The 57,671-nt window shown below is 36.4% G+C and carries 54 protein-coding genes and 1 tRNA gene (1 of these 55 running past the window's edge); 40 read left to right on the top strand and 15 right to left on the bottom strand.

What is annotated here, in order from left to right; genetic code table 11:
- Positions 1 to 332, bottom strand: partial view of a VanZ family protein gene (locus tag ACGHIN_RS03935; protein WP_390450991.1) — the 5' portion only. 85 nt of this gene lie to the left of the window's left edge; the window shows 332 of its 417 coding nt (coding positions 1-332); it begins with the start codon at positions 330 to 332; its stop codon lies off the left edge, out of view.
- Positions 333 to 384: 52 nt separating this feature from the next.
- On the opposite strand from ACGHIN_RS03935, the gene lnt reads away from it, so the two are divergent.
- From lnt to ACGHIN_RS03895, 8 genes are all read left to right on the top strand, one after another.
- Positions 385 to 2,016 (top strand): apolipoprotein N-acyltransferase, encoded by a 1,632-nt coding sequence (gene lnt, locus ACGHIN_RS03930; RefSeq protein ID WP_390450989.1) that lies wholly within the window; start codon positions 385 to 387, stop codon positions 2,014 to 2,016.
- 130 nt (positions 2,017 to 2,146) lie between these two features.
- Positions 2,147 to 2,383, top strand: coding sequence for a 50S ribosomal protein L28 (gene rpmB / locus ACGHIN_RS03925; RefSeq protein WP_121460143.1), 237 nt, complete (start codon positions 2,147 to 2,149; stop codon positions 2,381 to 2,383).
- 10 nt (positions 2,384 to 2,393) lie between these two features.
- Positions 2,394 to 2,576 (top strand): 50S ribosomal protein L33, encoded by a 183-nt coding sequence (rpmG, locus tag ACGHIN_RS03920; protein WP_053327078.1) that lies wholly within the window; start codon positions 2,394 to 2,396, stop codon positions 2,574 to 2,576.
- Between the two features lie 20 nt (positions 2,577 to 2,596).
- Positions 2,597 to 2,749, top strand: coding sequence for a DUF4295 domain-containing protein (locus tag ACGHIN_RS03915; protein WP_002976755.1), 153 nt, complete (start codon positions 2,597 to 2,599; stop codon positions 2,747 to 2,749).
- A 95-nt stretch (positions 2,750 to 2,844) separates the two neighbouring features.
- Positions 2,845 to 3,795: an MBL fold metallo-hydrolase gene (locus ACGHIN_RS03910; protein ID WP_390450986.1), complete on the top strand. Its 951-nt coding sequence runs from the start codon at positions 2,845 to 2,847 to the stop codon at positions 3,793 to 3,795.
- Positions 3,796 to 3,870: 75 nt separating this feature from the next.
- The gene (locus ACGHIN_RS03905; protein ID WP_390450984.1) at positions 3,871 to 4,350 is read left to right on the top strand and encodes a RidA family protein; all 480 of its coding nucleotides are present in this window, start codon (positions 3,871 to 3,873) and stop codon (positions 4,348 to 4,350) included.
- Entirely contained in the window at positions 4,347 to 5,300 is a 954-nt protein-coding gene (ftsY, locus tag ACGHIN_RS03900; protein ID WP_390450982.1) for a signal recognition particle-docking protein FtsY, read from the top strand. The genes ACGHIN_RS03905 and ftsY overlap by 4 nt, the downstream gene beginning before the upstream one ends.
- 67 nt (positions 5,301 to 5,367) lie before the next feature.
- Positions 5,368 to 5,622, top strand: a complete 255-nt coding sequence (locus ACGHIN_RS03895) for a GlsB/YeaQ/YmgE family stress response membrane protein (protein WP_390450980.1) — start codon at positions 5,368 to 5,370, stop codon at positions 5,620 to 5,622.
- A 68-nt stretch (positions 5,623 to 5,690) separates the two neighbouring features.
- Here the strand turns inward: ACGHIN_RS03895 and sppA are convergent, their stop codons facing one another.
- Positions 5,691 to 7,418, bottom strand: a complete 1,728-nt coding sequence (sppA, locus tag ACGHIN_RS03890; protein WP_407936037.1) for a signal peptide peptidase SppA — start codon at positions 7,416 to 7,418, stop codon at positions 5,691 to 5,693.
- Here sppA and folK point away from each other — a divergent pair.
- The 5 genes from folK (at position 7,321) to fmt (ending at position 13,552) form a co-directional block, all read left to right on the top strand.
- Complete coding sequence (gene folK, locus ACGHIN_RS03885) at positions 7,321 to 7,887, top strand: 2-amino-4-hydroxy-6-hydroxymethyldihydropteridine diphosphokinase (protein WP_390450979.1); 567 nt, start codon at positions 7,321 to 7,323, stop codon at positions 7,885 to 7,887. The two genes, sppA and folK, sit on opposite strands and share 98 nt — an antisense overlap.
- A gap of 10 nt (positions 7,888 to 7,897) precedes the next feature.
- Entirely contained in the window at positions 7,898 to 9,010 is a 1,113-nt protein-coding gene (locus tag ACGHIN_RS03880; RefSeq protein ID WP_390450978.1) for an OmpA family protein, read from the top strand.
- A gap of 61 nt (positions 9,011 to 9,071) precedes the next feature.
- The gene (locus tag ACGHIN_RS03875) at positions 9,072 to 10,526 is read left to right on the top strand and encodes an OmpA family protein (protein WP_390450976.1); all 1,455 of its coding nucleotides are present in this window, start codon (positions 9,072 to 9,074) and stop codon (positions 10,524 to 10,526) included.
- A gap of 77 nt (positions 10,527 to 10,603) precedes the next feature.
- Positions 10,604 to 12,505, top strand: coding sequence for a RecQ family ATP-dependent DNA helicase (locus tag ACGHIN_RS03870; RefSeq protein ID WP_390450974.1), 1,902 nt, complete (start codon positions 10,604 to 10,606; stop codon positions 12,503 to 12,505).
- Positions 12,506 to 12,604: 99 nt separating this feature from the next.
- Positions 12,605 to 13,552, top strand: coding sequence for a methionyl-tRNA formyltransferase (gene fmt, locus ACGHIN_RS03865; protein WP_390450972.1), 948 nt, complete (start codon positions 12,605 to 12,607; stop codon positions 13,550 to 13,552).
- Positions 13,553 to 13,608: 56 nt separating this feature from the next.
- On the opposite strand, the gene ribB is transcribed toward fmt, so the two are convergent.
- Together ribB and ACGHIN_RS03855 are read right to left on the bottom strand one after the other, a co-directional pair.
- Entirely contained in the window at positions 13,609 to 14,730 is a 1,122-nt protein-coding gene (ribB, locus tag ACGHIN_RS03860; protein WP_390450970.1) for a 3,4-dihydroxy-2-butanone-4-phosphate synthase, read from the bottom strand.
- A gap of 69 nt (positions 14,731 to 14,799) precedes the next feature.
- Positions 14,800 to 15,804, bottom strand: a complete 1,005-nt coding sequence (locus ACGHIN_RS03855; protein WP_390450968.1) for an LLM class flavin-dependent oxidoreductase — start codon at positions 15,802 to 15,804, stop codon at positions 14,800 to 14,802.
- Between the two features lie 210 nt (positions 15,805 to 16,014).
- Here ACGHIN_RS03855 and ACGHIN_RS03850 point away from each other — a divergent pair, with 210 nt between their 5' ends.
- Positions 16,015 to 16,332, top strand: a complete 318-nt coding sequence (locus ACGHIN_RS03850) for a hypothetical protein (RefSeq protein WP_390450967.1) — start codon at positions 16,015 to 16,017, stop codon at positions 16,330 to 16,332.
- Between the two features lie 132 nt (positions 16,333 to 16,464).
- Here the strand turns inward: ACGHIN_RS03850 and ACGHIN_RS03845 are convergent, their stop codons facing one another.
- Complete coding sequence (locus tag ACGHIN_RS03845; protein WP_390450965.1) at positions 16,465 to 18,591, bottom strand: helix-turn-helix domain-containing protein; 2,127 nt, start codon at positions 18,589 to 18,591, stop codon at positions 16,465 to 16,467.
- An 81-nt stretch (positions 18,592 to 18,672) separates the two neighbouring features.
- Between ACGHIN_RS03845 and ACGHIN_RS03840 the strand changes: the two genes are divergently transcribed.
- Entirely contained in the window at positions 18,673 to 19,107 is a 435-nt protein-coding gene (locus tag ACGHIN_RS03840) for a hypothetical protein (protein ID WP_390450963.1), read from the top strand.
- 105 nt (positions 19,108 to 19,212) lie between these two features.
- Here ACGHIN_RS03840 and ACGHIN_RS03835 read toward each other — a convergent pair whose 3' ends face one another.
- Positions 19,213 to 19,728 (bottom strand): gamma carbonic anhydrase family protein, encoded by a 516-nt coding sequence (locus ACGHIN_RS03835; protein WP_390450961.1) that lies wholly within the window; start codon positions 19,726 to 19,728, stop codon positions 19,213 to 19,215.
- A gap of 165 nt (positions 19,729 to 19,893) precedes the next feature.
- Between ACGHIN_RS03835 and ACGHIN_RS03830 the strand changes: the two genes are divergently transcribed.
- A complete protein-coding gene (locus tag ACGHIN_RS03830) occupies positions 19,894 to 20,772 on the top strand; it encodes a NifU family protein (protein WP_390450959.1) in 879 nt (292 codons plus the stop codon).
- Positions 20,773 to 20,845: 73 nt separating this feature from the next.
- Positions 20,846 to 21,868: a ferrochelatase gene (gene hemH / locus ACGHIN_RS03825; protein WP_390450957.1), complete on the top strand. Its 1,023-nt coding sequence runs from the start codon at positions 20,846 to 20,848 to the stop codon at positions 21,866 to 21,868.
- 104 nt (positions 21,869 to 21,972) lie between these two features.
- On the opposite strand, the gene ACGHIN_RS03820 is transcribed toward hemH, so the two are convergent.
- Positions 21,973 to 23,184: a type IX secretion system plug protein gene (locus tag ACGHIN_RS03820; protein WP_390450955.1), complete on the bottom strand. Its 1,212-nt coding sequence runs from the start codon at positions 23,182 to 23,184 to the stop codon at positions 21,973 to 21,975.
- A 69-nt stretch (positions 23,185 to 23,253) separates the two neighbouring features.
- Between ACGHIN_RS03820 and ACGHIN_RS03815 the strand changes: the two genes are divergently transcribed.
- Positions 23,254 to 23,892 (top strand): MBL fold metallo-hydrolase, encoded by a 639-nt coding sequence (locus ACGHIN_RS03815; RefSeq protein WP_390450953.1) that lies wholly within the window; start codon positions 23,254 to 23,256, stop codon positions 23,890 to 23,892.
- 98 nt (positions 23,893 to 23,990) lie between these two features.
- On the opposite strand, the gene ACGHIN_RS03810 is transcribed toward ACGHIN_RS03815, so the two are convergent.
- From ACGHIN_RS03810 to ACGHIN_RS03800, 3 genes are read right to left on the bottom strand one after another with little or no spacing between them, the layout of a single operon-like run.
- The gene (locus ACGHIN_RS03810) at positions 23,991 to 26,429 is read right to left on the bottom strand and encodes a TonB-dependent receptor (RefSeq protein ID WP_390450951.1); all 2,439 of its coding nucleotides are present in this window, start codon (positions 26,427 to 26,429) and stop codon (positions 23,991 to 23,993) included.
- A gap of 22 nt (positions 26,430 to 26,451) precedes the next feature.
- Positions 26,452 to 27,930, bottom strand: coding sequence for a trehalase family glycosidase (locus ACGHIN_RS03805; RefSeq protein ID WP_390450949.1), 1,479 nt, complete (start codon positions 27,928 to 27,930; stop codon positions 26,452 to 26,454).
- Between the two features lie 3 nt (positions 27,931 to 27,933).
- On the bottom strand, positions 27,934 to 29,163 hold the full coding sequence (locus ACGHIN_RS03800; protein WP_390450947.1) for an MFS transporter: 1,230 nt from the start codon (positions 29,161 to 29,163) through the stop codon (positions 27,934 to 27,936).
- A gap of 123 nt (positions 29,164 to 29,286) precedes the next feature.
- On the opposite strand from ACGHIN_RS03800, the gene ACGHIN_RS03795 reads away from it, so the two are divergent.
- Positions 29,287 to 30,150 (top strand): AraC family transcriptional regulator, encoded by an 864-nt coding sequence (locus ACGHIN_RS03795; protein WP_390450945.1) that lies wholly within the window; start codon positions 29,287 to 29,289, stop codon positions 30,148 to 30,150.
- A 189-nt stretch (positions 30,151 to 30,339) separates the two neighbouring features.
- On the opposite strand, the gene ACGHIN_RS03790 is transcribed toward ACGHIN_RS03795, so the two are convergent.
- Positions 30,340 to 30,894 (bottom strand): thioredoxin family protein, encoded by a 555-nt coding sequence (locus ACGHIN_RS03790; protein ID WP_245144249.1) that lies wholly within the window; start codon positions 30,892 to 30,894, stop codon positions 30,340 to 30,342.
- Between the two features lie 152 nt (positions 30,895 to 31,046).
- On the opposite strand from ACGHIN_RS03790, the gene ACGHIN_RS03785 reads away from it, so the two are divergent.
- The 5 genes from ACGHIN_RS03785 to ACGHIN_RS03765 all read left to right on the top strand — a co-directional run bounded on the left by ACGHIN_RS03785 (position 31,047) and on the right by ACGHIN_RS03765 (position 38,977).
- Complete coding sequence (locus ACGHIN_RS03785; protein WP_123262387.1) at positions 31,047 to 31,643, top strand: TetR/AcrR family transcriptional regulator; 597 nt, start codon at positions 31,047 to 31,049, stop codon at positions 31,641 to 31,643.
- Positions 31,644 to 31,949: 306 nt separating this feature from the next.
- Positions 31,950 to 33,110 carry an efflux RND transporter periplasmic adaptor subunit gene (locus ACGHIN_RS03780; RefSeq protein WP_390450943.1) on the top strand — a complete coding sequence of 387 codons (1,161 nt, stop codon included), beginning with the start codon at positions 31,950 to 31,952 and terminating at the stop codon, positions 33,108 to 33,110.
- Positions 33,111 to 33,152: 42 nt separating this feature from the next.
- Positions 33,153 to 36,332, top strand: a complete 3,180-nt coding sequence (locus ACGHIN_RS03775) for an efflux RND transporter permease subunit (RefSeq protein ID WP_390450941.1) — start codon at positions 33,153 to 33,155, stop codon at positions 36,330 to 36,332.
- Between the two features lie 11 nt (positions 36,333 to 36,343).
- Entirely contained in the window at positions 36,344 to 37,756 is a 1,413-nt protein-coding gene (locus ACGHIN_RS03770) for an efflux transporter outer membrane subunit (RefSeq protein WP_390450939.1), read from the top strand.
- Positions 37,757 to 37,789: 33 nt separating this feature from the next.
- Positions 37,790 to 38,977, top strand: coding sequence for an MFS transporter (locus ACGHIN_RS03765; protein ID WP_390450937.1), 1,188 nt, complete (start codon positions 37,790 to 37,792; stop codon positions 38,975 to 38,977).
- A gap of 346 nt (positions 38,978 to 39,323) precedes the next feature.
- Here the strand turns inward: ACGHIN_RS03765 and miaA are convergent, their stop codons facing one another.
- A complete protein-coding gene (gene miaA / locus ACGHIN_RS03760; RefSeq protein WP_390450935.1) occupies positions 39,324 to 40,238 on the bottom strand; it encodes a tRNA (adenosine(37)-N6)-dimethylallyltransferase MiaA in 915 nt (304 codons plus the stop codon).
- Between the two features lie 109 nt (positions 40,239 to 40,347).
- Here miaA and ACGHIN_RS03755 point away from each other — a divergent pair, with 109 nt between their 5' ends.
- The 4 genes from ACGHIN_RS03755 (at position 40,348) to ACGHIN_RS03740 (ending at position 43,122) form a co-directional block, all read left to right on the top strand.
- Positions 40,348 to 41,193: a YicC family protein gene (locus tag ACGHIN_RS03755; RefSeq protein WP_390450933.1), complete on the top strand. Its 846-nt coding sequence runs from the start codon at positions 40,348 to 40,350 to the stop codon at positions 41,191 to 41,193.
- An 85-nt stretch (positions 41,194 to 41,278) separates the two neighbouring features.
- Positions 41,279 to 41,845, top strand: coding sequence for a guanylate kinase (gene gmk / locus ACGHIN_RS03750; protein WP_390450931.1), 567 nt, complete (start codon positions 41,279 to 41,281; stop codon positions 41,843 to 41,845).
- Positions 41,846 to 41,882: 37 nt separating this feature from the next.
- The gene (nadA, locus tag ACGHIN_RS03745) at positions 41,883 to 42,902 is read left to right on the top strand and encodes a quinolinate synthase NadA (protein ID WP_390450929.1); all 1,020 of its coding nucleotides are present in this window, start codon (positions 41,883 to 41,885) and stop codon (positions 42,900 to 42,902) included.
- Between the two features lie 58 nt (positions 42,903 to 42,960).
- Complete coding sequence (locus ACGHIN_RS03740; protein ID WP_390450928.1) at positions 42,961 to 43,122, top strand: bacteriocin-like protein; 162 nt, start codon at positions 42,961 to 42,963, stop codon at positions 43,120 to 43,122.
- A gap of 35 nt (positions 43,123 to 43,157) precedes the next feature.
- Here ACGHIN_RS03740 and ACGHIN_RS03735 read toward each other — a convergent pair whose 3' ends face one another.
- On the bottom strand, positions 43,158 to 43,352 hold the full coding sequence (locus ACGHIN_RS03735; protein WP_390450926.1) for a bacteriocin-like protein: 195 nt from the start codon (positions 43,350 to 43,352) through the stop codon (positions 43,158 to 43,160).
- Between the two features lie 57 nt (positions 43,353 to 43,409).
- Here ACGHIN_RS03735 and folB point away from each other — a divergent pair, with 57 nt between their 5' ends.
- The 4 genes from folB (at position 43,410) to ACGHIN_RS03715 (ending at position 45,816) form a co-directional block, all read left to right on the top strand.
- A complete protein-coding gene (gene folB / locus ACGHIN_RS03730) occupies positions 43,410 to 43,781 on the top strand; it encodes a dihydroneopterin aldolase (RefSeq protein WP_390451071.1) in 372 nt (123 codons plus the stop codon).
- Between the two features lie 62 nt (positions 43,782 to 43,843).
- On the top strand, positions 43,844 to 45,184 hold the full coding sequence (locus ACGHIN_RS03725) for a DUF4403 family protein (protein WP_390450925.1): 1,341 nt from the start codon (positions 43,844 to 43,846) through the stop codon (positions 45,182 to 45,184).
- A 10-nt stretch (positions 45,185 to 45,194) separates the two neighbouring features.
- Positions 45,195 to 45,695 carry an RDD family protein gene (locus ACGHIN_RS03720; protein ID WP_390450924.1) on the top strand — a complete coding sequence of 167 codons (501 nt, stop codon included), beginning with the start codon at positions 45,195 to 45,197 and terminating at the stop codon, positions 45,693 to 45,695.
- A 50-nt stretch (positions 45,696 to 45,745) separates the two neighbouring features.
- Positions 45,746 to 45,816 (top strand) — tRNA-Cys (locus ACGHIN_RS03715).
- A gap of 409 nt (positions 45,817 to 46,225) precedes the next feature.
- Here ACGHIN_RS03715 and ACGHIN_RS03710 read toward each other — a convergent pair.
- Together ACGHIN_RS03710 and ACGHIN_RS03705 are read right to left on the bottom strand one after the other, a co-directional pair.
- Complete coding sequence (locus ACGHIN_RS03710; RefSeq protein WP_390450922.1) at positions 46,226 to 46,738, bottom strand: hypothetical protein; 513 nt, start codon at positions 46,736 to 46,738, stop codon at positions 46,226 to 46,228.
- 1,380 nt (positions 46,739 to 48,118) lie between these two features.
- The gene (locus ACGHIN_RS03705; protein WP_390450921.1) at positions 48,119 to 48,574 is read right to left on the bottom strand and encodes a hypothetical protein; all 456 of its coding nucleotides are present in this window, start codon (positions 48,572 to 48,574) and stop codon (positions 48,119 to 48,121) included.
- Between the two features lie 214 nt (positions 48,575 to 48,788).
- On the opposite strand from ACGHIN_RS03705, the gene ACGHIN_RS03700 reads away from it, so the two are divergent.
- From ACGHIN_RS03700 to ACGHIN_RS03665, 8 genes are all read left to right on the top strand, one after another.
- Positions 48,789 to 49,334, top strand: coding sequence for a YMGG-like glycine zipper-containing protein (locus tag ACGHIN_RS03700; RefSeq protein WP_390450920.1), 546 nt, complete (start codon positions 48,789 to 48,791; stop codon positions 49,332 to 49,334).
- A 51-nt stretch (positions 49,335 to 49,385) separates the two neighbouring features.
- Positions 49,386 to 51,020: an LIC_10190 family membrane protein gene (locus ACGHIN_RS03695; protein ID WP_390450918.1), complete on the top strand. Its 1,635-nt coding sequence runs from the start codon at positions 49,386 to 49,388 to the stop codon at positions 51,018 to 51,020.
- A gap of 50 nt (positions 51,021 to 51,070) precedes the next feature.
- Positions 51,071 to 52,141, top strand: coding sequence for a chorismate synthase (aroC, locus tag ACGHIN_RS03690; RefSeq protein WP_390450916.1), 1,071 nt, complete (start codon positions 51,071 to 51,073; stop codon positions 52,139 to 52,141).
- A gap of 17 nt (positions 52,142 to 52,158) precedes the next feature.
- On the top strand, positions 52,159 to 52,722 hold the full coding sequence (locus ACGHIN_RS03685) for a thioredoxin family protein (protein WP_390450914.1): 564 nt from the start codon (positions 52,159 to 52,161) through the stop codon (positions 52,720 to 52,722).
- Positions 52,719 to 53,258 (top strand): TlpA family protein disulfide reductase, encoded by a 540-nt coding sequence (locus ACGHIN_RS03680; RefSeq protein WP_390450912.1) that lies wholly within the window; start codon positions 52,719 to 52,721, stop codon positions 53,256 to 53,258. Before ACGHIN_RS03685 ends, ACGHIN_RS03680 begins: the two co-directional genes overlap by 4 nt.
- 87 nt (positions 53,259 to 53,345) lie before the next feature.
- Positions 53,346 to 53,693, top strand: a complete 348-nt coding sequence (locus ACGHIN_RS03675) for a YkvA family protein (protein ID WP_390450910.1) — start codon at positions 53,346 to 53,348, stop codon at positions 53,691 to 53,693.
- Between the two features lie 119 nt (positions 53,694 to 53,812).
- Positions 53,813 to 55,192 (top strand): orotidine-5'-phosphate decarboxylase, encoded by a 1,380-nt coding sequence (pyrF, locus tag ACGHIN_RS03670; RefSeq protein ID WP_390450908.1) that lies wholly within the window; start codon positions 53,813 to 53,815, stop codon positions 55,190 to 55,192.
- A gap of 54 nt (positions 55,193 to 55,246) precedes the next feature.
- On the top strand, positions 55,247 to 57,671 hold a 2,425-nt coding region (locus ACGHIN_RS03665), incomplete at its 3' end, for a gluzincin family metallopeptidase (protein WP_390450906.1).

The raw sequence follows: 57,671 nt of genomic DNA, 5'->3' as shown, positions 1-57,671 counted from the left end.
TCAAAAATACCCATTCTGGTAAAGTATTGGAGGGCTTCCGCAATGATAATAGCCGACATAAAAGTAAAAAGCAGGTTTTTTAGATCTTTCAGCTGAGGAAATACCCAGCCCAGAAAACCAAACGGAATGAACATTACGATATTCCCCAGGACAATAATAATGATATCTTTCCAGGAAATAGTTCCTTCAATAAACCTGATGGTGGATAAGATGGGTTCTATTCTCACCACATTATCATCATACTGAAACCTTCCCATGCCTAAAAACATTAGATATAACAGAAATAATGTATAAGGAACAATAAGTATTTTGTAAAATTTCTTTAACATCATTTGCAAATGTATTCATTTCAAAAACATTAAATTTGTATGTTAATTTAATTTAATGAAATACGTTTTACTTACGCTCATTTCGGCGATGCTGCTGTCCGTTTCATGGCCTACTTACGGTGTTCCGTTTTTTATATTCTTTGCGCTTGTTCCCCTTTTGATGATGGAACACGGGATTTCTAAATTCTCCGGCTATAAAAGAAAAAGCTGGATTGTTTTCGGACTTTCTTACTTATGCTTTATCATCTGGAATATTGTGACTACAGGATGGCTGTATGGATCAAAAAACCCGGATGGAAGCCATTCCCTGATGGCAGTACTATTTCCGGTTCTTGTCAATTCCCTGTTATACTCTTTAGTTTTCCAATGCTATCACTGGTATAAAAATGCACAGGGAACTTACTGGGGGCTGGCTTTTTTTATCGCGATCTGGATGAGCTTTGAAAAATTCCATTTAAATTGGGAGCTTACATGGCCATGGCTAAACCTCGGAAATGTATTTTCAGAATACCCCCAACTTATTCAATGGTATGACACCTTAGGGGCGACCGGCGGAAGCTTCTGGATTCTCCTGATCAATGTTTTTTTATTTTATACGGTAAGGACATGGGAAGCAGGAAGAAAAAGAAAAGATTTGATTAAAAATATTTCCATTGCAGCCCTTCTTATTATTCTTCCGATGATTATTTCATTGATGAAATATAATAGCTTTGATGAAAAACCTGTCGGGCATGTCAATGTCTTACTATTACAGCCGGAGCTTGACCCTTACAATGAAAAATATTTAAAAGACAGCCTTACCATAGAAAATGATCTTTTAACCCTTGCGGAAAAAAATTCAACAGGAAAAATAGATTATTACATCGCTCCGGAAACGGCAATCCCGGGAAGAGGGTCCATATCTGAAACTGCTTTTGAGAAAAGTATGCTTTTAAATAATGTTAAGGATTTCTTATCCAAACATCCCGGATCTGTTTTTGCTACGGGAATTTCATCGCATCGTTATTTTTTCAATGGTGAAAATTTGCCTACAGGGGCTTATCAGATTAATTCCGGAGTATGGGTGGAAAGTTATAATTCTGCGGTACAGATTGTCCCCAATCAAAAAGTAAAAGTTTACCATAAAGGCAAACTTGTTCCCGGCGTTGAAATTTTCCCCTACATGAATGTTTTAAAGCCTGTGTTAGGCGATGCAATGCTTGATTTGGGCGGAACAGTTGCCTCATTGGGAACAGACAAAGAAAGAGTTGCCTTCAGTAACCCTTACAATAAAGGAAAGCTAGCGCCCATCATTTGCTATGAAAGTATTTACGGTGAGTTTGTAACCGATTATGTGAAAAAAGGAGCTAATTTTTTAGCTATTATGACCAATGATTCCTGGTGGGGCGTTACGGAAGGGCATAAACAGCTTCTTTCTTACGCCAAATTAAGAGCCATTGAAACCAGGAGAGAAATTGCGAGATCTGCCAATAGCGGGATTTCTGCTCATATTAATGCAAAGGGCGAGATTTTAGAAGATACTTTTTATGGGGACCAGACAACTTTATTTGCCAAAATTAACCTTTATGATCAGAAAACCTTTTATGTGAGAGCCGGAGATTTTCTTTCCAGATTTTCGATTTTCGCTCTTGGATTTCTGCTCTTTTATTTTCTGATTAAATGGCTCCAAAGAAAGACGTCAAAATAGCGCGTTAAAAATCTTAATTGTTAAAAAATAATCTAACTAATTGGAAAATAAATTTTAAAACATTTGCCTATCTAAAAAATTCTTCGTTATTTTGCACTCTCAAATATTATACAAATAAGAACATCGAGATATGTCAAGAATTTGCCAAATAACAGGAAAGCGTGCAATGGTTGGTAACAACGTTTCTCACGCTAATAACAAAACGAAGCGTCGTTTTGAAATTAACTTATTGGAGAAGAAGTTTTACCTTCCAGAGCAAGATAAGCACGTAACGTTAAAAGTTTCAGCTCATGGATTGAGAGTGATTAACAAGATTGGAATTGAAGAAGCTCTAGAAAGAGCAGCAAGAAACGGATTTATTAAATAATTAAGAAATCATGGCAAAAAAAGGAAACAGAGTTCAAGTAATTCTTGAATGTACAGAGCATAAAGAAAGCGGTATGCCGGGAATGTCAAGATACATTTCTACTAAAAATAAAAAGAACACTACAGAAAGATTAGAACTTAAAAAGTATAATCCGGTTCTTAAGAAATATACTGTTCACAAAGAAATCAAGTAATTTATAAAATATAACTTACCATGGCAAAGAAAGTAGTAGCAACCCTACAAAGCGGTCAGTCAAAAAAAATGACTAAAGTTGTGAAAATGGTGAAGTCATCTAAATCAGGTGCTTACGTTTTCGAAGAAAAAGTAATGAATGCAGACGAAGTAGACGGTTATTTAAAAAAATAATCTACACTTTATTTACAATATAAAAACTACTCAGATTTTGGGTAGTTTTTTTATTTCTATTCAAACTTATGTTTATTTTCGTAAGAAAATATGTGATGAAAAACCTTATTTTTTATGGATTCTTTCTTCTATTTGTAAACAGTTCCTGCAACAAGGCAATATTGAAACAATCCGTTGAAGACAAAACGGGAGTACAGCTGATCGTTCTGGGCAATGTTCAGGATGCCGGTTCCCCCCAAGTGGGATGCCAGAAGAAATGCTGCGAAAAACTATGGTATAAGCCTGATTTGAAAAGAAAAATAATTTCTATAGGTGTAATGGACCACCGTCAGCAAAAAAACTACATTTTTGATGCAAGTCCCGATATAACCTATCAATTACAATTCCTCCAACAAAAAAACAAAACATCCGGAACAGTAGACGGCATTTTCATAACACACGCCCATATCGGACACTATACAGGGCTCATGTACCTGGGGAAAGAAGCGATGTCTTCCCAAAATGTTCCCGTCTATGCCATGCCGAAACTGGCTTCTTTTCTGGAAAATAACGGACCATGGTCCCAATTGGTTGATTACAAAAATATAAGAGTCCGGAAAATGGAAAACGAAGTACCTGTTGTTCTGAGCTCTTCTATAAAAGTAACTCCGATCCTGGTGCCGCATCGGGATGAATTTTCAGAAACAGTCGGTTATATGATAGAGGGTCCTAAGAAAAAAGCACTATTCATTCCCGACATTGATAAATGGAAAAAGTGGAAATATAATATTATAGACTTTATAAAAAAAGTTGATTATGCTTTCCTTGATGCCACATTCTATAATGCAGAGGAGATTGGGAACCGGGATATCTCAACTATTCCCCACCCTTTAGTTGAAGAAAGCATGGAACTGTTTAAAGACCTGAGTCCGGAAGAGAAAAGAAGAATTTATTTTATTCACTTCAACCACACCAATAATCTACTGATTCCCGACAGTCCGGAAAGCAAAACAGTCCTTAAAAACGGATACAATATCGCAAGAACAGGAGACATTGTAGAGCTCTGATTTTAACGGGCAATAACTTCAGTTTAAGGAAGTTTTTTTGCTATCTTTGTTCACCGGATTATTAATCAGCTCACTATGAAAAAGACTTTTGTTCTGATTTTTACAGTGATTTTTCTATTTTCATTCAGTCAGAAGAAAACAATGAACAACATAGAATATAAAAATTCCTCAAAAGTTTTCACCATCAAAGGATTATCCCAATCCATAAGCATTGATTGCGGAACGTCTACTATGATTCTCCTGTCCGGACAGGTTCCGCTAGATGCAGAAGGAAACTTAGTCGGTAACAATATTGAGCAGCAGACACAACAGATTTTTAAAAACATTGAAAACATTCTCAAAGAGTATGGAGCTACCGGGAAAAATATTATAAAACTGGGAATTTTCACAACAGATATCTCCAAAACCCCGGATTTCAGAAAAGTGCGGGATTTATATATCAACCTTCAAAACCCTCCTGTAAGCAGCCTTATAGAAGTAAGCCGTCTTTTCAGAGATGATGTACTTATAGAAGTAGAAGCTACAGCAGTTATTAATAAACAAGAAAAACAATGAGTTGGTTTAAAAATATTTTCAAAAAAGAAGAGAAAGAAACATTAGACAAAGGATTGGAAAAGTCCAGCCAAGGTTTCTTTGAAAAAATGACAAAAGCCGTAGTCGGTAAAAGCAAAGTGGATGATGAAGTACTGGATGATCTGGAAGAAATACTTATTGCTTCCGATGTCGGTGCATCAACCACCATTAAAATCATAGAGAGAATTGAGGAGCGTGTTGCCAGAGACAAATACGTCAGTGTAAACGAACTGGACAAAATCCTTCGTGAAGAAATTACAGGATTATTGCTGGAAAACCCTCATGCCGGAACCGGAAATATAGATACGTCCAAAAAACCATACGTGATTATGGTTGTTGGAGTGAATGGTGTAGGAAAAACCACCACTATAGGTAAGCTGGCCCATCAATTCAAATCCGAAGGAAAAAAAGTGGTCCTGGGTGCCGCAGACACATTCAGAGCTGCTGCCGTGGACCAATTAACCATCTGGAGCGAAAGAGTGGGTGTTCCGATTGTTAAACAGAATATGGGTTCTGATCCCGCTTCCGTGGCGTTTGACACTGTTCAAAGCGCTGTGGCCCAGGATGCAGATGTAGTGATTATTGATACCGCAGGAAGACTTCACAATAAAGTTAATTTAATGAATGAACTTTCTAAAATTAAAAGAGTGATGCAAAAAGTGATTCCGGATGCTCCTCATGAGATCTTACTGGTTCTTGATGGTTCTACAGGTCAAAATGCATTTGAGCAGGCCAAACAATTTACTGCCGCTACGGAAGTCAATGCTTTAGCTGTTACAAAACTGGACGGCACTGCCAAAGGAGGTGTTGTGATAGGAATTTCCGATCAGTTCCAGATTCCTGTAAAATATATAGGCGTTGGCGAGAAGATGCAGGACCTGCAATTATTTAATGGTACAGAATTTGTTGACTCTTTTTTCAAGAAAAGATGATATTTATCATATTTTCCCTACATTAGTAAAACACATTAATCAATTAATAATTAAAAAATTTACGACTATGGGAATTTTAACTTGGATCATATTTGGTCTTATTGCAGGTGCAATCGCGAAACTTATTATGCCGGGAACACAAGGTGGCGGCTGGCTTATGACAATTATTCTAGGAATTGTGGGAGCTTTTGTTGGTGGGTTTATAGGCAGCGCACTCGGCTGGGGAACAGTAGATGAATTTGATTTCAGAAGCATGCTATTAGCAGTGGGAGGAGCTCTGATTGTGCTCTGGATCTACGGAATGGCGACGAGGAGAAGCTAAAGAAAGACAATAAAAAAACAAAGCCCGGATTTGAATATCAAATCCGGGCTTTTTGTACAATATATAATTTAGTTAATTTTTATCTGGTAAGGCATTTCCATTTTAACTTCAGACTTTAGCTTTTTATCAGTAATCTGCTGCAAAATTTCATAATTAGCTTTTCCAATTTTGTTTTTAATGACTCTTGCAGAAATATCTTCTTCATTCAGGTCACTAAAAATCTGTTCGATCGGAGACATTTTTTTAGGATAAGAGGCTACATGATAAGAGGTGAGCCCCGCTTTCTGAGCCGCAAATTTAACAGCATCATTCAGAGTACCCAGCTCGTCAACCAGACCAATTTGCTTAGCCCTGGTACCGCTCCATACTCTTCCCCCTCCCACACTGTCAATCTGCTCAAAGCTTTGCTTTCTGTTCTGCGTTACAAAATGAACAAATCTTTTATAGGTACCTTCAACACTTCTGGTAATTAAGCTAACCCCATAAGGCGTAACACCATTCAAAGATGAGTAATACTGTGAATTAGCATTAGTGGAAACAATATCCGAACGGATTCCGTTTTTATTGGCAATATCTTTAAAATAAGGTATTACACCGAAAACACCTATGGAACCGGTAAGCGTGTTAGGCTCAGAATAAATCTTATCTGCCGCCATCGCAATATAATATCCTCCGGAAGCTGCATAATCCCCAAAAGAAACAATCAGTGGCTTTTTCTTTTTCAACTGCTGAAGCTCAAACAGAATTTCGTCTGAAGCATTGGCACTTCCCCCCGGAGAATTGATTCTGAATACCACCGCTTTTACTTTATCATTCTTCTGAAGCTCTTTAATATATTTAATATACTTTTCAGAATAGATTTCATTATACTCATCCCCATTATTAATGGAACCTGATGCATATAATACAGCTACTTTATCTCCTGATTTATTCTCATCAGCATAAGAACTGATATATTTACTTAATGAAATTTTATTTAATTTATCATTTTCCTTTAAGCTTAGCTTAGACTTCATCAGTTGATCATATTCCGTCTTCTGAATCAATTGATCCGCAAGTCTGTATTTTAAACCTTGTTCAGGAATCATTCCGTACAGGCTATCTACCACAGTTCTGAATTGGGCTGTATCTATTTTTCTGGAAGAAGCAATTCTTGTAGATGTATTCTTCCAGATATCATTCAGCAGGGTACTAAGTTGTTCCTTATTTTCAGGAGAGATATCATTTCTAAGGAATGGTTCTACTGCAGACTTGAATTTCCCATGGCGGATAACTTCGATTCCAATTCCGTATTTTTCAGCAAAATCCTTAAAGAAAGTAACTTCCGTAGCTAAACCTTTCAGCTCAATCATTCCGGACGGGTTCAGATAATATTTATCCGCAACAGATCCTAAATAATAAGAAGCTTGTGAAACCATATTTCCGTAAGCATAGACAAACTTTCCGCTCTTTTTAAAATCCTCAATTGCATTTCTCAGATCATCAATTTGTGTAATTCCGGCATTCAAATTATCAGCTTCAATGCTTATTCCTTTAATATTATCATCTGTTTTAGCTTTATTGATCGCTTCAAGTGCTTCATAGATCAAAACACTTTTATTTTGACTTTTTATATTGAACAAATCGCTTTGCTCTTCCGTCGGACTATCAATAATTTCTGTTTTTAAATTGATGGTCAATATAGAATTCTTCTTAACAATGGCTTTCTCTCCTCCCATAGAACTCAAAACAAGAGTCATCATAAAAAAGAAGAAAAATACCGCAGACAGTATAAGAATTGCAACTATATTTGCCAAGACACTTTTAAAAAAACTTTTCATAAATCAATCATTTCACAATATGTCGCAACAAAAAGTCATTTTGTTACTCGGAAGTAATCTGGGAGATCCAAAAAAAAATCTGGATCTCGCTTTAGAAAAGCTGGAAAACGGAAATATTGAAATATTAAAAAAAAGTAAATTATTAATTTCACCACCTGTAGAATTTGTCAGTTCCAATATTTTTTGTAATATTGCAACAATAATATTGACAGATCTTTCACCAATTCAGTTACTTAATTTCATTAAAAGCATTGAAATTGAGATGGGAAGGACAAATGATTCAAGAGTCTCAGGAGGCTATACAGACCGAATTATAGACATTGATATCATTAAATACAATGAATTAAATTTTATATCAGAAAGATTAGATGTCCCTCATAAAAAACATCTTTTTGAGAGAGAATTTTCTAAAATATTATTAAAAAATTTATCTAGGAAAACATAAAACATATTGTATGAAATTAGGTTTATTATTATTGGCCGCGTTGCCTATTGCCACTTATGCTCAGGACAGTATTGCAGTAAATTCATCCAATGAATATCCGAATACTTTTTCCTCAGGTTCTGCCAATGTTCAACCTTTTAACAATTCAACCAGAAGATTTAATGACTGGTCTATATCCGTTGGTGGTGGAGCTGCATTCATGGCACACTCAGATCTTACATCTTTTTATGACAAGAAGGTAAACTGGGGATACAATGCATACGTGAGTTTAGATAAGCAAATCACCCATACCTTTGGATTAAGCTTGATGTACCAGAGGGGTGAAACAAAACAGCAAGCTCAGCTTGATGGAGCTGCAGGACAGTTGGGCGGTGTTGCAACTGCTACCACAAAGTATAACCAGGTTGCTTTGATGGGAGATATTAACTTCTCTAATCTATTAAGAAGAGTAGATAATCATTCTCCGTACAGATGGGCACTGCATGGCTATGCAGGTATCGGTTTCATGAACTACGATACGTCTTTGCATGACAACAATGAGTTCAGATGGAGCACTTCTCCAGCAAGAATTCCTTTGTTTATTGAGAAAAAATTAGACATTGGATCATTCTTTTATCAAGGAGGTGTCGGCTTGAAATATAAGGTCTCTAATCTTATTGACGTTGAAGCAAGAACAATGTATGTAATAAGTGGTGACGATGAATTTGACGGTGGTGGACATGCAGGTCCCGCTGATTATGATCCCAATTCAAAAGTCTCCAAGTATAATATGATCAGCGAAAGAAGATCTGATAACTTATGGACAGTCAACCTAGGATTGTCTTTCAATCTAGGAAAGCATGAATCTCATTTAGCATGGCATGATCCTCTACAAGAGGCATACTACAGAGCTTATGTGTTAGAAAATGCAGCAGTGGATTTTGTTGTATGTGAAAAAGGAGATAATGACAATGACGGAGTTTGTGACGATTGGGACAGAGAACTTAATACTCCTGCAGGTGCAAGAGTTGATGGAGCTGGTGTTGCTTTAGACATGGACCTTGACGGAGTTATTGACTTATACGATAAGTGCGTAACTGTTCCTGGGCCAGCTGATAACAACGGATGTCCAACGAATAAATAAAAGGGTATTACTCTTTAAATAAAAGAAAAAATCATTTAATTAACTAAATAAAAAATACACTATGAAATTAAGTTTAGCAATTGTTGCATTGGCGCTAGCTGTACCTGCAGCAAGTTATGCGCAAGACTCGACAGCAGTTTCGAATGGAGAATATCCTAACACGTTTTCTTCAGGTTCTGCTAATGTTTCTCCATTTACCAATGGCTCTAAAAGATTTAATGACTGGTCAATTTCAGCAGGTGTAGGTGTACCTCTTGTTCAGTCAGCAGACTTAACATCTATTAAAAATGGTAATGGTAAGAATCTTTTTGGGTATTCAGCATATGTAAGTATCGACAAAGCGATTACTCACGCTTTTGGATTAAAATTACAATATGACAGAGGAGAAACGAGACAAGGATGGTTCAATACTAAAGATCCGGCTCCTTCTAATGCTTCAGCTTACCAGCAAGTGGGTGCAAGAACACAGTATGACGCAATCTCATTATTAGGAGATATCAACTTCTCTAACCTTTTAAGAAGAGTTGACAATCATTCTCCTTTCAGATGGGCATTACACGGATACGCAGGTATTGGTACTTTGGCATACAGAGCTTATCAGAAAGATGAAAACGGACAAAGATTGGCAACTGAGGTTAAACCTTTTAAATTAGGTTCTATGTTTGGACAAGCCGGAGCAGGTTTGAAATATAAGGTGAACAGAAGAATTGACATTGAAGGTAGACTAATGTATGTTGTTACGGGTGACGATGAATTCGATGGTGGAGGTTATGCCTATAGCGATATCAACAGACGTGAAGAACAGGTATCTGATAACTTCTTCAATGCAACTTTAGGGGTTTCTTTAAAATTAGGAAAACACGAATCTCACTTAATGTGGCATGATCCATTACAAGAAATTTATTATAAACTAGATGTTTTGGCAAATAAAAATCAGGATATCGAAGTTTGTAAGAAAGGTGATGCTGATAATGACGGAGTTTGTGATGATTGGGACAGACAGCTTGATACTCCGGCAGGTGCCAGAGTTGATGGTGCTGGTGTTGCTCTTGATACTGATTTAGACGGAGTAATTGACCTTTACGATAAGTGTGTAACTGTTCCTGGACCAGTAGAAAACAACGGTTGTCCAAATACACCAGTAACTACGGGACCGGTAACTGACGAAACAAGAACATTAGAAGGAATTGAATTTGACTTGAATTCTGACAGAATCTTGCCTTCTAATACCCCTATCCTGAACAACGCTGTTAACTACATTAACTCTTCAAGCGGTTCTTATAATGTAATCGGAGCTACGGATACAAGAGCTTCTGATGCTTATAACCAAAGATTATCTGAAAGAAGAGCTAACAACGTTAAAGATTATCTAATCAAAAACGGTGTTGAAGCTGGAAAATTGAACGCTATCGGTAGAGGTGAAAAAGACCTTAAGTATCCTGAATGTGAGCCTGCAACTAAATGTCCTGAATGGAAAAACAGAGCAAACAGAAGAGTATACTTCGAAGCTAAATAATAAACTTATTATTTATTATATAAAAGTCATGCAAAGCATGACTTTTTTTGTTGTCATACTTTCCTTATTTTTACCCTATGATTTCCTCTCAAGAATTCCAACAGCTCAAATATGAAACCCTCAAACATTTTTGGGGATATGATAGTTTCCGAGATTCCCAGGAAGAAATTATCGATTCCGTGATCACAGAAAAAGACACTTTAGTATTATTGCCTACAGGAGCCGGGAAGTCTTTATGTTATCAGCTTCCTGCCCTATTAAAAGAAGGAGTTTGTCTTGTCATTTCTCCATTATTGGCGTTAATGAAAGATCAGGTGAACCAATTAAAACACCGTAACATCGAGGCAGAATATCTATCCTCAGAATTGGACGAATTTGATGCAGAAGTGATATTCAACAGATGTAAGGAAGGCTTAACAAAATTACTGTATATCTCTCCTGAAAGATTAAACAATACCCAATTCCTTCAAAATATTGAAGACATTCAGCTTTCTTTCATTGCGGTGGATGAAGCGCATTGTATTTCCGAGTGGGGACAGGATTTCAGGCCTAGTTATCAGAATATTAAAGAATTCAGAAAAAATAACCCGGGGATTCCATGCCTGGCTCTAACTGCTACAGCGACTCCCAAAGTTCTTGAAGAAATCAAAACCAAACTTGAGCTTAAAAATGCTGAAGTTTTCCAAAAAAGTTTTAAAAGAAATAACATTAAGATTTTCACAGACGAGGTTTCTGATAAATTTCAGAGAGTTCTGGATATTTTAAAATATAATTCAAGTTCCGGGATCGTTTACGTAAGAACAAGAAAAGAAGCGGAGCTTCTTACCGGTTTTTTGCAAAAAAATAAGTTAAAAAATATAGATTTCTTCCATGCAGGGCTTTCCACGAAAGAGAAAAATATCAAGCAAAACACCTGGAATAATAGTGATCAGCATGTTTTAATTTCTACCAATGCCTTTGGGATGGGAATCGATAAAGATAATGTACGTTTTGTCATTCACTTCTCACCTTCTTCTTCACTGGAAAACTATTACCAGGAAATCGGAAGAGCAGGAAGAGACGGAAAAGACAGTTTCGCATTTTTGCTTTGGAATAAACAGGAAATTGTAAACTTTGACCAGATTTTAAAAAACCAGACTCCAAACAAATCAGAATTTCAAAGGATCATTACTTACCTCTACTCTATTTTCCAAATTGCTGAATATGAAATGCCTGAAAAAGTTTTTGAGCTTAACATGAGCGGAATTCAAAATTTCACCAAATTATCAACGGCTAAAATAAAAAATGTACTGAATTTCCTTCACAATCAGGAGATCATATATTTTAATGATAACAAGAGCTTATCTTCTGTGCAATTATTGATGCAGGCTGATGAAATAGACCAGTTACCTCATAAAGATGCTTATTTTATCGAGCTTTTACTACGCACAGTTTCAGGAATTACCACTCATAAAGTCATGTTCAGTGAACTACAGGTAAGCAATAAAATAGGCGTTGGCGTTGCACTAATCAAAGAGCGTCTTAAAGAACTTCATCAGAAAAATTATCTTGAATATGTAGACGGAGCATTATCGAGTGTAAAATTCTTAAAGCCAAGAGATGAAAGAGCCATCAATGGTGCTTATTGGAACCTTTTCGAGCATATTCAAAAGAATAAGATCAGGAAATGGGAAGAAATGAAATTTTATGTAGAAAATAAGGAATATTGCAAAATGAAACTTATTCTTTCTTATTTCGGAGAAAAGAATTCAAAAAACTGTGACCAATGTTCTGTTTGTGAGCAAAATAAACAGTCTATTTTCGGGAAAAACATTTCCATGCAGATTGTTGATCTGTTAGCGAAAAAGCCTGCGACCATTGAAGAGCTTTCTATACAATTGAGCTACCATCCTAAGGAAAACATTTTAGAGAATCTTATCTTTCTTTTAGATTCCGGTAAAGTGAAAATGTTGAATTTCAGAACGTATATGTTAGCATAATTGATAATTGATAATTGATAATTGATTACGTAATTCTTTAATCTTTCAATGTTTTAATCTTTTAATCTTTAAATCCTCAATAACACTTATCTTTGCACCATGAAATCATTGAAAGTTGTTTTTTTAGGAACTCCCGAGTTTGCCAAAAACTCCCTGGAAGCTATTCATCAATCTCACCATGAAGTAGTCGGGGTTGTAACAGTTGCAGACAAAGCAAGCGGTCGCGGACAAAAAATCAATCAGTCACCCGTAAAAGTTTTTGCGGTAGAAAATAATCTTCCGGTTTTCCAGCCTGAAAAATTAAGAAATCCTGAATTTTTAGAAGAATTAAGAAAGTTGGATGCAGATGTATTTGTGGTTGTTGCTTTCAGAATGATGCCTAAAGTTCTTTTTGAGATGCCTAAACTGGGAACTTTCAATCTTCATGCTTCCTTATTGCCGGATTACAGAGGTGCAGCTCCTATCAATTATGCCATCATTAATGGTGAAGAAAAAACTGGAGCCACCACTTTTTTCATTAATGAGAAAATAGATGAAGGAAATATTTTGCTTCAGGAAGAACTGGAAGTTTTACCGGATGAAAATGCAGGAAGCCTTCACGACCGTTTAATGGAAATAGGAGCTCAATTAGTAGTAAAAACGTTAAATGGCTTAGCCGAAAATTCTATTGTAGAAAAACCTCAGCCAAACGTTGAGCATCCAAAAAACGCTTATAAAATATTTAAAGAAGATACAAGAATTAACTGGAATGCACCATCAAAAACAGTTCATCAGTTTATTTTGGGAATGTCACCTTATCCTGCTGCTTTTACCACTTTAAAAATCGGGGAGGAAGAAAAAGGATTGAAAATATTCGGAGGGAAGTTTGAACTTTCAGATCATGGAAAACCTGCCGGAACTTTAGATATCTCAAAAAACGATTTTAAAATCTATACTCAGGATGGAATATATGAGCCTCTGGAACTTCAGCTGGAAGGGAAGAAAAGAATGAATATTAAAGATTTTCTGAATGGTTTCAGAAATTTTGACGAAATAAAAATGGCTTGATTAATCAAGCCATTTTTATTTCGTCAAAGTCAATTCACAATTGACCATTCACAATTTTATAGCTGTACCATTTCCGTAACCTCTACATCATATCCCCCAACCTGAGGTTTGATATTCGGGTTTTGAGTGATTACCTTGAATTTATTGATTCCCAAATTTTTCAGAATCTGTGTTCCGATCCCGTAATCTCTGTAATTATAAGCTAAAGTAGGACGCTGTTCCTGTCCGTCCTGATAATTCAAAAACTGCTGTAATTTTCTCAATGTATTTTCAGAATTCGAAACGTTGTTGATGAAAATAATCGCTCCTTTTCCTTCTTCATGGATCATATTGGTTACCTTTTCCAATAATGGTTTTTCACCGTTATTCAATCTTGTCAATACATCAAAATAAGAATCTGAAGACTGAACTCTTACCAAAATAGGCTCATCAACTGTCCAGCTTCCTTTCGTTAAGGCAAAATGTACCTGATCATTGGAAGTTTCTCTGAAAGCAAAGAAATCAAATTCTCCATAATGAGTTTTTACTTTTCTTTCTTCAATTCGCTCCACAAGGTTTCCTTTTTTAAGCTGATAATGGATCAGATCTTCAATAGAAACAATTTTCATATCATGCTTCTGAGCGAAGGCATACAATTCCGGTAAACGGGACATGCTTCCGTCCTCATTCATGATCTCACAGATCACTCCTCCTTCTTTTAAACCTGCCAAATGAGTCAAGTCAATGGCAGCTTCTGTATGTCCGGCTCTTTTCAGAACACCTCCTTTTCTCGCACGAAGCGGGAAAATATGTCCAGGTCTCATAAAATCGGTTGGTTTTGATTTTTCATCCATCAAAGCCAAAATGGTTTTCGCTCTGTCACTTGCAGAAATACCGGTAGAAGTTCCGTTTCCTAAAAGGTCTACAGACACCGTAAAAGCAGTTTCTTTAGGATCGCTGCTTCGGCTTACCATAATATCTAATCCAAGCTCATCACATCTTTTTTCCGGAAGCGGCATACAGATCAACCCTCTTCCGTGAACGGCCATAAAATTGATCAGTTCCGGAGTCGTTAATTCAGCTGCACAAAGAAAATCTCCTTCATTTTCTCTGTCTTCATCATCTACTACTATGATTATTTTACCATTTTTAAGGTCTTCGATAGCCTCTGGAATAGTATTTAATTTAATATCAGACATTTTTACTTTTTAAATTTTTGCAAAGATACTCATAAAAATAGGCATGTGCCAATTTATATAAACGGTTTGTTACGCTTTGAATAGAGAGTCTGCTGCTTCTCTGAAAATTCTATAGGAATCCAGTCTTTTCTGATGATCATAAATATGGGAATTGATAATCAATTCATCCACATGGAACCTTTCCTGAAAGTTTTTTAGTTTTTCTTCAATTTCAGGCTGATTCCCGATAAAGCTGTATCTTAATTTTTGTAAGACGGCAGCTTTTTCCATAGGTGACCAGATTTCATCCATATCTTCCACCGGCGGTGCAAAAGGTTTCCTGTCATTTCTTACAATATTAATGAATGCCTGGAATAAGGTAGTAGAAAGCTGATGTGCTTCTTCAGAAGTTTCCGCAGCAATTCCGTTAACACAAGCCATAACATAAGGCTGATCCAATTGTTTGGAAGGCTCAAAATGTTCCCTGTAAATATTGAACGCCATTTCCATTTGTTCAGGAGCAAAGTGCCCTGCAAAAGCATAAGGAAGTCCCAATTCTGCAGCCAACCATGCACTGTCTGTGCTTGAACCTAAAATATACAGCGGAATATCCAGTCCCTCTCCCGGAATCGCACGAACTAAAGATTCAGAATTTTCTTTGGAAAAATATCGTTGTAATTCTAAAATCTGTCTTGGAAACTGTTCATTGATAATGGCTGGATTTCTTCCCAATGCCTGCGCCGTTAACCCATCCGTTCCCGGAGCTCTTCCCAATCCCAGATCTATTCTTCCGGGAAAAAGAGATTCTAAAGTTCCGAACTGTTCCGCTATCACTAAAGAGCTGTGGTTCGGAAGCATAATTCCTCCGGAACCGACTCGTATTTTCTTTGTTCCGTTCGCTATAAAACCGATCAGAACCGAGGTTGCAGAACTGGCAATACTTGCCATATTGTGATGCTCCGCAAGCCAGTATCTTTTATAATCTAAATTTTCCGTATGGTTGGCTAAAGATAAACTGTCCTGAAACGTATCGTGGATACTCTTTTCCTGTTTTACGGGGGCAAGGTCCAGGACAGAAAGTTCAAAATTTTTCATAATTTCAATTGTTAGGTCTGAAAAACCAAACAAATTTATACTATATAAATTACATTAGTTACTTTTTGTAATTGATAAGTCTGATCGATGAATTCAGGAAAAAACTATTGAAATAATTTTCCTTCCACTAATTTTATTATATAGATAAAACATGTCTCCGATTTCTTATATTTGATTGCAAACAATTTGTAAACAAATTTGACATTAGAAATGAATATATTCGGATCCTTCTTTAATAATTTCAAAGTAATTTCTACTAAGAAATTCATTGCTAAACAAATAATGATTAAAGATTTATATGAACACCTTGTTTTATTGAGTCAGAATAAAACTGAATTTGAATTTATTGGAATCAATTCCAAAGGGGATGATTGTATTTATTTTTCAAAAGAAGGTCAAAATTATAATATCGAATATGAGGCAGTCGAAAAAAACCAACTCCCTTACTTCGAAAAAATTAAAAGTTTTGCTTTTAGGAATAATTACACAGCTATTCTGAAAAAATTAATGATGGAATTCCATATTTAATCATCCATACTAATACAGGAACAGATCAAACTATAAAACTCGCAGAACAAATTCAGAGTGAGATCTTTGGAAATACTGAAAGTACTATATATGAGATTGTTCCGTAATAATTAAAAATAAAAAACGATTAAATTATTTTGATCTATCTTTCTGATAATTATAATGATTCAACAAAATCCTGATCTCATTAAACTCAAAATCATTGGGTAGAGCATTCTTCCATTCTGTTAATGTCTCATGTGGTTTTTTATTGAATTCGTCTTCAAAAACTTTGATCTTATCCGAAGTGATCACTCTGGAAATATCCAATAATCCCTGCTCCGCAAATTTGGCAAGATGCCCAATAACGGTTTCTTTTACTAATCCTCTTTCCAAAGCAATTTCAGCGATAGTTTTTCCCTGTTCAAACAATTGGAACGTCAGAACTTGCGAAGGAACTTTGGCAATCTTCAAATTGATTTCTTTATCATTTTTTTCATCTAAAAGCTTCGTTTCCAATAAATGAATGTGTTTTAAGCTGTTCAGATACTCTTCGATATCTTCCAGCCATCTTTTGAATTCTTCGTTGTATTGCTTTAATCCTTTTGAACCTTTGATCTCAGCATAGAATTCTTTTAACGGGTTGAAAATTTTATCTTTTACTTCGGTAAAAAAGAAATTGACTGCTCCTTTTGTTTTGCTTTCAATTTCAGACCATTCTTCTTTCTGATTGATGAAGTTTCCTACTTTCTGAAATAAAACCCTTTCCAGTTTTTCAAAGATTTTTCCAAGGTTTATCGCATCCTGCTTCAACTGGTGATACAGCTGATTGGTTTTTAAATGATCAATACTTTTAGTGGTAATCGATAATTTGTTCCATTCCTCCACTTCCTGCAGCAACCACATGCAGTCAAGGGTTCGAAGCACTTTTCGGATGCTGTAATCGTATTTTTCCTGATTCAGAATAGTTTCTACATGATCATTGGCAAACGTATCACCCTGAAACTGTAAAATCCTGTTGTCCTTAAAGATAACTTCGGGTGTGATCTTAGATTTTAAGACAATGCCTTCCAATGTCCTGCAACGGGAAAGCGCAACGTAAACCTGTCCTGCGGTAAAGCTTTTTCCTGCATCAATGATCACTTTATCAAACGTTAATCCCTGACTTTTATGAATGGTAACGGCCCATGCTAACTTAATCGGAAACTGCTCAAAGCTTCCCAAAACTTCTTCTTTGATATTTTTCTCCGCATCCAGGAAATATTTTTTCTGTTCCCAAACCTCTCTTTTGACAACAATTTCCCTTTCACTTCCATCGAGAATAACCCGGATCTCGTTTTCGTCCAAAGCAGAAATTTCACCCAGCTTTCCATTGAAATATTTTTTATCCGGAGAAATGTCATTTCTGATGAACATGATCTGTGCTCCTACTTTTAATTCCAGATATTGCTCATTAGGAAACTGATTTTCCTTGAATTCTCCAAAAAGTTTGGCTTCATAAGTGGAAGGGTCAACTTTTATTTCCGCCAGTTTCTCCTGGTTGATTTCATCCGCCATTTTATTGTGGGAACACAGGTAAACGTAAGATTCATTTCCAGGATCAAAATCAGGATCATATCTTTCATTCAGATGCTCAAAATCAATATTGGCTACATCTCCGTCACGGATGGCATTCAAAATTTCAAGAAATTCTTCGTCGGATTGCCTGTACACTTTGGTCAATTCAATCGTAATCAGAGGAATTTCCTTAATGGCATGGCTATCAAAAAAGAAAGGTGATTTGTAATAGAGTTTTAAAATATGTTCATCTCTCACCACCGGCGGAAGCTGATACAAATCTCCAATGAACAGCATCTGTACTCCCCCAAACCTTTGGTTATTTCTTCTGATAAACCTCAACGAGAAATCCATCATATCAAGAACATCCGCTCTTAACATGGAAACCTCATCAATGATCAGTATTTCTACCTCTCTCAGCAGTTTTAGCTTATCTTTTCGGTATTTAAAATGTGGCATCAGATCAGCAATATTATTTGCCAAACTACCGTCAATACGATCTGTGGTTGGTAAGAAGGTCCTTAAAGGCAAACCAAACATAGAATGAATGGTAACACCTCCTGCATTGATTGCTGCAATTCCGGTGGGTGCTACTACAATATGTTTTTTTTTCGTTTTTTTTACAAAATCATTAAGGAAAGTTGTCTTTCCCGTTCCTGCTCTTCCCGTGAGAAAAACACTCCTGTTGGTATGCTCCAGTAAGTCAAAAAAATGATTGTTCATCGCCATCAAAATTACGGAAAATGAATGGGAAAATATTGTAATGGCATAAATTTTGAAAAATCCCTGATACAATATTATTCTATGAAAAAAACATTCCTGTATATTCCTTTTATAGCTTTGGCTATCGTTTCCTGCAAGAGTACAAACACTTCAGACCCGAATACTCTTCCTAAGGATATTTCCGAAAGGCCGGTAGATGAAAGCAGCCAGAAATATGATAACAGCCAACTTGAAAAAATCAAGGCAGGAATTGATTCAGAGATTGCAAAAGAGAAATGTACCGATCCCAATGAATGGGCGTTTTCTCCGATAGGTTCAAAAGCATGTGGCGGGCCCGTAACTTATATTGCGTACCCTAAAAAACTGGAAGCTGCCATTTTACCTAAAATCCAGGACTACACCAATAAAATGGCTGAGTATAATAAGAAATATAATATCACCTCTGACTGTATGATGGCCAATGAACCAACCTCTATAAAATGTGAGGATGAAAAAGCTGTTTTAGTGTATCAATAAAATATAGAAGCCGATTGATGACTTAAACCCTCAGGCTATTTGACACTAAGGATAAAAAACTCCGCCTAAGTTTTTAGGCGGAGTATTATTTTATATTTAAAAATATTATTCTTTATACCACGAAGAATATTTCACATAATTATCTGCAATCCTGTTCACTTCCCCTTCTAATAGTTGTGCAGAAATATCTTTGATTTTTCTGGCCGGAATACCGCCCCACACTTCGCCCGATTTAATATGGGTTCCCTGCGTCACTACTGAGCCGGCTCCTACAATAGAATTCTCTTCAACCAGGCAATCATCCATAACAATGGCTCCCATACCGATCAGAACGTTATCCTGAATGGTACATCCGTGAACAATGGCGTTGTGCCCGATGGAAACATTATTTCCAATATTTAACGGATGTTTCTGATAAGTACAATGCAGCATGGCATTATCCTGAACATTCACTTTATTTCCCATTTTGATGTAATGAACATCTCCTCTTATCACAGCATTATACCAAATACTGCAGTCTTTTCCCATCACCACATCCCCGATAATGGTTGCTGTTTCTGCCAAAAATGTATTTTCTCCGATCTGTGGTGTTTTTCCTAAAAGTTCTTTTACAAGTGCCATAATTTTAATTTGATAATTTGGAAAATGGATAAGATGAAATGAGTTAGTTGAAAGTCAAGTTTCAACTTCATAATTTTTAAATTAGAGTGATAGCAAAAATCTAACTTCTAACTCATCACTTCTAACTTCTTATCCGTATTTTTGTATCTCAAATTTAACGAAAAAATGCGTAAGATACTTATAGAGCCAACAGAAAACCCGAAAGTGATGAAATTTGTAGCTGATTACAACTTAATTCCGGGGTCTCTGGAGTTGGACAGAAGTTCAGATATCTCGGAAATTCCTCTTGCCCAGGAGCTTTTCAATTATCCTTTTGTGGAAAGAGTTTTCATCACGGCCAATTTTGTGGCAGTGGCCAAGCAGGAAACCGTAGAATGGGAACATGTAGCCGAAAGTCTGAAAAATGTAATTGAAGATGAACTATTGGCAAACCCGAGAATTTACCTTCAAAAGAAAAAGGAAATGTACCAGATTTATGCGGAAATGACTCCTAATCCTAATGTGATGAAGTTTGTTTCCAGTAAACTGCTGATGGATGGTTTCGTTGAAGTGAAATCAAGAGAAACTGCTGAGGAAGTTCCTTTGGCACAGGCTATTTTTAAGGAATTTGACTTTGCTCAGGAAGTTTTTATTTCCGACAATTTCGTTGCGGTTACCAAAAATGATTCGGTAGAATGGCATCAGATCATGATGGCGGTTCGTGGTTTCATTGCGGAATATCTACAGAACGGAGGGGTAATTTCCAACCTTGAGCCTCAAAAGCATGAAAACCCTGTTGAAAAGATCATCAACAGAGATTATACGGATTATGAGCAGAAGATTTCTGATATCCTAAATGAATATGTTGCTCCTGCCGTAGAAAATGACGGTGGAAAAATTTCATTAATGGAATATGATGAAAGCACCAAAACGGCAAAAATGCTTTTACAGGGGGCCTGTTCCGGTTGCCCAAGTTCAACAGCTACTTTGAAAAACGGGATAGAGAATATTTTAAAGCAATTTGTTCCTGATTTAGTAGAAAAAGTAGAAGCTGTTAACGGATAAAAACATAAGTAATCAGTAATACATAATAAGCAATAAAAATTACTCATTACCAGTTACTCATTATTTATAATTTATGAAAGGAATTTTATTAGTCAATCTCGGTTCGCCAAAATCTACGGATGTAAAGGATGTAAAGGAATATCTTGATGAGTTCCTGATGGATGAAAGAGTAATTGATTACCGTTGGATCTTCCGTGCACTTTTAGTCCGTGGAATTATTTTAAAAACAAGGCCTCCTAAATCTGCTGAAGCTTATAAAACAGTATGGACGGATGAAGGGTCTCCATTAATTGTCATCACTGAAAAAATTCAGAAAAAACTGCAAAAGCTGGTAGATATTCCTGTAGAAATAGGAATGAGATATGCTGAACCAAGCATTGAAACCGGAATTCAGAGATTGGTTGACAAAGGAGTTTCTGAAATTGTTCTTTTCCCACTGTATCCGCAATATGCGATGAGCACAACGGAAACCGTGATTGAAAAAGCAGAAGAGGTAAGAAAGAAAAAATTTCCGGGTGTCAAAATCAATTATATACAGCCTTTTTATAACAGGGATATTTATATTGACTGCTTATCTGAAAGTATTAGGGAAAAGTTACCTGAAAACTTTGATGCTTTACAGTTCTCTTATCACGGAGTTCCGGAAAGGCATATTTATAAAACAGATCCTACCAAAACCTGTAATCTGAACGATTGCTGCTCAAGGGATGATAATCCGAGCCACCAGTTTTGCTATCGACATCAATGCTATAAAACCACCGAATCCGTTATTGAAAGACTGAACCTTCCAAAAGAAAAAACGATCGTTTCTTTCCAATCCAGATTAGGTAAAGATAAGTGGATCGAGCCTTATACCGATGAAACATTGGAAACTATTCCTAAAAAAGGAATAAAAAATCTGGCTATTGTTTGTCCGGCTTTCGTTTCAGATTGTTTGGAAACTTTGGAGGAAATTTCCGTAGAGGGTAAAGAGGAGTTTTTACATGCGGGCGGAGAAAACTTCCATTATATTCCCTGCCTGAATGATGAAGACCGATGGATTGAAGTGATCAAGATTTTGTGTGAAGAAAAACTGAATGAGTTTTATTTAGTTTAGAAATACTTACAATAAAAAAAACCTCCAATAACTGGAGGTTTTTATTTTTACTTATAGAGACTCTTCAATCCGTTATCGCTTCGTTCAGAATGACAATAGAAGCATTATCTCACAGGTGTTCTGAATTCTCCATACCCCATTAAACCATCATAATTCCTGCCAAACGGAGCAAAATATAAAAATGCCTGATAAAGATTTTCTGTCTGCCAGAAATTCCCGTTCACCTCTCCGAAGTTTAAAGTTCCATCAGATTCTTTTGTAGCCAGAATATAGTTGTAGAACCCTTGCTTCATATAAATTCTTGCCACATATTTTTTATTGGCCTCATCATATTCCATCTGATATTCTTTCTTAGGTTGGAAATCATTAAATCCTCCCAACACATAAATATCTTTATCCATTTTATCAGAATCCAGAGAAAAATATACCCATGCATAATCTGCTTCTCTTTCCGCATTTCTTTCGATTCCCATATCATTTCTCCTGTAATACCAAGCCCCGTTTACGTCCGGCTGATATTGATAGTTTAAAGGATACGCCCAAACCGGATGCAGATAGGTATTATTCACACCGTCTTTTACTTCTGTGGCCCGAACCATATCCGCAGCCATATCTATATTCTTATTATCGAAGTAATAAAATTCATTGTTTCCGGGGAAAGTAAGGCTCATTTGCTGAAAAAGCAGTTTACCTCCTAAGGTTGCGCTGGGCTTTAAGTTATTCACTGTAACATTTGGATTGTTATTCTGCATAACATTCAAAGACATAGAGTTTACATTCGAAGTCACATCGCCTCCTTTTGAAACAGCCTGTACTTCTACTCTTTGGTTAATGTCCGGATTTTTTGCATCTGCAATCCTGGAAACATTCAATGCTATAGCAGCAGTATCTTCCACTACATAAAATCTTCTCTTAAAAAGAGGTTTTTCCGCAGAATCTTTATAAACAATAAGCTCAAAATTCCCGGAGATTTTCGGCTGCATTCTTTCATTGGGGAACGTTAATGTATAATGGGTATAAGCCTGTAGCGTGTTGAACGAATATTGAAACTGATCCAGCAGTCCGTTTAAACTTCCTGTCGCAAATTCCGTGAAGAAAAGATTATCATCATTCCAGTTCCGATCATAATGTTTAATCGTATATCTGTAAATCTGGCTGGAGTTGGTAAGGTCATCAAAACTCAGAACCAGTCTTTCTCCAAACTTAATAACAGGAGTTTCATCATTCGTCTGCGGGTTGAATAATTGTATACTTTGGATATTCTGTCCAAAAACCAATCCGCTTAAAGTCAATAAGAATATTCGTAATGTTTTCATTATAACGAAGATAACGAAAAATCAGCATTTTCTTAATAATATCGTATTTTTGGTGAAAATATTCAGAACATGCTTCAGATTCAAGGTTTCGTATTCAACTTTGCAAGCGAAAACACCTATATTATTTTCAATGAAAACAAAAATGCCTGGCTGATTGATCCGGGAAATATGAATGAACAGGAGACCAAAGCGATTGGTGATTTCATTAGCAGCAATGGACTAAAGATTCAGAAAATCCTTCTTACTCATGCTCATATTGATCATGTTTTAGGGTTGCAGTGGGCCTTTGACACTTTTAAAGTTCCTGTGACGATGCATCAGGAAGACCGGGAAGTTTTGGATATGCTTCAGGCAAGCGGAATGAGATTCGGATTTCAGATCAATCCTGTAAAAGTGGATGTTGAATACATCAATGAAGGCGATGTCCTTGATCTGGATGGCTCAACGTTTAACATCTATCATGTTCCGGGGCATTCTCCGGGAAGTGTGGTGTATCACAACGAAAACCAGAAATTCATGATCTCCGGTGATGTCCTTTTTGAAGGAAGTATCGGCAGAACCGATTTATATAAAGGAAATTACGACCTGCTTATTGAAGGAATCAGAACAAAGCTTTTCATTTTAGATGATGATACACAGGTTTTCTCAGGGCATGGAAATCCTACAACGATCGGATTTGAAAAACAGTATAACCCTTTTTTGAAGTAGAGATTCGAGATTCGGGTTGGCCCCCCGGATAATAAATACAAAAAACAATACAACCGTTTCAGTTTGAAACGGCTGTATTTTAAATATAAGTAAAAAGTTTAGAAATCCAATGTAATGGAAGCTCTTGCGGCAGCGCCCATGATAGGTCTGGCCATAATGATCCCGTCTCCGGATGGAGATCCTGCTCTTGGGTCACCTTCTGTAATACCAATCGTGTTGAAGATATTGGTTCCGTCAACTGCAAAACGTATTTTCCCTAACTGATAAGACATTCCTGCTCCAAATTCCGTGAAGGAAGGCAGTGTCTGTTCATTTTTCTCATCTTGGAAGCGTTTTCCATAGTAATTCATGCTCACATACGTTCTCCATTCCTTTGTAATGTTGATAGCAGGTGAAATATTGAAGTAGAATTTAGGCATTCTCCTTACAGAATTTCCATCATAATCGAATGTAGACCCGTCAGAATTTCTTCCCGTAAAATCATTATACTTAGGATTTTGGAACGTTCCATTGAATGTCACTTCTAATACATTGTTGAATAATCTTGCATATCCTTCCAATTCTACCCCAAGATTGGTCGTATTGGCAAATTTATTTTCAGAAGTTCCGTCTGAATAGACATCTGTAAAGGAAAGATTTTTAAGTGTTGAATAGAATGGAATCACAGCCACATCAAATGTGCGGGAGTAATATTTGTATCCTAATTCCAATTGATCTGTGTATACAGGCTCAATTTTACTTAAATCATTCATATTATTATAATAGGCTTCTTCATTCGGAGACCTGAAACCATGAGAGAAACGGGCGTAAACGGCATTTTCCCTATTGATCTTATAATTAGTCGCCAATGTATAAGACACTTTACTGATATCATAGTACCAATAGGTAAATTTATTTCCTAAAACAGACATATTATCATCTGCCGTTGTCGTCCAGAAGCTATAGGTTCCATCTGTTGTCAAATCAGAATTATTCAGGTCTGATGTGATTGTGTTTACGCCATAACCTTTGTAGAAATCACGGCTATAACGGATTCCTCCATTAAAGCTTAATTGATCTGTGAAATTATAGTCCACATTTAAATACACATCATTCAAGCTTCCCTGAATCTGAGAATCTCTCAAAAGGAAAGACATATTGGTCACTCCGTTGTAGGTTTTAGAATACCCGGAATCACCCGGAGACAGAGAAGTATCTACTAAATTCAGCAACTGTGGCCTGTCTGTGGCTGTGGTAAGAATATTGCTCCAGTTCCAGTATTGATGAGATTTCCAATTGGATTTATAGAATCCGGCCGTAATGTTTCCTTTATCAAATTTATAATTGAACTGTAAATCATTCACAAAATTATTCATCTGCTTATCAATCGCCCAGAATCCCAATTTCTGAACATACTGAGGATTCATAACTGCCCCTGAATTCACTGATGAATATTGATAATTGTTTCCTGAAATCCCATTACCCGCTACAAAATCAGCAGCCAGCTGTGGTCCTCCTGCAGGGAAGATCCCCGTGTAGTTCATATCAATACTGGTATATTTTGCTTTATTTAAAACCGTAAAATTATCCCCTAAATCATATTTAAACTCAGCGCCTACAACATCTACTTTCGGATGGATCCCATCTTCCAGGCTTCTGCTGAAGAAACCTCCGCCTGCCTGTGGAATATTCAACTGGCTGATTGCTCTGTAGCTGTATGTTCCGTAATTCGGGTCAAATCCCGGGAATTCTTTCAAATCATTTCCGTTCTGAAGCAATGGAATCGGAAGGTAGAATGTATTTCTGTCGTTTAATTTTTTATAGTAGACTTTTGCATATCCTTTATCGAAAACATATTTCAGATTGGCTTTGATCTGCCCTCCATTATTGGCTTTAAATCCTGTTTTTCTGATCCCGTCATCCGTTCTGTAAAACCCTCCGATATTGAAAAACAATTTATCCTCAATTAAAGCACCTCCTAAGTTAACATCCGTACGCATTAATCCGTAAGTACTTGTCTCCAGCTTTGCGACTCCCCTAAAGGTATTCGTCCCTTCCTTAGAAATAAAGTTGATCAACCCTCCCGGAGAATTATTGGCATAAATAGACCCGGAACCTCCTCTCAATGCTTCCAATCGGCTTACCGTGTTATCTACACGGAAAAAATTATCTGCATTGGCAAACTGTAAAGCCCCGTCTTCAAAAACGGGCAATCCGTCTTCCTGCACCTGTACGAACTCATACGCTCCGGCAGAAGGAATACCTCTTGCAAAAAGGTTATTTCCCACTTCCCCTCCTGAAGTTTCTACGGCAAATCCCGGAACTCTCTGCAATAAAGCTGCTGCACTCACCGGATTCTGCTTCTGGATTTCTTTTGCACTGAATGTAGAAATTGCGGTACTGGATTCTATTTTCTTCTTAGGATTGGAGTTCCCTGTAATGACCACCTGATCGATAGAATTCGTTTTAACGGAATCCTGAGGGGTTTCCTGCGCATACGTATTATTGAAATAAAGCGTAGCTATTCCGGCAATTAAAAAGATTGATTTTTTTTTCATAGCCATATTGATTTTTATTTGTTTAGTTTTGTTTCAGTTGTAAATAGACGCCGTTCGTCCATCCGAATCCATCCTGGTTGGGATATTCTCCTCCACCGGCAATGGTTTCCGTATCCAGAGCATTATATTTTTCCATGAGCTTCCCTGTATTGTTGTATACCCTTTCTACATTGGAGCACCAGTTGTTTTTTATAACTTCAGCCAATTCATTAAAACCATAGTTTTTCATCGCTTTAAAACCCAGCCATTGATAAGGCGCCCAAGCATTCGGAAGATCCCATTGCTGACCACTTTGCTTAGTTGTGGTGACCAATCCTCCCTGGTATAAAAATTTTTCCGATATCGTTTCGGCTACTTTTTGAGCCTGTTCTTCACTGGCTAAGCCCAGAAATAAAGGATAAAGAGCAGCAATATGTTCAGACGTTGTGTTTTTGTGTTTTTTTATATGATAATCTCTGTATATTCCTGTCTTTTCATCCCAGAAATAATTATCAATCATCTGTCTTCGACCTGCTGCTCTTTCTGTATAATAATTGTGTTTTTTTGTCAAATCCTGAAGTTTTGAAGATTTGGCCAACGTGGTTTCCAAATGCCATAAAAGACAATTAAGATCCACCTGGGCCAGATTCAGGGTTTCTATGGTCTGTATGGTTTCTCCGTCTGCAAACCATCTGCTGGAAAAATCCCAGCCGGATTCACAGGCACTTCGTATGTTTCTGTAAAATTCTTCGGAGGTGTTTGGGTTATCTTCAATATCGATTAAATAACTTTCCGGACGGGGAGCATTTTCAGTATCATAATAACGGTTAAGAATATCCCCATCTCCTGTTTTCACTACCCTTTTAATACATGAATCATTATCCAGCCACTCTTCCCCATTCATCCAGAAAGCATATTCTTTCTCTAAAGTATCATGATATTTGAGATAGATATTTTCATCACCTAGTGTTTCAAATAACAACTCCAACATCAAAGAAAAATATGGTGGTTGTGAACGGCTTAGAAAATGAGTTCTGCTTGCATTGGGAACAAATCCCACATTTTGAATCAGATAAGAACAATTCTCGATAATATTTTCCATCATCTCTGTTCTACCCGAAACCTGTAACCCCAGCATGATAAAATAGCTGTCCCAGTAGAAAAATTCATTAAAACGTCCTCCCGGAACTATATAAGGCTTTGGAAGCTTTAATAAAGTGCCTTTTTCTTCATAAGCAGTACGGGTAAGCTCATCCCAAAGTTTTTCTATATGCTGTTCTATAGGTAATTGATCTTCTCTCTGAATGGAAATTCTAGCCCCTAAAAAATCAAAATTCTCCAATACAAAAGCTTTTAAATCAAAATCCTGCTTTTGTTTTTCTATTTCATATTTCTCATTGATTTCCGAAACAGGAAATAATGGAACTGCATCCGTCATCATTTTCTGATCTTCAAAAATCTGTGCTCTCTGAACATGATCAAAAAGAACTTTAATTTCATTGATATAAAGCTGCTTACTCATTGTTTAATTTTTAGGATTTATTTTAATTCTGTTCATAAAGATGGCCGAGATGAACAGTAATGAAAGGGGGATCAGGGAAAGGTAAAAAGCCTGTTGTCCACTGAATTCCTGAAACACAAAACCTGTAATCATAGACCCGACCGTGCCTCCGATTGCCGAAAAAACTACGATAAGTCCTGACATTGCACTGTGCAGGTATTTAGGAATGGAGGCCAAGATCACGGAGTTGATACTCGGATAAATGGGTGCAAGCAAACCGCCCATCAATGGAAATAAATACACCACGAGCGGAGCATGCAGCCAACTGGTATTTGTGTTGATATGAATGTTATGAGTTAAAGGCAGTACCAATACGATGCTTATAGCAAAACCTATTACGCAAAAAGATACTACGTAGATCCAACTTAATTTTCTGGAGAAAAAACCGGACAAAAATCTTCCCAAAGCAAAAGCACCAGCTAAAACCGCTCCGGCCTGAATACTCATGGAAGTTGGGACTCTTAAAATTTCCTTATAAAATGTGGGTGTCCAAGTCTGAAAACTCTGCTCTACCAAAACAAAAAGGAAAGCACAAAGCAAAAAGAACAATACTTTTTTATAGCTGAATAAACTTATGCTGTTTTTAATATCTCCCCATAAATCGGTTTTTTCACTTCTTGCTTCTTTTTCATCCAGTTTGGAAAAGAAAAGAAATAAAAATGATAATAATGAAAGCCCTCCCAACACCCAATATACATTCAGCCAATGGGTAGATTCCGGATTATGGTCATCTATAAATAAGCTGAAAAGGACATTTCCGGCCAAGACACCAATCATAAAAAAGCCTTCCAAGAACCCCATAAAACTGGAGTGTTCTTTATCTGTTTCGGTAACAAGCCCAATGGAAGTAAAAACGGAGATTTTTATTAATGCAAAGGAAATTCCCACAATGGCAAATAATAATTTAAAAAACCAGAAATCATTGGAGAAAGGCATTACAAAACACATACAGCTCACTAGAAACAGAGCGATAAGCATAGAGTTTTTAATTCCTATTTTGGGTAGAAAGGACGCCAAAAGGAATGAACAAATAGCAATGGGCAAATCTTTGAAACCTTCCAATACACTTGCTGAAGATTTTGAAATCCCAAAGTTCTGCTGTACCTGAAGGATGACCGTCCCCACAGAATTCAACAGAATGGCAAAAACAAAATAATTTAAGAATAAAACCGCCTTTATATTGAAATTTTTCATTAAAATAATTTCTTGTTGGCTAAGATAGAAGCATTTGCGTTAACATTAATTTAACACAATAAATCAATATTTGAACTATATTAATATAATTATTATTTTTAGCCATAAAATAACATTAATTGAATGAAAGTTACTTTTGAAAGGGTAATTCCTGATGAAAAGAGCTCTTTTCGCACCATTCACAACAACTCTCCTATTTCCGAATTCAAATGGGCATATCATTATCATCCGGAAATTGAGCTCGTGTGTGTGATTTCCGGGAGTGGAACGCGACACGTTGGCTATCATAAAAGCAATTATACAAATGGCGATTTAGTATTAATTGGTTCCAACATTCCGCATTCAGGATTTGGATTGAACTCTATTGATCCGCATGAAGAAATTGTTCTTCAGTTCAGAGAAGAGATTCTTCAGTTTCCACAGCAGGAGACAGAAGCCAGATCCATCAAAAATTTACTTGAGCTGTCCAAATATGGGATTCATTTTCATCACAAAGTCAAAAAATCACTGCTTCCTAAATTAAAGCTCATGCTGGAATCGGAAGGTTATAAAAGATATTTATTATTACTGGAAATACTTTTCGAGCTTTCGAAATGCAAGGATTTTGAACTGCTGAACAAAGAAATCATGCCTTATACTATTATTTCAAAGAATAAAACCCGGCTGGAGAATATTTTCACTTACGTTGAACATAATTATGATAAAGAAATCAGTATTGAAGAAGTAGCCAGGCTGGCCAATCTGACACTCCCCGCTTTCTGTAATTTTTTTAAAAAAGCGACTCAGATCACTTTTACGGAATTTGTGAACCGTTACAGAATCAATAAAGCCTGTTTGCTGATGGCGCAGGACAAAACCATTTCAGAAAGCAGTTATAGCTGTGGTTTTAATAATGTGACCTATTTCAACAGGATGTTTAAAAAGTATACGGAGAAAACGCCTTCGGAATTTATCAAAGACTATTCTCATAATAAGGTGAGTGTGTAGATTCTAGGCTAAGGTTAAGTGTGAGGATGAGATACTTCGACTTCGCTCAACATGACACGAATAGAAATAAGGTGATTGCTTAAAAAAGACTGCGTAATCAGCTTAATCCCTGAGAAAACAAATTGAATAATCTTCAAATAAAAAGCTGTTCATTACTGAACAGCTTCATATTATTTTAGAGGAGTTTAATTATTTCCATTTAATATTACAACCCATACTTGGTCTCTGGATTTCCTCCTGTGGTTCACCCAACAAAAGATTTTCAAAAGCAATAATTAAATCTTCTCCTGTTACTTCTTTATTATTCCCCGGCCTTGAATCATCCATTTGTCCTCTATAGATAAGGTCAAGTTTCTCATCAAAGAAATAGAAATCCGGAGTACAAGCGGCATCATATGCTTTTGCTACAGCCTGGCTTTCATCATATAAATATGGGAAATCAAATTTTCTTTCGATTTGGAATTCAATCATCTTTTCAGGAGAATCAGCAGGGTATTTTTCAACATCATTCGCATTGATGGCGATGAACTCTATCCCTTTTTCATGATAATCTTCATATAGCTCATTAAGCTTATCAATCACATGAAGAACAAACGGACAATGGTTGCACATAAAGATCACCAAAGTTCCTTTTTCTCCTTTCAGCTCTTCCAATGACTGAATTTCATTACTTTTTGATGGATTCGGAAGCTCAAAAAACGGAGCTTTTGTTCCTAATGCCAACATATTTGAGGGTGTATTCATAACCTTATACTTTGCTGACAAAGATAAAAATTTCTTTTATTAATAGCACATTCAGGATTTTATAAAGTTGCGTTAAATGTTAAAGTTAATTTATTATTTGGAAGTTATAGTTAAAAGTTCGTAGTTTTGCTAACACTGTTAGTAAAAATATCATGGGTTTACATGAGCGCCGTCAACGAGAAAAAGAATCTATTCGTGCAAATATTTTGCAGGCGGCTTTCGGTTTGGCCAAAACAGAAGGGTGGGCTTCGCTTTCTATGCGTAAAATAGCAGACGCTATTGAATACAGCGCTCCCGTAGTGTATGATTATTTTGAAAACAAAGAAGCTATTTTATTTGAAATTTCTTTGAATGGTTTTGATCTTTTGAATAAAGAGCTGATAAAAGCCAAAAAGAAATATGACACTCCCGAAGAACAGCTTACAGCTATTGTAGATGCTTACTGGAAGTTTGCTTTTAAAAACAAGGAATATTATCAGCTGATGTTTGGTCTTGGAATGCAGTGCAGCGGAAAAGGACAGATGAAAAAGGAGTTTTCTTCTTTTCAGGATATGATTTATTACTGTACGTATGATATCATTAAAAAGAATGGTTCAAATACAGATAATGCCTGTCATATGTCACACGCTTTGTTTTCTGCCGTACATGGTCTGATCTCTATTATGATGATGCGTAATACAGATATTCCTTCTACGATGAACAAGACGACTTTAGACGAAACTGTTTCGGCTTTTATTAAGTCTTTGTAAAATTTTTTTGAACTTAAAATTAACACCGTTAGGAAAAGTAACACTAAATATTCAATCTTTTTTGAATTGTAAAAACTAAAAACTTATCAATTAACACTGTTAGTAAATTTAACACACCTCATCTTTATATAGCTAAACCAACATTAAAAAAGAAACGATAATTATGAAAATGACCATCTAACCAATCATTAAAAATTCAACAATTTTTTTTGAACTAATCATTAACACTGTTAGTAAAATTAACAGGATTTACATGAAAACAACATTACTTAATTCAAACATTTCATTAAAAAAATTAAACTCAAAATGAAAATAACTGGAAAAACAAGGATCATCATACTCATTGCAGGTATTATCCTTTTACAAAGTTGCAGCAAGGCGGCAGAAGGTTCAAACCAGGCCCCTCCTGCTCCGGAATTGCCGGTTTATACCGTGATTACTTCTCCAGCGACTACATATCAGGAATTTCCTACTGCATTAGAAGGGAAAAACAATGTAGAGATCAGATCACAGGTAGATGGTTACCTGGATAGAATATATGTGGAAGAAGGAGCTTATGTAAGAGCCGGACAGCCGCTATTTAAAATAGATTCAAGAGCTTACGGAGAACAGATGAATATGGCTCAGGCGAATTTACAGGCGGCTAATGCCAATATTCAGAAAGCGAAAGTGGAAGTAGACCGCCTTCAACCCCTTGTCGCGGCTAAAGTAGTTTCTGACGTACAATTGAAAACCGCAAAAGCCAACTATGCAGCCGCTGTAGCAGCCGCTTCACAGGCAAAAGCATCAGTCGGAAGCGCAAAGATCAATGTAGGATTCACCACCATTACAGCTCCTGTAAGCGGTTATATCGGAAGAATTCCATATAAAAAAGGAAGTCTGATCTCCAGAACAGATCCTAATCCACTGACTTTATTATCCGACATCAGTGAAATTTATGCCTATTTCTCTTTAAGTGAGCTTGACTTTATTGCTTTCCAAAATAAATATCCGGGTGCTACCTTGGATGAAAAGCTGAAAAATATGCCTATGGTGGAACTGGTAATCGCAGATAACAGCATCTATCCTGAAAAAGGTAAAATGAGCATTGTAGACGGACAGTTTGATAAAACTACAGGAGCGATCAGTGTACGTGCAGAATTTCCTAATGCCAAAGGAATGCTGAGAACAGGAAATACAGGAAGAGTTCGTTTGCCGCAATTGTTTTCCAACGTCGTGGTCATTCCACAGGAATCTACTTTTGAAATTCAGGACAAAACCTATGTATATGTCGTTGGAAAAGATCAGAAAGTAACCAGCAAACCTATCAAAATCTCTGGAAAAACGGATAGCTATTACTTCATTTCAGAAGGTCTGGCTCCGGGAGAAAAGATTGTATACACGGGAATCGGGAATTTAAAGGATGGTGCTTCGATCAAGCCGAAAGCGATCTCTTCGGACAGCCTGTTCAAAGCTAAACCTTTGTAAACATCTTTTCAATTACAGAAGACTTAAAAAAATAAACTTCTTATGTTAAAACAATTTATAGAAAGACCGGTACTTTCAACGGTCATATCCATTATACTCTTACTTTTGGGAGCACTATCGGTTTTCAACCTTCCGATTACCCTGTTTCCGGATATTGCGCCACCAAGTGTTCAGGTGACGGCATTCTATCCGGGAGCTAATGCGGAAGTGGTAGCCCGTTCCGTAGCAACCCCTATTGAAGAGGCCGTAAATGGTGTGGAGAACATGACCTACATGACCTCCAACTCCAGTAACGACGGCACCATGACTCTGAGCGTGTATTTCAAGCAAGGCTCAGATGCAGATAATGCAGCGGTAAACGTTCAGAACCGTGTATCCAAAGCGATGAGCCAGCTTCCTCAGGAAGTTGTTCAGGCGGGAATCTCTACCCAAAAGGTTCAGAACAGTTTCATTATGTTCATGGGATTATACAGTGAAGATCCAAAGCAATATGACGAGCTTTTCCTGCAGAATTACATGAAAATCAACATCATTCCACAGCTTCAGCGTATTCCAGGTGTTGCACAGGCACAGGTTTTCGGAACAAGGGATTATTCCATGCGTATCTGGTTGAAGCCGGATAGATTGGCAGCCAACAATCTTTCTCCACAGGAAGTAATGAATGCCATTAAAGACCATAACCTTGAAGCTGCTCCGGGACGTTTGGGACAGGGAAGTAAGGAAACTTACGAATATATCCTTAAATATAAAGGGAAGCTAAACAAAAACGAAGACTATGAAAATATTGCCATCAAAGCCAATAATGATGGTTCATTCTTAAGGCTGAAAGATGTGGCAAGAGTGGAATTCGGTTCATATACGTATACCGCAGCCAACAGAGTTGACGGGAAACCCGTATCCGGTTTTGCGATATTGCAAACTGCAGACTCCAACGCCAATGAAATTTTGACTGAAATTGAAAAGCAGGTGGATGAGTTTTCAAAAACTCTTCCAAAAGGAGTGAAGCCTATCATCATGTACAATTCCAAAGACTTCCTTGATGCTTCCATTCATCAGGTAGTGGAAACTTTGGTCATTGCATTCATTCTGGTATTCATTGTAGTGTACATTTTCCTTCAGGATTTCAGATCTACGTTGATTCCTGCTATTGCAGTACCTGTAGCCATTATCGGTACATTCTTCTTCCTTCAGCTGTTTGGTTTCAGCATCAATATGCTTACGTTGTTTGCCCTAGTTCTCGCCATTGGTATTGTGGTAGATGACGCCATTGTAGTTGTGGAAGCCGTCCATTCCAAAATGGAACATACAGGAATGTCTGTTGATCAGGCTACTACAAACTCCATGAGTGAAATTTCAGGAGCCATTATTTCCATTACATTAGTGATGTGCGCGGTATTTGTACCGGTTGGTTTCATGCAAGGTCCTGCCGGAGTATTCTACAGACAATTTGCGTTCACATTGGTGATTGCCATTTTGATCTCTGCAATTAATGCATTGACGCTAAGTCCGGCTTTATGTGCGCTATTCCTGAATGATCCGCAAGGGGAACATGGAGAACATGGTCAGAAAAAAGGTTTTGGAGGCAGATTTTTCAATGCATTCAATGCAAGCTTTAATAAGATGACCCAAAAATATATTTACAGCCTTAAATTTTTAATTAAAAATAAATGGGTTGCAATAGGAGGTCTTGCCATCATTACGGCAGCAAGTATTTTCTTGATTAAGAAAGCACCATCAGGATTCATTCCTACGGAAGATCAGGGATTCGTTTTATATGCAGTAAACACCCCTCCTGGAAGTTCATTGGAAAGAACGCACAGAGCAACAGAACAAATTGATAAAATTGTGAATGGTGAAAGTGCTACCAACCACCTTTGGGTTGCGGACGGTTTGAATTTCATCAGCAATGCGAATGCTTCTCCCTACTCTGCCGGTTTCATCAAACTGAAAGATTATGATGAACGTGGCGAAATGAAAGATCCGGATCAGATTGCTGCCGCATTAACGGGAAAAGTAAGCCAGGTAAAAGATGCGAACGCTTTCTTCTTCAACTTTCCTACCGTACAGGGATTTGGTAACGTGTCAGGTTTTGAATTCATGCTTCAGGATAAAACCAACGGCTCTTTTGAGCAATTGGGAACCACCACTCAGGCATTCATCGGAGAGTTGATGAAACGTCCGGAAATTGCCTTCGCCTTCACTACATATGCAGCAGGAAACCCTCAATACACCATTGAAGTAGATTCAGATAAGGCGAATCAACTGGGAGTGTCTGTTACAGATTTAATGCAAACCATGCAGATCTATTACGGAAGTAGCTTTGTTTCTGACTTCAACAGATTTGGTAAATATTACAGAGTAATGGCTCAGGCGGATATTCCTTATCGTACGGACGTGAACTCTCTGGAAGGGATTTTTGTGAAAAACAATTTAGGCGAAATGGTTCCGGTAAAGACTTTAGTTACTTTAAAAAGAACATTCGGTCCTGAAACTGTAACTAGGAACAACCTTTTCAATGCAGTAACTATCAACGGAACGCCAAAACCGGGTTATAGTACCGGTGATGCCATTAAGGCGGTGGAAGAAGTAGCCAAACAATCTCTTCCAAGAGGATATGGATATGAATGGACAGGTATTACCCGTGAAGAGATTAAAACCGGAGGCCAGACTGCTTTCATTTTCCTTTTAAGTATCCTGTTTGTATACTTCTTATTGGCAGCACAGTATGAAAGTTATATCCTTCCGTTCGCGATTATCTTAACGGTTCCTACCGGAATATTCGGAGTGTTTGCCTTCACAGGTTTAGCAGGAATCGATAATAATATTTATGTACAGGTAGGATTAATCATGCTTGTCGGATTACTGGCGAAAAACGCGATTTTGATTGTCGAATTTGCCGTTCAGCGAAGAAAAGCAGGAAAATCTTTGATAGAATCTGCTCTTCAGGCTTCAAGATTACGTTTAAGACCTATTTTGATGACCTCGTTCGCTTTCATCATCGGTATGCTTCCGTTGGTTTGGACGCAGGGAGCTTCTGCAAAAGGTAACCATTCTATCGGTTGGAGTACCGTTGGCGGAATGCTGACCGGAGTAGTATTTGGAATTTTCATCATTCCTGTATTGTATGTGATTTTCCAGTATCTGCATGAAAAAATGCCGAGCAGAAAAAAGAGAAGACTTCAAAAGCAAGAACATGAACAAGCCCTAACAACTGTTCATTAAAAAGAAAAACTATGAAAAGAATAAAGAATATTTTTCTAACACTCATATTGGCTGTAGCCTCGGTTTCGTGTGTGTCTAAATTAGCGTACACGGAGCCGGAGGTCCAGCTCCCTGAAAAATTCCAGTACACTGCTACTGCAGACACGGCAAGTGTGGCCAATCTGGAATGGAAAGAATTTTTCAATGATCCTATTTTAAGAGACCTTATTGAAAAAGGAATTAAAAATAACTATGATTTACAAATTGCCTTAAAACAGGTTGCTTCTTCACAGGAAAAACTAAAACAGGCAAAGTATCTTCAGTACCCTGATGTTGGTTTTGGAGTGAATGCACAAATTTCAAGACCTTCTAAAAACAGTATGAACGGGCAAAGCCTTAATCTATTCTTAGGCCAAAGCCACGTTGAAGATTACAATGCAGCATTCAATCTTTCCTGGGAAGCGGATATTTGGGGAAAAATCAAAAATCAGCAGGAAGTTTCAAGAATGCAGTATCTGCAAACGTATGAAGCTACCAAAGCCATACAAACTCAGGTTGTAGCGGCTATTGCACAAGGATATTATAATTTGTTGATGCTTGATAAGCAATTAAGCATTGCCAAAGCTAACCTAGAATTAAGCAATAATACGTTGTCCATCACTCAAAAAATGTGGGAAAGTGGAGACACTACTTCTTTGGGAGTTCAACAGGCTACTGCTCAAAAGCAGTCTACAGAACTTCTAATCTCACAGTTGGAACAGAATATTGCCATTCAGGAAAATGCGTTGAGTATTTTGGTAGGTGAAAATCCGAATAAGGTGAACAGAACCATTGAAATGTCTGATACTTCCCTGCCTCAGAACATTTCAGCAGGTCTTCCAGCAGCTATGGTAAGCCGTCGTCCTGATGTACGCCAACAGGAATTGGTCTTACTGGAATCCAATGCGATGGTGGGAATTGCTCAGGCCAACATGTATCCGTCTTTGAAAATTACGGCAACAGGTGGTGTAAACTCTTTCAAATTTGATAACTGGTTCCAGATTCCGGCTTCATTATTCGGATCGGTTCTAGGTGGAATTACCCAGCCTATTTTCCAGAAAAGACAGTTGAAAACTGACTTGGAGGTAGCTAAAATTCAAAGAGAGAAAAACGTACTGGCTTTCCGCCAATCCGTTTTAAATGCGGTAGGAGAAGTTTCCGATGCTTTGGTTTCCAATGAAAGTTTAAAAGTTCAGGAACAGAAAGCGGCAGAACAGGTACAGACTTTAAAAGAAGGAATTAAAAGTGCACAACTTCTTTACAAAGGAGGCATGGCAAACTACCTTGAAGTAATCACCGCACAGGCAAATTCTCTTCAGGCAGAACTTAATCTTGCCTCCGTAAAAAGACAACGACTCAGCAGTATCGTTGATCTTTACAGAGCGCTTGGCGGCGGTTGGAAGTAGGCGGAATAATTCTAATGTTTAAATTAATCTAGTATGAAAAAGTCAATATATGCACTTGCTCTTGGGGCTTTCGGAATTATAAATACAGAATTTGGGGTTATCGGAATTTTACCAACAATTGCTAAAGTTTTCAATATTTCTGTAGATACTGCAGGGTGGTTGTTAGGCGGGTTTGCACTTACCGTGGCCTTCTCTTCACCTTTTATTACAGCAATTACAACTAAAATCAATCGTAAATTATTGTTGTGTCTGGTTTTAGGAATGTTCATTGTTTCCAATTTGCTGTCTGCATTTTCCCCAAATTTCACAGTATTGATGGTGGCAAGGATTATTCCTGCTATTTTCCACCCACTATTTTGGAATATTTCTTTGGCCATTGCATTTAAAGAGAATGGTTCAAAAGGTGTTTCTACCGTGATGGCCGGTTTAAGTATTGCAACCGTTTTAGGGGTTCCGCTTACCACTTACGCAGCAGAATTTTTCAATAATTGGCAGGCTTCGTTTTTTCTTTCAAGTGTGATTAGTCTGATTGCTTTTTTAAGTCTGTTATTTTTCGTCCCGTCTATTCCCGGAAATTCAGAAAAAGCAGCAAAATCCCAGTTTCACGTTTTGAAAGATGCACAACTTTGGCTCAATCTGATTTCTACCGTTCTCACTCTGGCGGCCATGTTTTCCAGCTATAGCTATTTGGCAGCTTATTTAGAAAAGATCACTAAAATGGACGGTACACAAATTAGTATCATGCTGCTTTTATTCGGAATTGCAGGGATTTTCGGAAATTGGATTGCAGGCATTGCCCTGGGTAAAAAGCTCATACAAACTTCAAGACTATTTTATGTTCTTCTTATTTCTGTGCAACTGTTGGCTTATTATTTTGGAGGCTTTTTCATCCCAATGGTGATTATTCTTTCCTTTTGGGGGCTTATTCACACCGGTGGTTTTTTAGTTCCTAATCTACGAACTACCCAATCTGTTCCTAAAGATACTTTGGAATTTGTAAACAGTTTGCTCACTTCTTGTTACAATATCGGGATTTCTCTTGGTGCTTTCCTGGGGGGATTCGTTATTGCACAGTATGGAATTCATTTTGTGGTTTGGATGAGTATTGGTTTATTGGCGATCACTTTAGGCATAAGTTTTATAACTTTTCCTAAAAAAGAACAAATCAATTCAGAAGTGAATAAAAGAAATATTGAAGAAACTGAAGTTGCCTGTACATAAACGGCGGTTCGAAGTAGTAAATTAAAATTATATTGTTGAATGTGGTCTTTCGGGACCGCATTTTTGTTTAAATTAAACTTGCAGCTTTGTCATTCTGAATGTAACGCAGTGAAATGAAGAATCTATTCTATTTATGAGATTCTTCCTTCGTCAGAATGACAGTAAGAATCTTAATGGTTAAAAGTATTAAACGCAAAGTTTATCTAAGAAGGAGATTATTTAAGAAGACAAAGGTAAGCGACAAAGTCGTAGATGAAGCAAGCTTTTTAGAATCAATTTCATTGATTCAATTCTTTGCTCCTTAGATATGCAGGATAAAAAAATAAATCTTTGCGTTAAAAATAGTCTATTTTGAAACCTTCTGATTTATCCATTCGATTAAATCCTCAAAATCCTGTTGAGAATAGCCTAGTTGCAAATAGTGAATATCATCTGCTTTCCTGTACCATGTCAATTGGCGTTTTGCATACCTTCGACTGTTTTTTTTAATTTCAGAAACCGCAAAATCCAGTTCCCATTCCCCATCAAAATATTTAAATAATTCTGAATAGCCAACCGTATTCAAAGCAGTTAATTCTTTAAATTTTTCCAAACCTTTTGCTTCTTCCAGCAAACCTTTCTCCATCATGATATCTACTCTCCTGTTGATTCTGTCATACAGCTCTTCTCTTGGAGCCTCAATTCCGATCCTGATCACATTAAAATCCCTGGAATCCTGTGAAACAGCAATTTGTTCGGAATATTTAGTATCCGTTTGCCAGATCACATCAATCGCCCTTAAAAGCCTTCTGTGATTGTGAATATCTACTACAGCATAATACTCCGGATCAAGTGCTTTTAATATCTCCTGAAGTTTTTCAATGCCGTCGGAATCCAATATATCCTGTAATTTTTCCTGATTTTCAGCATTGGCTTCAGGCAGATCATTTAATCCTTCAAGGATGGCTTTTTCATACATCATGCTTCCCCCGACAAGGATCACGGTATCATGTTTTTCAAATAACTCATTAAGTTTTTTCAGGGCGTCTTCCTCGTATTGCCCTATAGAATAATAATCCTGCACGGAAAGGTTTCCGATAAAATGATGGGGAACTTCTGCCAATTCTTCTTCAGAAGGAGCTGCAGTCCCGATTCTCATTTCTTTAAAAAACTGACGGGAATCACAGGAAATAATTTCCGTATTGAAATGTTTTGCCAGATCAATTGCGAGTCTCGTTTTGCCAATTCCGGTGGGACCTACTACAGAAATCAAATTTTTCATAGGGAATCGTACATCTTATCAATGTTTATATTTTCAAAATCATTGCGATTTTACAGTGCTAATTTAAATGTTTATCTTTGTACGACAATAAAAAACTATGATTTTATCAATGACCGGCTTCGGCAGAGCTGAAGATGTTTTCGAAGGTAAAAAAATCTGCATAGATATTAAATCACTGAACAGCAAAAGCTTTGATTTGAATATCAAAATGCCTTTACGTTATAAGGAGAAAGAATTTGAAATCAGAAAAATTCTTAATGACAGAATTATCCGTGGAAAAGTAGATTGCTATATTAATCTGGAGAATCTTGAAGAAACCAACGATGTGAAGATCAATAAAAATCTTATTGATTCTTATATGAATGAGCTCCGCAGCATCGCCTCAGACGGCCCCGATTTCGAATACCTTAAAATGGCGGTGAGGCTTCCTGATGCTGTGACTTCCAGGCCTGACGAGCTTTGTGAAGGTGAATGGGAAAAGCTGGCCAGTATCGTCAACAATGCCTTAGACAGATTTGAAGAATTCAGAAAGACAGAAGGTAAAATTCTCCATGAAGAACTGGAAAGAAACATTCAGAATATTGACAAATATTTATCGGAAGTCATTCCGTTTGAAGAAGTGAGAATTCAAAGTGTGAAAGAACGTTATCAAAAAGCCTTGAAAGAGTTTGAAAACGTAGACGAAACCCGTTTCTACCAGGAAATGGCTTATTTCACAGAAAAACTGGACATCTCCGAAGAAAAAGTAAGACTTTCCCAACACTTGAAATATTATAAGGATGTCATGGATAATGAAGATTTCAATGGGAAGAAATTAGGATTCATTTCTCAGGAAATCGGAAGAGAGATCAATACATTAGGCTCAAAAGCCAATCATGCTGAAATCCAGAAATTGGTAGTCATGATGAAAGACGATCTGGAAAAAATTAAAGAACAAACGTTAAACGTTTTGTAAGTTATAAGTTATTAATCATGAGTTATAAGTTGCTAATTGCAAAAAAAACTCATCATTCATAACTCATCATTCATAACTCATAAAAATGAATAAAGTTATCATATTTTCGGCTCCGTCAGGAAGCGGAAAAACAACATTGGTAAAACATTCCCTGGAAACTTTTCCGGAGCTTGAATTTTCTATCTCATGCACTACAAGACAACCAAGAGGCAGTGAACTTCATGCGGTGGACTATCATTTTTTAACCCCGGATGAATTCAGGCAGAAAATTGCCGAAGATGCTTTTGTAGAATATGAAGAAGTGTATACCGACAAATATTACGGAACTTTAAAATCTGAAGTAGAAAAGATCTGGGCTAAGGGAAAAGTAGTTATTTTTGACGTAGATGTGAAAGGCGGAATTTCCTTAAAAAAATACTTCGGGGAAAAAGCGCTGTCTATTTTTATTGAACCGCCTTCCATTGAAGAATTGGAACGAAGATTGATCACAAGAAATACGGATGATGCAGAAACTATCAAAACCCGTGTGGCAAAGGCCGAAGAAGAAATGACCTATGCTCAGGAGTTTGATAAGATCGTAGTGAATACGGATCTGGATGATGCTAAAAAAGAAATAGAAAGTTTAATACAAAATTTTATCAGTAGCCATTAAAAAATGTCTACTTTTAAAACAAAAACATTGAGGTGATATGAGTACCGAGACATTAGAAAAAGCTAAATCCGCTATTCCGGTTAGAGGATTTTTAGATATAAAAGATATTGCCATTCCGCAGGGAGAAGAATTGGTAAAAGCTATTCTTGATCTTAAGAAAGAAAAGAATGCCGTTATCCTTGCCCATTATTATCAGCCCGGAGAAATTCAGGATATTGCTGATTTCCTGGGAGATTCTTTACAATTAGCAAGGCAGGCGAAAGAGACCAATGCAGACATGATTGTATTCTGCGGAGTTCATTTCATGGCTGAAGCAGCAAAAATATTGAATCCGACTAAAAAAGTAGTTCTTCCGGACACGATGGCGGGATGCTCTTTGGCAGACGGATGCAGCGGAGAAGGACTAAGAAAAATGCGTGAACAGCATCCTAATGCATTAGTAGCTACTTATATCAACTGTAATGCTGAAACGAAAGCTGAAAGTGACATCATTGTAACCAGCTCCAATGCTGAAACCATAATTGAAGCGTTACCAAAAGACAGGCCGATCATCTTCGCTCCAGATAAAAACTTAGGAAGATACTTATCTAAGAAGACAGGCCGCGATATGATCCTTTGGGACGGAAGCTGTATCGTTCATGAAGCATTTTCTATGGAGAGAATTGCTAAACAAATGGCAGACAATCCGGATGCAAAATTAATTGCACACCCTGAAAGTGAAGAAGCGGTTTTAAAGCTTGCTCACTTTATCGGATCTACTTCTGCCCTGTTGAATTATGTAGAAAAAGATGACTGCCAGAAATTCATCATCGCCACAGAAGAAGGAATCCTTCACGAAATGAAAAAACGCGCTCCACATAAAGAACTTATCCCAGCCTTGGTTTTCGATGAAAGCTGTAACTGCTCGGAATGTTTCTATATGAAGCGTAACACAATGGAAAAATTATATTTATGCATGAAATATGAGCTTCCTGAAATCCTTATCGACGAAGAGCTTCGTTTAAAAGCTTTGAAGCCTATTGAAGCGATGCTGGATCTTTCAAAAAGCATAAAATAATTTTTCACCTTCTATTGAATATTTATTATATTTGAGCTGAATCTCAAAAACGTTCAATATGAAAAATCTGAAAAAATTAGACAGAAAAAGTCTTAAAAATGTAAATGGGGGAAATGATACCTGCAATTTAAATTGTGAAATTCATGAAACCTGCGGTGTGGGTTGCTATGGGCTACTTATTTGTGTTCCCAGAGGACAATACATTCCGGATAATTGTTAAAAAAAAGCACTGTAAAAACAGTGCTTTTTTGTTGATCAGACTTGAGAGAAGCAATCTGCACTTACCAATACACATGCTTTGCAATTGTTCGGAAGATTCCAATACGTTTCGCAGGAATACATATACTCCGGGCCGGGGCCATATGTAGCATGAGTAGGACAGCCTCCACATGTAAGGGATCCTTTTAATGTGCTCAATTCTTTCCTGTTAAGTTTTTTCAGATTTTTCATATTAATTTTTTTATTGTTTGGTTTTTAAATATATTACTTTTGTCATATATAACCAGAATCATGAGTAAAATCTTTCTTGAAGATGTAAAAATATATGCCCATCATGGTGTACTTCCTGAAGAAAACATTATTGGCACTTATTATATCATTAATGCTGAACTTCATACGGATTTATGGAAAGCCGCGGAATCTGACGACCTGAATGACACCATAAGCTATGCAGATGTGAATGAGATCATCCATACTGAGATGAAAATCAAATCCAAGCTTTTGGAGCATGTTGCCGGAAGGATCATTTCAAAAATTCATGAACAATTTCCACAAATTGATTATATCAAAATCCGGATTACCAAAACGAGTCCGCCCATGCAGGGAGAAATGAAGGGAGCAAGCATAGAACTTGAGAAAGGTTTTAAACCGGAGAATTAAAATATTCTTATTTTAGTTTCATCAAAAAATATAAAGAAGTGAAGTTGATTAAAATAATATTTTTGCTGGCCTTTATAATAACTTTTGGACAGAATAACAGCACTAATCAATTAGCCGTTTATAATTTCCCGAAAATCAAATCGAGTATTACCATGCCGGTTACTATTCCGCTTTCGGGAATCAGCAGTATGGTCAACTCATCGGTAAAAGACCTTATTTATCAGGATGATTCCTATACGGATAACAATAATGATCAGTTTAAAGTTAAGGTTTGGAAAACCCGTCCGATCCGTTTGGTAGGAGGAACCAATCAAAACCTTTTAATTGAAGTTCCCTTAAAAATATGGGCAGAAAAAGGAATCGGAACCCTGGGCGTTTATTCTTACCAGAATACCACTTTTGAAACCGTGATGTATTTCAATTCTGCTTTAAGTTTTAAAAATAACTGGACCATTACGACCAATACTCAGCCAATGGGCTTTAAATGGGTGACCAAACCGGTTCTTGATTTCGGGAAAATTGAAATTCCCATTACTTCACTGGTTGAAAAAAGTTTAAAGGAACAGCAGGAAAAATTCTGTAAAACCATTGACCAGCAAATGGCAACACAGCTTAATTTCCAGCAATATGCCGTTATGGCGTGGAATGTCTTTTCACAGCCATTCAATATTTCTGAAGAATATAATACATGGCTGAAAGTAACCCCTGTCAATGTAAATATTACTCCATTGAAATTCTACGGGAACCAGATTGATACCAATATCGGAATTGATATTTATTCCGAAACCTTTACAGGGAATAAACCGGAATCATCACAACCGATAAAATCTGCTGCTAATTTTAATTTCATCCCTCTTCTTGCTGATAAATTTATTCTTCAGACCACTGCCAATGTTCCCTTCACCGAAGCGACCCGTATTGCAAGAAATATGTTCTTAAATAAGGAATATGATGTCCGCGGTTCTAAAGTGAAAATTACAGACATTAAAGTATATGGTGTTGAAAACAGGATCATGATTGAAGCAGAAACAGAAGGGTATGTAAAAGGCAAATCTTTTATTTCCGGGATTCCTGTGTATGACGAAACGAAAAAGAAAATTGTTTTATCGGAGACTAAATTCAATCTGAAAACGGCCAATATTTTACAAAAAACAGCTACTCTTTTATTCAAGGGCAAGATCGTTAAAATGATTGAGGAGGAATATGGAATTCCTACGCAGGAATTGGAATTGGCCTCCAAAAAAAGCATTGAAGAAGCATTCAATAAAGAATATTACAAAGGATTAAAAATGAATGGAAAGGTTTTCAACCTGAAGCCAACGAATATTCTTTTAAATTCATCAGGAATTACTGCCGTTATTGACACTAATGCTACTTTAAAACTAATGATCAACGGAATTTAAAAACATAAATATGAGAAGAATTTTAAAAATTGTTGAGGACAATAGAGCTTCAACCGGAATCAGATTTTCAAATTATATCATTGACTCGATTGTATTAATCATCGTAAATATGATTTTATCTTTTATAGCTCTCTTTCTTTATGAAATAACGGCACTTACTTTCTTTGATTTTTATAATAATGGTGGATTACTTTGGGAAATAGTAAGTGGAAACATCATTTGTGCTATATACTATTACTTATGGGAAAGATTTTCCGATGGAAGAACTGTTGGAAAATATCTAACAAATACAAAAGTAATCAGCACAGATGGCCTACAACCGAGCGCTCAACAAATCCTATACAGAAGTTTATCCCGTATAGTCCCTTTTGATGCTATTTCTTTTTTAGGTGGCGGAAACGGATGGCACGACAGCTGGAGTGATACCCGTGTAATTGATATCAAAAAATATAATGCTGAAAGACAGACAAAAGAAGAGATAAACAGCATTGGCGAGAAAGAAATTGCCTAAAAAACTTTGATTGATTAATAAAAATTTTTATATTTGCACACTTCAAAAATGGTACTTTGGCCGAGCGGCTAGGCAGTGGTCTGCAACACCATCTACAGCGGTTCGAATCCGCTAGGTACCTCAAAGCCTTTCTATACAAAAACTGATTATCAGTAATTTATAGAAGGGCGTTTTATTTTGTTATCATTTTGTGTCCATTTTCGCTCCAGTCTGCTGGAAATAGAAAAAGTTAACGCCATTTAACTTCTTTTTCTAAAGACTCATACAGTATGTAATCTCCAATATACGGACAAATATACGCTCCTCATATGCGTATTGTGATGTAAATAGCTCAAGTTTATATAGTAATGGTAATTGTTTATCTATCCTTTTATTAATTGATGTTCTTCAGTATTACCAAAGAATGTCTATTCAAAAAGAGCCTCATATAGCAATTTCTAATATGTGTATTGAGTAAATGCAATTGAACAAGTTTTACAGTTCATAAATGTATTTTAACTAAAAAATCCCCGTAATTCGGGGATTTTTTTTTAGTATAATGGTGGCCAGACTACCTCGTAGGCATCAATTGAATTAACATTCTGAACAGCACTCCATGCAAAGTGATACCTATTAAAGGCTTCCTCGCTGGTTATATATGTAATTTTATTACCTTCTCTAAAATATACATATCCATTGTTAACATTTCTAATCAGTCCATTATCAATAAACAATGGTTGACCTATAGGGTAGCCAGTTATTGTTGAAGCTTCATTAAAGCTATATACAGTATAAGTGAAATTTTTGTTAGAAAATAATCCATCCCATGTTGCTTGTGAATCGATGTGCCTCAATTCTCCTTTATATCCCCACATATAAAAAGGAATTCCATTTTGGATAACTTTAACAAATTGCCCTTCAAAATAATATCCACTTTTTGCAGTTGGATTATTTAATGATTGGCTAGTATCTACATTCATACTCTCTTCAATAGAATCATTTGAACAATTTGTAATAGTTAATGTACTTAGTAATGTTACTGATAAAATAAAATATTTTTTCATATTAAATAATTTGAATGCTAAATGTAATATTAATTCTTTATTTAGTGATATTAAATTATTTAAAAAGTTATCAACAATTTGCGTCAAGAAAACAAATCATTTTTTTTTATATTTCGAAAACTAACTTAAAAACCACATCATGTTACATTAACCTGATGAAGGCCAAGAATTTAGAGAATTAGTTTATGCCGTTAACTCAAATTATGATATTGACTATTGTAAGCAAAAGATAAAAGCACCTGAAAATAGATGCTTTTTATACTCAAATATAAACATCTATTCCTTTTATCCCCCATTCCTTTTAAAATATATCATCTCATTCTATATAAAAAAATTCCCCGGATCTCTCCAGGGAAAAAAACTAATAACCATGAAAACTCATACGAGTATGAGTCACATTGTTAATAATAAAAATTATGCCAAGTATTCCGAAATCTGAAAATTGTTAAAAAAAACGATAAAGTTCTATAAAAATAAAACTTCCCCCTTTAGAAGAGGAAGTTTAAAGCATAGATAGTATAAGATGAAAAAAAAGTATTTAGATTCTTTTCATAAAATTACCACTTCACTTGCAATTGGATTATGACTGGAGTCATAATTCCCTTATTACTTTAAGAAACATGTACAGCTAATAAAAAAAGAAACCTCCCATTTACATGGGAGGAAAAACACAAATGATGAAAAAAAATTATTTCGAATGTCTTTCGACAGTCCAAAATTAAAAAATATTCAGTTCTTAATCAAGAGAAAAATCAAAATAATCATAAAATTTTCAAACAAAAAAATTTTAAAAAATTATAAAGTGTTATGTTTGAATTTTTTACAACGTAAAATTCTTCATTAATAAGTGAAATTCAATAATAAAATAAGTTTAATATCAAAAAAAGATAAATATTATTCACTCCTTCCTACAAAAAAAACTCCTCTTTCGAGGAGTTAAAAGTATATGGGGTCTAAAAAAGTGTTTATCTGTTAAGCGAATCAGCTTTATTGCTATTCATAGTATTGTTCATATTATTACGATTTGTACTATCCTGAACTGTAGACAAAGTATCTGCCGGAACTACAGAGGTGATGGTATCAGATATTGTTGCAGAATCACTAACGTTAGTGTTATCCTGTGTCTCAGTTTTTTTGCAACTTAAAACAAAAAGAGTCATTCCTAATAATAACAAAAAATTTTTCATATATAAATAATTTTATTGGTTATAATGTGGTGGTGTATGATAATATGAGTCAAATATATATAGGAATAAATGGAAATTATATGCGTAGAATCATAAACCCGTTTTTATAATAAAAATAGTCTCCTTAAAAGGAGACTATAAACAAATGATGAGAAATTCTGTTCAAAAAGGTAATTGCAAAACTGCTCACTTACTACTCCTCCCACGCAATCGGAACATATATGGTTACATATCCGTCTGCATCAACCTGGGCATCAGAAACAGTTCCTACCACCGAGCCATAACCAACCCAACCGCCTTGCCCCTGCATTGCCGTGAAGGTATAAGTTCCTTCAGGAAGGCCGTCATAAAATTGAGGAAGAGTTTGAAAGCCGCCACTGCTGGATCCATAACTGTCATAGGTCTCTCCTGTTACCACATTGGTAGCCACAAAACCTCCTAAATCATAACTTCCGGAAAGTGTTTTCACACCACTTTGAGAAACCAGTCCGTAACGGATTTGGTATGTTTTTGTTTTAGAAGCCTCTTTAGAGTTGGTAGAATGGGAAGCCGTTGGAGAATCCATCACTAAATCATCATTGGAAGTACATGCTGTAACAGTAAGTCCAAGCCCTGCCATCAGCAAGGTTTTAAAAATTGTCTTTTTCATAAAAATATAATTTGGTTAATCAAAGTTAATCTATTAATATTAACCTAATGAAAAATAAATATTAAATAAAACACTTACGTAAGCTGAAAGGAACTTAAACATTTTCGAATTTTAAGATTTTTTTTAACTTTTTAACATTACTTAACTTAAACTTGGCTTCATAATTGAAAATTAGATAATAGCCGAAAGGCCCACTAGTATAAAAATTTGAATTATGAAAAATATAGTATTAGCAGGTTTAATGTCCGTTTTTGTAATGACAGCCTGTAAAAAGGATGACCGAACAGCTGAAAAATCTCTTGAACAACAGAAATTAGAGTTCCAGGCAAGACAGCTTGAAATTGAAAAACAAAAGCTTGCCATTGAAAAAGAGAAAATTGTATATGAAGCACAGAAAAAGGCAGACAGCATTGCAGAGAGCAGAAAAACAAGAGCGGTGGCAGAAAATAATTCAAAGCCACAAGTAATAAGAGAAACAAGAACGGTTTATAGAGACCGGGAAACAAGTTCCGGTTCAGGAAATGGTACTTATGCCAATAACGGTACCAGCTCATCACAGGGAACTACCCAAAAACAAGGAATGAGTAAAGCTGCTAAAGGAACCATTATCGGTACGGTAGGTGGTGCAGCCGCAGGAGCTATCATCAGTAAGAAAAATAGAGGACTTGGTGCTGTTATCGGAGGTGTAGTAGGAGGTGCAACCGGTTATACGATTGGTAGATCACAGGATAGAAAAGACGGTAGAGTTCAGCCTCAATAATATATATGAGAACAACAAAAAAGATTGCTTATTTTTAAGCAATCTTTTTTTATGGCCTATATTCTATTTTCTTTATTCCTCATCATCCCTGCGCTTATGGGATTAGGAAAAATTGCAGAGAACCTTTTCGGTTCACTTTTTTATGGAATTTCGGGCAAAATAATCTCCGGAATTGTAGCAATAACCATAGTATGGACCGTTCTGGCATTTTTCATTCCATTAAATATATATCTGGAAGGCATCACTTTATCATCTGGTATTTTCTGTTTTTTTAGATACCGCCTTTATAATGAGTGGCACCAGTTTTCTAAAAGAGAGGGACTTATAATGGGGACCATCGCCCTGATCATATTATTTTGCAGTTCTTTCTATCCCTATATTCTGGATCATTTCGGGTATTATGTTCCAACCATACAATGGATTACGGAATATGGGATCGTAAAAGGAATTTCCAATTTAGACCTTACCCTCGGTCAAATATCCTTATGGCATATTTTCCAGGCAGGATTTTCCAATTTTTCAGATCCGTTTCTGAGAATTAACGCTATTCTATTAATTATTTACACCATATATATTGTAGAAAAAAAGAGATGGATACATCTTTGTTTCATCCCTGTTCTTTTATTATTCACCCAATCACCGAGCCCTGATTTGCCGGTTATGGTTTTTTCATTGATTATTTTAAATGAAATACTTTCAGATAATAAAAAGGCCTGGCTTATCTTCTTATTCTCAACATTTGTTTTCGCCATTAAACCCACCATGATCTGGCTCCCAATCCTGGGCCTGCTCTATTCGGTTTTCATTCTTAGATCTAATGTCAAAAATTTTATTGGCGGCACTTTGCTTATTTTTTTGTTCTGCCTTAAAAATATCTGGACATTCGGGTATCCTGTTTTTCCGGTAGCCTTAATGGATTTAGGCGTAAGCTGGAAACCTAATCCTGAAGTTTTAAAAATATCTTCCCAATATGCCATTTTAAAAACCTATGATATGCAATATTCTTATCAGGAAATTCAGCAATTTTCCGGATGGGATTACGTTAAAAACTGGCTTTTCTTAGATGGGATTAAATCCAAGATCAATATTCTATTTATCATAAGCTTATTATTGTTTACGATTTTTGCTTTTCTTAAAAAGAAAATCGTCATTTCTCTGATCTGCATTTCAATTCTCATTAAAAGTATATTGATCCTGCTTTTTTCCGCACAATACAGGTTTTTTATAGACATACTCTTTGTCATATTTTTCGTCGTATTCTTCAATTTTTTCAATAAAAAAAGATCACTTCTGCTTTTTTCATGCATGAGCTTTTTCTTCATCGGATTTTTGTCTTTTCCGGAAATCGTACAGCAAAATATTCCAAGCTTCAGATTAAGCAACTTTATGGGGAAATTTCAAAAAGAACAACTTTACAAACCTTCTTCTTATCAAAATCAACCTTTTGATACTTACCAGGTAGGAAATCTGAAATTCAATGTTTCAAAAAATTATCCTTTTAATTTTGATACTCCACTCCCTGCAATTTCTTCAAGCTACCTCTTTGATGATGAAAAAGCGGGCATATTTCCGCAGCTTATTGACGAAAAAAATATAAAAAAGGGATTCATCTGGAAAAAAATGGATTCACAGCAAAAAAAACAGGCGGAAAGCATCATTCATTCTATCAAAAGCTCCTATAAATAGAACAAATGCAAAGACTTTATTATCTGAAGAAAAAACGGTAATTTTGTATCATGTTCAATACTTTAGGTAATCTTCTCAGTCTTACAACATTTGGAGAAAGTCACGGTGCAGCTTACGGCGGCATCATTAATAATTTCCCGGCAGGTCTAACCATTGATTTCGATAAAATCCAGTACGAACTGGATCGAAGAAAACCCGGCCAGTCTGCCATAGTCACTCAAAGAAAAGAAAGCGACAAAGTACAGTTTCTTTCAGGGATTTTTGAAGGAAAAACTACGGGAACTCCCATAGGTTTTATTATCGAAAATGAAAATCAGAAATCAAAGGATTATGATCACATTGCAAAATCTTATCGTCCAAGCCACGCAGATTTCACCTATGATCAGAAATTCGGAATAAGGGATTATCGTGGAGGTGGAAAATCTTCGGCCAGGGAAACCATGAACTGGGTGGTTGCAGGAGCAATGGCCAAACAGCTTTTATCTGACATTGAGATCAATGCTTACGTATCTTCCGTAGGTGAGATTTTCTGTGAAAAGCCTTATCAGGATCTGGACTTCTCCAAAACGGAAACCAATGAAGTTCGTTGCCCGGATGCGGAAACAGCGGAAAAAATGATCTCCAAAATCAAAGAGATCAAAAAAGAAGGCAACACCATTGGGGGAACTATTACCTGTGTTATAAAAAATGTTCCCGTGGGAATTGGCGAACCTGTTTTTTCCAAACTACAGGCCGAGTTAGCAAAAGCCATGCTTAATATCAATGCATGCAAAGGTTTCGAATATGGAAGCGGTTTTTGCGGCGCAAAAATGACCGGGAAAGAACATAACGATGCTTTTAATACTGATTTTACCACAAAATCCAATCTTTCCGGCGGAATCCAGGGTGGAATTTCCAATGGAATGGATATTTATTTCAGGGTGGCTTTTAAGCCTGTTGCCACCATTTTAAGGCCACAGGAAAGTGTAGATCAGGAAGGAAACCCTGTAATTGTGGAAGGAAAAGGAAGACACGACCCATGCGTATTGCCCAGAGCTGTTCCTGTAGTGGAAGGCCTTGCTGCTTTTGTGCTGGCAGATCTTTTCCTGATTAATAAAACGAGAAATATCAATAATTTTTAAATATCATATTGTGAGTAATGAAAAATTACTGGGATAAAGCAATCACCTTTGAAGAATACGTTCAGATTGCTAAACAAAGACTTGAAAATCCTTCCAGTCAACAGGAAGCAGATTATAAACAATATTATGAATTAGGCCTTCAAAGAATTGACAGAACCTTAAAAAAATATGTTGCTGATGAAGAACAGACCAATCTATTGAAGACTAAAAACTTCAACGGAAAAATTTTAATCATTTCTGAAGCCTGGTGTGGTGATGCAAGTGCAACAGTTCCGGCTTTAGTTAAGTTTTTTGAAGGACACAACGAAGTAAAGATCTTCCTTAGAGACAGCGATACAAGTCTTATTGACCAATTTTTAACGGACGGAACCCAATCTATCCCGAAAGTTCTTATTTTAGATCATAATTTTAATGTAAAAAATTCCTGGGGACCGCGTCCGAAGTTCGGTAAAGAATTATTAATGAAATTCAAAGCCGATCCTGAAGCTTATCCAAGAGAGCAGTTTTATAATGATCTCCAGATTTATTATGCTAAAAACAGAGGTAAAGACGCCATCCAGGAAATTGTAGAATTATTATGAAAAAAAACATCATTTATATTGTATTGATCGTTATTATCGGGATCATTGCCTTTGTACCGGGAGTAAAAGATTTTCTAAGAGATCAGTTTTTTCCGATCGCTACTATTGAAAATGCCGTAACCGTAGGTGAAGAAGATTACAATATCGAACTTCAGGGAATCAATGTTCCGAGCACCAATCTTAAAAACCTTAAGGACAAACCTATTTTCCTGAACTTTTGGGGAACATGGTGTCCTCCGTGCAGAAAAGAATGGCCAAGTATTCAGAAATTGTATGATACCCGAAAAGGAAATGTGGATTTTGTTCTGATTGCCATGAATGATGAGGAGGCAGCGGTGAGAAAATTTTTACAGGAGAACAATTATACGGTTCCGGTATATATTGCCCAAAGCCCGATTTCAGAAAAATTATTACCTAAAGTCTTTCCCACCACTTTCCTTTTGGATAAAACCGGCAGAATCTTGATTAAGGAAGATGCCTACAGAGACTGGAATACAGAATCTGTTCACCAGTTTATTGATAATATTGTTAAATAATTTTTTAACTAAACGTTATAAGTGATTTGGTACAGAATTTGAGAATTTTGTAACGTTGGAAAATCATTTATTAAAACTAAACACAAAATGAAGTATTCAAAACTGAACCTGGCTAAAGAAGCGATCAACCATAAAGGTTTCGTGAAAAAGATCCCTGATATTTTCAGGATGGTCAAATTATGGAGAAAAGGACTTTATCCAATGAAGTCTATAGACATTATCCTGCCTTTGTTAGGGCTTTTATATGTCATCTCTCCTATTGATCTGCTTCCTGATTTCGCATTACCTGTATTAGGGGTTATGGATGATTTGGCTATTTTATCTTTAGCAATACCTAAGTTGATCAAAGAAGTGGATAAGTTCTTACTTTGGGAAGCCGAAAAGAAATACAATAGCGGAGATACTAAAGTAATTGATGCTGAAATTGTAGAATAATTGACAGAACATATTCTTCAAGCCATTCCATTAACCGGAATGGCTTTTTTTTAGAAAATGCTGATAAATTTTTAAGCCTTATTTCAAATCATTAAATTTGCAACATCTAATAAAAAATAATGGAAAGTAAAAAAGAATTCTTTTTAGAGTGCTACAAACTGGGAATTATTAAATTCGGAAGATTCACCCTGAAAAGTGGCATCGAAAGTCCGTTTTATGTAGACTTGAGACCTTTGGCTTCAGACCCTAAAATTTTAAAAAATCTTGCTAATTATCTGCTGGAAATGCTTCCACTGGATAATTTTGACTTAATCTGCGGAGTTCCTTATGCTGCCCTTCCCATGGCAACAGCTATGTCTCTGGAGAGTTATATTCCTCTGATTATTAAAAGAAAAGAAGCCAAAAGCTACGGTACTAAAAAGATGATTGAGGGAATTTACCAAAAAGGACAAAACTGTCTATTGGTAGAAGACGTTATTACTTCCGGAAAATCTTTAGTAGAAACCATCGCCGAAATTGAGCAGGAAGATATTAAAGTTTCTGATATTGTGGTAGTGCTTGACAGGGAACAAGGCGGAAAACAATTATTAGAAAGTAAAGGATACAGAGTTCATACCCTTTTCAATATTTCCGAGGTTTGCAGTATTCTTCAGGAAAATGGTGAGCTAACTGATGAAGAGGTAAAAAGAATACAGGATTTTCTTCAGGGAAATCATATTCAGTTTGAAGAAAAGATAAGATGTTCTTATGAACAAAAGCTAAAAAGTGCTCAGCATTCGGTTTCTAAAAAATTATTGGAAATGGCTTTGGCAAAACAATCCAACCTTATTGCTTCCGCTGATGTTACCACTACTCAAGAATTATTGGAACTGGCTGAAAAGGTCGGCCCACATATTATTGCTTTAAAAACCCATATCGATATCATTTCCGATTTCGACTATGAAAAAACAATTGTTCCGTTGAAAGCGTTAGCTTCAAAGCATCAGTTTTTATTGATGGAAGACAGAAAGTTTGCTGATATAGGTAATACGCAGGAATTACAGTTTACAAGTGGGATTTTCAAAATTACCGACTGGGCGGATTTTGTAACTTCTCAGGTCATTGGTGGCTTTGAATCTTTGGACTGTTTTAGCAATGTGGGTGTTGTGGCGATCATCGGAATGTCTTCCAAAGGGACGTTAACCACCAATGCTTATCGTGAAGAAGCACTTAAAGTTGCCTTATCCCATCCTAACGTTATAGGCGGAGTATCACAACACCCGCTTCCGGATGAAATTTTATTATTTACTCCGGGTGTAAACCTTGCAGACTCCGGGGATGGAAAAGGACAGCAGTACAATACCCCGGAACATGTTTTCAAAAATCTTCATACCGATTTTATCATTGTAGGAAGGGGTATTTATAAAGCGGCCAATGCTGAAGAAGCGGCCATTACTTATAAAAATGAAGGCTGGAAAGCGTATGTTAATTCTTTGGAAAAAAAAGTAATTCAGAGTTAAAATCTTACAGACTATAAATCAAAATAAGTTATATTTGGACTTTATCACAGACGTTTGAAAAAGGTTATTAGTATTTGTCTTATTTTGTTTGCTGGTGTTGCTGAAGTTGCTGCCCAAAGTGACAGTATATATATTGAAGCGAAATTGTCTCCGGACAAAAAAACACTATCTGTAAATCAGGAACTTGTTTATTACAATCATTCGGAAAAGGATCTGCAGACGATCAAGCTGTTAAGCTGGGTTTCTGCTTATAAGAAACGCGGAACTTCTTTAGTATACCGCAAGCTTGAAGACAGAAATAATGATCTACATTTTGCAAAGCCGGAACAGCTCGGCAATCTTTTGTCTTTAAGCATTAAAAGTAGAGATCAGGAGCTTTTACTTACCAATAAAGTTTCTGATGAGAATCTTTTCATACCTTTAGCCAGCCCCCTAAAACCTGGAGAAAGTCTACAGCTGCAGCTGCAATACCAGATTCAGCTTCCGGATCGTAATTTTACCGATTACGGAACATCCGATAAAAATGTTGCCTTAAAATATTTCTTTATTGTTCCGGATCACTTTGATCCGGACAATATTTCCAAAAGGAATTACCATGATATTGAAGAATCTGTGAATTTCAATACACACTGGACGATCAATTTTGATCTTCCGGTTAACTATTTTATTGAAAGTAATCTTCCTCAGACTCAGATGAATTCTTTTAAGGGCTATTTGGATTCCGATCCGGAATTTATAATTTCCCAGAATGAATATCCTTCTATACTAATTAAAACGGATGAAATTGACACGGAGGTAAAATTCGGATATCATTTAAAACAGGAGGAAAAACAGAACCTGGAATTCTATCTTCCTTTACATTTAAAATTTCTTCAGGAAAAAATTGGCCCTATTCCAAAAAAGATTTTTATTTCTGATAAATTCAGAGGAAAAGAAGATTTTTTCGGGAATAATGATATTAAATTCTGGAAATTCAAATTCCAATTCTTTACAGATGCTGAAAAAATCGATCAGGACTATTTCGGAATTATTACAAAAAAAATACTTGATGAAAAGATTATTGCGGATAAACAGGACGATCACTGGTTTAAAAACGGTATAAAATCCTATCTGGAAATCCAATACCTGAAAAGGTTTTACAGTAATGCTTTATTGCTCGGCAGACTTCCGGAGGTAAAAATTTTTGGTATTAAGCCTTTAAAACTTTTCCATGCTTCTGAAGTAAAGCTTTTAGATCGTTACGGCTTAGCCTATCAGTATATCATGTCTCAGAATCTTGACCAGAAAATTGATGAAAAGTTTACCGCTTTAAGCAACTTTAATGATATGGCGATCAGCAGCTTTGAAACCGGAACGCTTTTCAATTATACTGCTGATAAAATGGGTACCGAAAACTTCGAACTGCTTCTCAAACAATATATTGATAAAAATATCCATCAACAAGTTAAGCCCAGAGACTTTCTTGAGGAACTGACCCTGAAAGATCACTCGGCCAGCTATCTTTCTGGTTTCCTTAATCAGAAAAACAGGGTAAATTTTAAATTTAGAAAATTCAGAAAAGAAGGCGATTCTCTCACTGTTAAAATATATAAGAATACAGACCTTGCCATTCCTGTAAAGCTGGAATCTCAAACCAAAAGCGAGGAAAAACAGAGCTACTGGACTGAAACAAAAGAGGGAGAAAGAAGAATGACTGTTTCCATCCCCGCACTGGATACTTATAAAATCACCCTCAATGATGATTATATCTTCCCTGAATCCAATTACAGAGACAATTTCTTATATACAAAAGGATTTTTCTCTAATATGAAAAAAATTAAAATCAAGCTTATTAAAGACATTCCCAATCCTGAGTTTAATGAAATTTATTTAAACCCAAGAGTACGTTTTAATAATACTTATGATAAATTCCTGTTTGGAATTAACTTCAAAAATCAATCGTTTTTTGATCAGAAATTCCTATATTCTGTTACCCCCATGTATAGTTCCGGAACAGGAAAACTTACGGGCTCGGGTACAGTTTCTTATTCTTTCTTACCCGCTGAAAGTATCATCAGAAGTTTGACATTTGGCGTTAACGGTTCTTATTTTCATTATGATTATGATCTTGCCTATAGAAAAGCATCCGTTTTTTCCAATATCAACTTCAGGAAAAACCCCAGAAGTACCGTAAGCAGAGGAATTGCTGTTTCCTACAATTTTCTTGAAAGAGATTTAAGCCCTGCCATGATTGCCAGAAAAGATTATGACAAATACAATCTCTGGAGCATTGGATATGGATATACAGACAACCAGATGATCCATGAAAAAAGTCTGAGTGTAAGTACCCAGATGATGGAGGATTTTAATAAAGTGACTGCAGAAGGGTTCTACCGGTGGGAGTTTGCCCCAAAACAGAAGCTGAGCTTAAGATTATTTGCCGGATATTTTTTGAGAAACGAAACAAGAAATAACACCTTTAATTATGGTATTTCAAGGG

Origin of the sequence: Chryseobacterium barbadense (assembly GCF_042849955.1) — a bacterium.
In the GTDB taxonomy this organism is placed as follows: Bacteria; Bacteroidota; Bacteroidia; order Flavobacteriales; family Weeksellaceae; genus Chryseobacterium.
The sequence above is the reverse complement of the archived record's forward strand: the minus strand, read 5'-3'. Positions and strand labels throughout refer to the sequence as shown.

Excerpts from the sequence above, each read along its gene's own strand:
- ftsY (WP_390450982.1), top strand. The coding sequence starts at position 4,347 with ATGAGTTGGTTTAAAAATATTTTCAAAAAAGAAGAGAAAGAAACATTA.
- ACGHIN_RS03870 (WP_390450974.1), top strand. The coding sequence starts at position 10,604 with ATGATTTCCTCTCAAGAATTCCAACAGCTCAAATATGAAACCCTCAAA.
- ACGHIN_RS03805 (WP_390450949.1), bottom strand. The coding sequence starts at position 27,930 with ATGAGTAAGCAGCTTTATATCAATGAAATTAAAGTTCTTTTTGATCAT.
- folK (WP_390450979.1), top strand. The coding sequence starts at position 7,321 with ATGGCTTTCTCTCCTCCCATAGAACTCAAAACAAGAGTCATCATAAAA.
- ACGHIN_RS03895 (WP_390450980.1), top strand. The coding sequence starts at position 5,368 with ATGGGAATTTTAACTTGGATCATATTTGGTCTTATTGCAGGTGCAATC.
- ACGHIN_RS03880 (WP_390450978.1), top strand. The coding sequence starts at position 7,898 with ATGAAATTAGGTTTATTATTATTGGCCGCGTTGCCTATTGCCACTTAT.
- ACGHIN_RS03790 (WP_245144249.1), bottom strand. The coding sequence starts at position 30,894 with ATGAATACACCCTCAAATATGTTGGCATTAGGAACAAAAGCTCCGTTT.
- gmk (WP_390450931.1), top strand. The coding sequence starts at position 41,279 with ATGAATAAAGTTATCATATTTTCGGCTCCGTCAGGAAGCGGAAAAACA.
- ACGHIN_RS03740 (WP_390450928.1), top strand. The coding sequence starts at position 42,961 with ATGAAAAATCTGAAAAAATTAGACAGAAAAAGTCTTAAAAATGTAAAT.
- ACGHIN_RS03735 (WP_390450926.1), bottom strand. The coding sequence starts at position 43,352 with ATGAAAAATCTGAAAAAACTTAACAGGAAAGAATTGAGCACATTAAAA.
- ACGHIN_RS03830 (WP_390450959.1), top strand. The coding sequence starts at position 19,894 with ATGCGTAAGATACTTATAGAGCCAACAGAAAACCCGAAAGTGATGAAA.
- ACGHIN_RS03720 (WP_390450924.1), top strand. The coding sequence starts at position 45,195 with ATGAGAAGAATTTTAAAAATTGTTGAGGACAATAGAGCTTCAACCGGA.
- ACGHIN_RS03755 (WP_390450933.1), top strand. The coding sequence starts at position 40,348 with ATGACCGGCTTCGGCAGAGCTGAAGATGTTTTCGAAGGTAAAAAAATC.
- rpmG (WP_053327078.1), top strand. The coding sequence starts at position 2,394 with ATGGCAAAAAAAGGAAACAGAGTTCAAGTAATTCTTGAATGTACAGAG.
- lnt (WP_390450989.1), top strand. The coding sequence starts at position 385 with ATGAAATACGTTTTACTTACGCTCATTTCGGCGATGCTGCTGTCCGTT.
- ACGHIN_RS03785 (WP_123262387.1), top strand. The coding sequence starts at position 31,047 with ATGGGTTTACATGAGCGCCGTCAACGAGAAAAAGAATCTATTCGTGCA.
- ACGHIN_RS03815 (WP_390450953.1), top strand. The coding sequence starts at position 23,254 with ATGCTTCAGATTCAAGGTTTCGTATTCAACTTTGCAAGCGAAAACACC.
- ACGHIN_RS03905 (WP_390450984.1), top strand. The coding sequence starts at position 3,871 with ATGAAAAAGACTTTTGTTCTGATTTTTACAGTGATTTTTCTATTTTCA.
- ACGHIN_RS03765 (WP_390450937.1), top strand. The coding sequence starts at position 37,790 with ATGAAAAAGTCAATATATGCACTTGCTCTTGGGGCTTTCGGAATTATA.
- fmt (WP_390450972.1), top strand. The coding sequence starts at position 12,605 with ATGAAATCATTGAAAGTTGTTTTTTTAGGAACTCCCGAGTTTGCCAAA.
- ACGHIN_RS03675 (WP_390450910.1), top strand. The coding sequence starts at position 53,346 with ATGAAGTATTCAAAACTGAACCTGGCTAAAGAAGCGATCAACCATAAA.
- ACGHIN_RS03795 (WP_390450945.1), top strand. The coding sequence starts at position 29,287 with ATGAAAGTTACTTTTGAAAGGGTAATTCCTGATGAAAAGAGCTCTTTT.
- ACGHIN_RS03780 (WP_390450943.1), top strand. The coding sequence starts at position 31,950 with ATGAAAATAACTGGAAAAACAAGGATCATCATACTCATTGCAGGTATT.
- ACGHIN_RS03800 (WP_390450947.1), bottom strand. The coding sequence starts at position 29,163 with ATGAAAAATTTCAATATAAAGGCGGTTTTATTCTTAAATTATTTTGTT.
- ACGHIN_RS03820 (WP_390450955.1), bottom strand. The coding sequence starts at position 23,184 with ATGAAAACATTACGAATATTCTTATTGACTTTAAGCGGATTGGTTTTT.
- ACGHIN_RS03770 (WP_390450939.1), top strand. The coding sequence starts at position 36,344 with ATGAAAAGAATAAAGAATATTTTTCTAACACTCATATTGGCTGTAGCC.
- ribB (WP_390450970.1), bottom strand. The coding sequence starts at position 14,730 with ATGTCTGATATTAAATTAAATACTATTCCAGAGGCTATCGAAGACCTT.
- ACGHIN_RS03695 (WP_390450918.1), top strand. The coding sequence starts at position 49,386 with ATGGCCTATATTCTATTTTCTTTATTCCTCATCATCCCTGCGCTTATG.
- ACGHIN_RS03775 (WP_390450941.1), top strand. The coding sequence starts at position 33,153 with ATGTTAAAACAATTTATAGAAAGACCGGTACTTTCAACGGTCATATCC.
- aroC (WP_390450916.1), top strand. The coding sequence starts at position 51,071 with ATGTTCAATACTTTAGGTAATCTTCTCAGTCTTACAACATTTGGAGAA.
- ACGHIN_RS03845 (WP_390450965.1), bottom strand. The coding sequence starts at position 18,591 with ATGAACAATCATTTTTTTGACTTACTGGAGCATACCAACAGGAGTGTT.
- ACGHIN_RS03700 (WP_390450920.1), top strand. The coding sequence starts at position 48,789 with ATGAAAAATATAGTATTAGCAGGTTTAATGTCCGTTTTTGTAATGACA.
- ACGHIN_RS03855 (WP_390450968.1), bottom strand. The coding sequence starts at position 15,804 with ATGAAAAATTTTGAACTTTCTGTCCTGGACCTTGCCCCCGTAAAACAG.
- ACGHIN_RS03875 (WP_390450976.1), top strand. The coding sequence starts at position 9,072 with ATGAAATTAAGTTTAGCAATTGTTGCATTGGCGCTAGCTGTACCTGCA.
- miaA (WP_390450935.1), bottom strand. The coding sequence starts at position 40,238 with ATGAAAAATTTGATTTCTGTAGTAGGTCCCACCGGAATTGGCAAAACG.
- ACGHIN_RS03680 (WP_390450912.1), top strand. The coding sequence starts at position 52,719 with ATGAAAAAAAACATCATTTATATTGTATTGATCGTTATTATCGGGATC.
- pyrF (WP_390450908.1), top strand. The coding sequence starts at position 53,813 with ATGGAAAGTAAAAAAGAATTCTTTTTAGAGTGCTACAAACTGGGAATT.
- hemH (WP_390450957.1), top strand. The coding sequence starts at position 20,846 with ATGAAAGGAATTTTATTAGTCAATCTCGGTTCGCCAAAATCTACGGAT.
- ACGHIN_RS03910 (WP_390450986.1), top strand. The coding sequence starts at position 2,845 with ATGAAAAACCTTATTTTTTATGGATTCTTTCTTCTATTTGTAAACAGT.
- ACGHIN_RS03685 (WP_390450914.1), top strand. The coding sequence starts at position 52,159 with ATGAAAAATTACTGGGATAAAGCAATCACCTTTGAAGAATACGTTCAG.
- ACGHIN_RS03710 (WP_390450922.1), bottom strand. The coding sequence starts at position 46,738 with ATGAAAAAATATTTTATTTTATCAGTAACATTACTAAGTACATTAACT.
- ACGHIN_RS03850 (WP_390450967.1), top strand. The coding sequence starts at position 16,015 with ATGAATATATTCGGATCCTTCTTTAATAATTTCAAAGTAATTTCTACT.
- ACGHIN_RS03705 (WP_390450921.1), bottom strand. The coding sequence starts at position 48,574 with ATGAAAAAGACAATTTTTAAAACCTTGCTGATGGCAGGGCTTGGACTT.
- nadA (WP_390450929.1), top strand. The coding sequence starts at position 41,883 with ATGAGTACCGAGACATTAGAAAAAGCTAAATCCGCTATTCCGGTTAGA.
- ACGHIN_RS03835 (WP_390450961.1), bottom strand. The coding sequence starts at position 19,728 with ATGGCACTTGTAAAAGAACTTTTAGGAAAAACACCACAGATCGGAGAA.
- rpmB (WP_121460143.1), top strand. The coding sequence starts at position 2,147 with ATGTCAAGAATTTGCCAAATAACAGGAAAGCGTGCAATGGTTGGTAAC.
- ACGHIN_RS03810 (WP_390450951.1), bottom strand. The coding sequence starts at position 26,429 with ATGAAAAAAAAATCAATCTTTTTAATTGCCGGAATAGCTACGCTTTAT.
- ACGHIN_RS03840 (WP_390450963.1), top strand. The coding sequence starts at position 18,673 with ATGAAAAAAACATTCCTGTATATTCCTTTTATAGCTTTGGCTATCGTT.
- ACGHIN_RS03915 (WP_002976755.1), top strand. The coding sequence starts at position 2,597 with ATGGCAAAGAAAGTAGTAGCAACCCTACAAAGCGGTCAGTCAAAAAAA.